46 protein-coding genes (1 of these 46 only partly in view) are annotated in these 57,671 nt (G+C 38.7%); 18 read left to right on the plus strand and 28 right to left on the minus strand.

What is annotated here, in order from left to right; genetic code table 11:
* Positions 1-1,067: the 3' portion of a methyl-accepting chemotaxis protein gene (locus tag AOR04_RS12885; RefSeq protein ID WP_033023282.1), read on the plus strand. 775 nt of this gene lie to the left of the window's left edge; only the last 1,067 of its 1,842 coding nucleotides appear in the window; its start codon lies beyond the left edge, outside the window; its stop codon occupies positions 1,065-1,067.
* Between the two features lie 66 nt (positions 1,068-1,133).
* On the opposite strand, the gene mrcB is transcribed toward AOR04_RS12885, so the two are convergent.
* The 4 genes from mrcB to AOR04_RS12905 form a co-directional block, all read right to left on the minus strand.
* A complete protein-coding gene (gene mrcB, locus AOR04_RS12890) occupies positions 1,134-3,476 on the minus strand; it encodes a penicillin-binding protein 1B (RefSeq protein ID WP_096793565.1) in 2,343 nt (780 codons plus the stop codon).
* Between the two features lie 149 nt (positions 3,477-3,625).
* Positions 3,626-4,855 (minus strand): ammonium transporter, encoded by a 1,230-nt coding sequence (locus tag AOR04_RS12895; RefSeq protein WP_033015526.1) that lies wholly within the window; start codon positions 4,853-4,855, stop codon positions 3,626-3,628.
* A gap of 9 nt (positions 4,856-4,864) precedes the next feature.
* Positions 4,865-5,203: a P-II family nitrogen regulator gene (locus AOR04_RS12900; RefSeq protein ID WP_004587162.1), complete on the minus strand. Its 339-nt coding sequence runs from the start codon at positions 5,201-5,203 to the stop codon at positions 4,865-4,867.
* A 208-nt stretch (positions 5,204-5,411) separates the two neighbouring features.
* Positions 5,412-6,635 (minus strand): response regulator, encoded by a 1,224-nt coding sequence (locus tag AOR04_RS12905; protein ID WP_007376108.1) that lies wholly within the window; start codon positions 6,633-6,635, stop codon positions 5,412-5,414.
* Positions 6,636-6,914: 279 nt separating this feature from the next.
* Here AOR04_RS12905 and AOR04_RS12910 point away from each other — a divergent pair, with 279 nt between their 5' ends.
* Positions 6,915-8,432, plus strand: coding sequence for a S10 family peptidase (locus tag AOR04_RS12910; RefSeq protein ID WP_096793566.1), 1,518 nt, complete (start codon positions 6,915-6,917; stop codon positions 8,430-8,432).
* Between the two features lie 37 nt (positions 8,433-8,469).
* Here the strand turns inward: AOR04_RS12910 and AOR04_RS12915 are convergent, their stop codons facing one another.
* From AOR04_RS12915 to AOR04_RS12930, 4 genes are all read right to left on the minus strand, one after another.
* Entirely contained in the window at positions 8,470-10,698 is a 2,229-nt protein-coding gene (locus AOR04_RS12915; protein WP_096793567.1) for an ATP-binding protein, read from the minus strand.
* Complete coding sequence (locus tag AOR04_RS12920) at positions 10,685-11,494, minus strand: phosphate/phosphite/phosphonate ABC transporter substrate-binding protein (RefSeq protein ID WP_007376105.1); 810 nt, start codon at positions 11,492-11,494, stop codon at positions 10,685-10,687. Before AOR04_RS12920 ends, AOR04_RS12915 begins: the two co-directional genes overlap by 14 nt.
* A gap of 78 nt (positions 11,495-11,572) precedes the next feature.
* On the minus strand, positions 11,573-12,244 hold the full coding sequence (locus tag AOR04_RS12925; RefSeq protein ID WP_096793568.1) for an START domain-containing protein: 672 nt from the start codon (positions 12,242-12,244) through the stop codon (positions 11,573-11,575).
* Positions 12,241-13,764, minus strand: a complete 1,524-nt coding sequence (locus AOR04_RS12930) for a CYTH and CHAD domain-containing protein (RefSeq protein ID WP_096793569.1) — start codon at positions 13,762-13,764, stop codon at positions 12,241-12,243. Before AOR04_RS12930 ends, AOR04_RS12925 begins: the two co-directional genes overlap by 4 nt.
* A 213-nt stretch (positions 13,765-13,977) precedes the next feature.
* Here AOR04_RS12930 and AOR04_RS12935 point away from each other — a divergent pair, with 213 nt between their 5' ends.
* Complete coding sequence (locus tag AOR04_RS12935; protein WP_008134564.1) at positions 13,978-14,583, plus strand: TIGR04211 family SH3 domain-containing protein; 606 nt, start codon at positions 13,978-13,980, stop codon at positions 14,581-14,583.
* A 32-nt stretch (positions 14,584-14,615) separates the two neighbouring features.
* On the opposite strand, the gene AOR04_RS12940 is transcribed toward AOR04_RS12935, so the two are convergent.
* The 5 genes from AOR04_RS12940 to AOR04_RS12960 all read right to left on the minus strand — a co-directional run bounded on the left by AOR04_RS12940 (position 14,616) and on the right by AOR04_RS12960 (position 20,492).
* Complete coding sequence (locus tag AOR04_RS12940; protein WP_096793570.1) at positions 14,616-15,677, minus strand: DUF21 domain-containing protein; 1,062 nt, start codon at positions 15,675-15,677, stop codon at positions 14,616-14,618.
* Positions 15,678-15,699: 22 nt separating this feature from the next.
* Positions 15,700-17,052, minus strand: a complete 1,353-nt coding sequence (locus AOR04_RS12945; protein WP_008134566.1) for a magnesium transporter — start codon at positions 17,050-17,052, stop codon at positions 15,700-15,702.
* 292 nt (positions 17,053-17,344) lie between these two features.
* The gene (locus AOR04_RS12950; RefSeq protein ID WP_096793571.1) at positions 17,345-18,094 is read right to left on the minus strand and encodes an RIO1 family regulatory kinase/ATPase domain-containing protein; all 750 of its coding nucleotides are present in this window, start codon (positions 18,092-18,094) and stop codon (positions 17,345-17,347) included.
* Between the two features lie 133 nt (positions 18,095-18,227).
* Complete coding sequence (locus tag AOR04_RS12955) at positions 18,228-18,716, minus strand: MarR family winged helix-turn-helix transcriptional regulator (RefSeq protein WP_096793572.1); 489 nt, start codon at positions 18,714-18,716, stop codon at positions 18,228-18,230.
* Positions 18,717-18,824: 108 nt separating this feature from the next.
* A complete protein-coding gene (locus tag AOR04_RS12960) occupies positions 18,825-20,492 on the minus strand; it encodes a methyl-accepting chemotaxis protein (protein WP_096793573.1) in 1,668 nt (555 codons plus the stop codon).
* Positions 20,493-20,940: 448 nt separating this feature from the next.
* Between AOR04_RS12960 and AOR04_RS12965 the strand changes: the two genes are divergently transcribed.
* The 9 genes from AOR04_RS12965 (at position 20,941) to purU (ending at position 36,038) form a co-directional block, all read left to right on the plus strand.
* Entirely contained in the window at positions 20,941-23,649 is a 2,709-nt protein-coding gene (locus AOR04_RS12965) for an endo alpha-1,4 polygalactosaminidase (protein WP_096793574.1), read from the plus strand.
* The gene (locus AOR04_RS12970) at positions 23,649-26,933 is read left to right on the plus strand and encodes a tetratricopeptide repeat protein (protein ID WP_096793575.1); all 3,285 of its coding nucleotides are present in this window, start codon (positions 23,649-23,651) and stop codon (positions 26,931-26,933) included. The genes AOR04_RS12965 and AOR04_RS12970 overlap by 1 nt, the downstream gene beginning before the upstream one ends.
* 14 nt (positions 26,934-26,947) lie before the next feature.
* Entirely contained in the window at positions 26,948-27,463 is a 516-nt protein-coding gene (locus tag AOR04_RS12975) for a protein PelC (protein ID WP_096793576.1), read from the plus strand.
* Positions 27,460-28,761 carry a PelD GGDEF domain-containing protein gene (locus AOR04_RS12980; protein ID WP_008134576.1) on the plus strand — a complete coding sequence of 434 codons (1,302 nt, stop codon included), beginning with the start codon at positions 27,460-27,462 and terminating at the stop codon, positions 28,759-28,761. The genes AOR04_RS12975 and AOR04_RS12980 overlap by 4 nt, the downstream gene beginning before the upstream one ends.
* Positions 28,754-29,737: a hypothetical protein gene (locus tag AOR04_RS12985; protein ID WP_007376091.1), complete on the plus strand. Its 984-nt coding sequence runs from the start codon at positions 28,754-28,756 to the stop codon at positions 29,735-29,737. Before AOR04_RS12980 ends, AOR04_RS12985 begins: the two co-directional genes overlap by 8 nt.
* Positions 29,730-31,247: a GT4 family glycosyltransferase PelF gene (pelF, locus tag AOR04_RS12990; protein ID WP_096793577.1), complete on the plus strand. Its 1,518-nt coding sequence runs from the start codon at positions 29,730-29,732 to the stop codon at positions 31,245-31,247. Before AOR04_RS12985 ends, pelF begins: the two co-directional genes overlap by 8 nt.
* The gene (pelG, locus tag AOR04_RS12995; protein ID WP_096793578.1) at positions 31,235-32,599 is read left to right on the plus strand and encodes an exopolysaccharide Pel transporter PelG; all 1,365 of its coding nucleotides are present in this window, start codon (positions 31,235-31,237) and stop codon (positions 32,597-32,599) included. Before pelF ends, pelG begins: the two co-directional genes overlap by 13 nt.
* A 515-nt stretch (positions 32,600-33,114) precedes the next feature.
* On the plus strand, positions 33,115-35,001 hold the full coding sequence (locus tag AOR04_RS13000) for a hypothetical protein (RefSeq protein ID WP_096793579.1): 1,887 nt from the start codon (positions 33,115-33,117) through the stop codon (positions 34,999-35,001).
* A gap of 206 nt (positions 35,002-35,207) precedes the next feature.
* Positions 35,208-36,038 carry a formyltetrahydrofolate deformylase gene (gene purU, locus AOR04_RS13005; protein WP_007376083.1) on the plus strand — a complete coding sequence of 277 codons (831 nt, stop codon included), beginning with the start codon at positions 35,208-35,210 and terminating at the stop codon, positions 36,036-36,038.
* A 100-nt stretch (positions 36,039-36,138) separates the two neighbouring features.
* Here the strand turns inward: purU and AOR04_RS13010 are convergent, their stop codons facing one another.
* Both AOR04_RS13010 and acs read right to left on the minus strand, forming a co-directional pair.
* Positions 36,139-36,789 carry a response regulator transcription factor gene (locus AOR04_RS13010; protein WP_007376082.1) on the minus strand — a complete coding sequence of 217 codons (651 nt, stop codon included), beginning with the start codon at positions 36,787-36,789 and terminating at the stop codon, positions 36,139-36,141.
* Between the two features lie 104 nt (positions 36,790-36,893).
* Complete coding sequence (gene acs / locus AOR04_RS13015; RefSeq protein WP_096793580.1) at positions 36,894-38,834, minus strand: acetate--CoA ligase; 1,941 nt, start codon at positions 38,832-38,834, stop codon at positions 36,894-36,896.
* Positions 38,835-39,277: 443 nt separating this feature from the next.
* Between acs and AOR04_RS13020 the strand changes: the two genes are divergently transcribed.
* Together AOR04_RS13020 and AOR04_RS13025 are read left to right on the plus strand one after the other, a co-directional pair.
* On the plus strand, positions 39,278-40,447 hold the full coding sequence (locus AOR04_RS13020; RefSeq protein ID WP_096793581.1) for a DcaP family trimeric outer membrane transporter: 1,170 nt from the start codon (positions 39,278-39,280) through the stop codon (positions 40,445-40,447).
* Positions 40,448-40,714: 267 nt separating this feature from the next.
* On the plus strand, positions 40,715-42,823 hold the full coding sequence (locus tag AOR04_RS13025; RefSeq protein ID WP_096793582.1) for a TonB-dependent siderophore receptor: 2,109 nt from the start codon (positions 40,715-40,717) through the stop codon (positions 42,821-42,823).
* 563 nt (positions 42,824-43,386) lie between these two features.
* Here AOR04_RS13025 and recA read toward each other — a convergent pair.
* Both recA and AOR04_RS13035 read right to left on the minus strand, forming a co-directional pair.
* Positions 43,387-44,430 carry a recombinase RecA gene (recA, locus tag AOR04_RS13030; RefSeq protein WP_007376078.1) on the minus strand — a complete coding sequence of 348 codons (1,044 nt, stop codon included), beginning with the start codon at positions 44,428-44,430 and terminating at the stop codon, positions 43,387-43,389.
* 68 nt (positions 44,431-44,498) lie between these two features.
* Positions 44,499-44,987, minus strand: a complete 489-nt coding sequence (locus tag AOR04_RS13035) for a CinA family protein (protein ID WP_007376077.1) — start codon at positions 44,985-44,987, stop codon at positions 44,499-44,501.
* Between the two features lie 21 nt (positions 44,988-45,008).
* Here AOR04_RS13035 and mutS point away from each other — a divergent pair, with 21 nt between their 5' ends.
* Entirely contained in the window at positions 45,009-47,594 is a 2,586-nt protein-coding gene (mutS, locus tag AOR04_RS13040; RefSeq protein ID WP_096793583.1) for a DNA mismatch repair protein MutS, read from the plus strand.
* A gap of 93 nt (positions 47,595-47,687) precedes the next feature.
* Here mutS and rpoS read toward each other — a convergent pair whose 3' ends face one another.
* The 11 genes from rpoS to AOR04_RS13095 all read right to left on the minus strand — a co-directional run bounded on the left by rpoS (position 47,688) and on the right by AOR04_RS13095 (position 55,273).
* Positions 47,688-48,662, minus strand: coding sequence for an RNA polymerase sigma factor RpoS (gene rpoS, locus AOR04_RS13045; protein ID WP_007376075.1), 975 nt, complete (start codon positions 48,660-48,662; stop codon positions 47,688-47,690).
* A 35-nt stretch (positions 48,663-48,697) separates the two neighbouring features.
* On the minus strand, positions 48,698-49,522 hold the full coding sequence (locus AOR04_RS13050; RefSeq protein ID WP_096793584.1) for a peptidoglycan DD-metalloendopeptidase family protein: 825 nt from the start codon (positions 49,520-49,522) through the stop codon (positions 48,698-48,700).
* 40 nt (positions 49,523-49,562) lie between these two features.
* On the minus strand, positions 49,563-50,141 hold the full coding sequence (locus AOR04_RS13055; RefSeq protein WP_096793585.1) for a YqaA family protein: 579 nt from the start codon (positions 50,139-50,141) through the stop codon (positions 49,563-49,565).
* A 9-nt stretch (positions 50,142-50,150) separates the two neighbouring features.
* Complete coding sequence (locus AOR04_RS13060) at positions 50,151-50,789, minus strand: protein-L-isoaspartate(D-aspartate) O-methyltransferase (RefSeq protein WP_033028946.1); 639 nt, start codon at positions 50,787-50,789, stop codon at positions 50,151-50,153.
* On the minus strand, positions 50,779-51,543 hold the full coding sequence (surE, locus tag AOR04_RS13065; protein WP_007376071.1) for a 5'/3'-nucleotidase SurE: 765 nt from the start codon (positions 51,541-51,543) through the stop codon (positions 50,779-50,781). The genes AOR04_RS13060 and surE overlap by 11 nt, the downstream gene beginning before the upstream one ends.
* Positions 51,524-52,576, minus strand: a complete 1,053-nt coding sequence (gene truD, locus AOR04_RS13070) for a tRNA pseudouridine(13) synthase TruD (protein WP_096793586.1) — start codon at positions 52,574-52,576, stop codon at positions 51,524-51,526. Before truD ends, surE begins: the two co-directional genes overlap by 20 nt.
* Positions 52,573-53,070 carry a 2-C-methyl-D-erythritol 2,4-cyclodiphosphate synthase gene (gene ispF / locus AOR04_RS13075; protein WP_007376069.1) on the minus strand — a complete coding sequence of 166 codons (498 nt, stop codon included), beginning with the start codon at positions 53,068-53,070 and terminating at the stop codon, positions 52,573-52,575. Before ispF ends, truD begins: the two co-directional genes overlap by 4 nt.
* Complete coding sequence (gene ispD, locus AOR04_RS13080; protein ID WP_096793587.1) at positions 53,067-53,768, minus strand: 2-C-methyl-D-erythritol 4-phosphate cytidylyltransferase; 702 nt, start codon at positions 53,766-53,768, stop codon at positions 53,067-53,069. Before ispD ends, ispF begins: the two co-directional genes overlap by 4 nt.
* Positions 53,758-54,045: a cell division protein FtsB gene (gene ftsB / locus AOR04_RS13085; protein ID WP_007376067.1), complete on the minus strand. Its 288-nt coding sequence runs from the start codon at positions 54,043-54,045 to the stop codon at positions 53,758-53,760. The genes ispD and ftsB overlap by 11 nt, the downstream gene beginning before the upstream one ends.
* A gap of 40 nt (positions 54,046-54,085) precedes the next feature.
* Entirely contained in the window at positions 54,086-54,718 is a 633-nt protein-coding gene (locus AOR04_RS13090; RefSeq protein ID WP_008135292.1) for a hypothetical protein, read from the minus strand.
* A 75-nt stretch (positions 54,719-54,793) separates the two neighbouring features.
* Positions 54,794-55,273, minus strand: coding sequence for a DUF2947 domain-containing protein (locus tag AOR04_RS13095; RefSeq protein WP_002958965.1), 480 nt, complete (start codon positions 55,271-55,273; stop codon positions 54,794-54,796).
* Between the two features lie 60 nt (positions 55,274-55,333).
* On the opposite strand from AOR04_RS13095, the gene AOR04_RS13100 reads away from it, so the two are divergent.
* From AOR04_RS13100 to AOR04_RS13110, 3 genes are read left to right on the plus strand one after another with little or no spacing between them, the layout of a single operon-like run.
* Positions 55,334-55,573 carry a DUF1653 domain-containing protein gene (locus tag AOR04_RS13100; RefSeq protein WP_039486721.1) on the plus strand — a complete coding sequence of 80 codons (240 nt, stop codon included), beginning with the start codon at positions 55,334-55,336 and terminating at the stop codon, positions 55,571-55,573.
* 52 nt (positions 55,574-55,625) lie between these two features.
* The gene (locus tag AOR04_RS13105; RefSeq protein ID WP_010554437.1) at positions 55,626-56,474 is read left to right on the plus strand and encodes an AAA family ATPase; all 849 of its coding nucleotides are present in this window, start codon (positions 55,626-55,628) and stop codon (positions 56,472-56,474) included.
* A 1-nt stretch (position 56,475) separates the two neighbouring features.
* Positions 56,476-57,663, plus strand: coding sequence for a vWA domain-containing protein (locus tag AOR04_RS13110; protein ID WP_096793588.1), 1,188 nt, complete (start codon positions 56,476-56,478; stop codon positions 57,661-57,663).
* The last annotated feature ends 8 nt before the right edge of the window (positions 57,664-57,671 follow it).

A 57,671-nucleotide genomic window follows, 5' to 3' on the forward strand; every position in this document is an offset into this window, starting at 1 on the left:
GGACACGTAACATTGTATTAGCTGCTTCAGTTTGTAGCTTAATTTTTGCCTTTTATTTAATGGTCGGCTTCTACTTTGCTGTGGTTGATACTATAAACCGCTTCGCTGAAGCCGCAAATAAAGCTGCTAATGGGGATTTAAAAGCAATTCTTCACTCAACTGGTAGTGATGAAATGAGTATTATTGCTTCGAGATATAATGCTTTGTTAAATGCATTCTCGCATTTATTGTCAGATGTAAAGGCAAGTACGGTAGAACTGTGTGATGCCACAAAATCACTATCGCATGCAAGTAGCCAAACAAGTGACGATGTTACTAAACAACAAACACGTGTAAATGCTATCCATAATGCTTTAAGTGATATGGCACAAACTGCACATACTGTTGAAGAGTCAGCTCACCAAGCGACACTGACAGCTCAAGATGCCGCTTCACATGTAAAACAAGGCTCAGACAATACAATGGAGCTGGCTAAATATATGCAAGACTTGCAAATTGAATTTGCAGAAAGCCAGCAAGCACTCGACAGATTAGCGCAAGATAGCCAAGAAATAAGTAAAGTAAGTAAAGGGATTAGTGAAATCGCCGATCAAACTAATTTATTAGCCCTTAATGCCGCTATTGAAGCAGCTAGAGCTGGTGAACATGGTCGAGGATTTGCTGTTGTAGCTGATGAAGTAAGAACCTTAGCGCAGCGCACACAAACACAAACCCAAGAAATTCATCAAATTATTAGCTCATTGCAACAAGCTTCTGACGACACACAACAGAAAATGCGTTCAAGTGTTGAGAAGATGGAACAATCAGTAAAAGCAGCCAACCAAACCAACGAAGTATTGCAAAGTGCAGAACAAAGCATGGGTGATATTAAACATCAGGGCGAAGTTATTGCAGAACGAGTTAAACAGCAATCAAATGCTACAACACAAGCATTAAATGACTCGCAAGCGGTCAGTAACTTAGCGGATCAAACCTTGATCTCGGCACAATCAACACTTCAGGATGCCCAGCAGTTAAGTCGTTTATCTAATGACCTAACTAAGTCTATGAGCTTTTTTAAATCATAATTAATTGACTTTAATTCACAACAAAGCCGCTAAATAAGCGGCTTTGTTGTTTAAGGTAGTCTTAGATTAACGAATACATTGTGGTCTTGGCTCAAACTCACTCGCTCTAAGCGGTAGCTGAATTACCTTGCCACATCCTGGTGGCGCTTGCTTACCCGTTTGCTCATTTACAAATGCCCAGCGTATTGATGGCGGACGAGTATCAGCGATTGCTTGTGGGTTAAGTGGCTTTAAGTAACGTATATAGGCTTCAAGCGCTCCCACACTGCCTGTTAACCCCGTACTTTTGTTGTCGTCTCGACCAAGCCACGCAACAGTCACTGTATTTTGATCAAAGCCTGCAAACCAGCTATCACGTAAATCATTACTGGTTCCAGTTTTACCTGCTAGTTGAATTGACGGGAAGTGTAAATTTAAGCGTTTAGCTGTGCCGTCTTTCGTTACGCGCTTCATTGCGTACTTAGTCATATACATTGCTGATTTATCAAAACGAGGCTCTGCATTTACTTTATGCTTATAAAGTACTTTACCAACCGAGTCAGTTAATGCCGAAATTGCAGTGAGCTTTTTATATTCGCCATCAGCAGCAATTGTTGTATAAAGCTGAGCGACTTCAAGACTCGACATTTCAACAGCTCCTAAAAGCAGAGACGGGTATTCGTCTATAGACCCGGTAGCACCTAACCCTTTTAATGTTTTTGCCACTTGATCAACACCTACATCAAGCCCTAAATTTACTGCAGGAATATTAATACTGTTACTAAATGCTTTGTAAAGAGGCATTGCACCACGGTATTGATGATCAAAGTTCTCAGGCTGCCACACTTTCCCTTGCTCATTTGTTACTTGCAACGGTGAATCATCAAGCAGTGTTGATAAATTATAATGTGGTAACTGAAGCGCCGTTAAATACACGGCAGGTTTTACCAGCGAGCCTATATTACGTTTTGTATCTAAAACACGATTAAACCCTGAGTAACGTACATCGCGCCCAGCAACAAGTGCCGATACACCGCCTTTTTCGACATTAACTGAAATCATGGCGGCTTCTAATTTTTCAGTTTTTGGGCGTTTTTCTAAATACGGTAAGCTCTTTTCAATAGATTCTTCCATTGCTGTTTGTTTTTGTAGATCAAAATAGGTAAACACCCTAACACCTGCATCTAGTGTTTGTTGATCTGGCAACAATTTATTTAGCTCCCTGTTTACTAACTCTAAATAGCCCGGATAGGATTTTTGCAAACTAGCTTTCATTGGTGCAATATCAATTGGACGTTTAAGTGATGCGCGATATTCTTTTGTACTAAGCAGTTTACTTTCAACCATAAGGCGAAGTACTAAATCACGGCGCTCCATTGTGCGCTCTTTGTAACGACGAGGATTGTAATAAGAAGGGCCTTTAACCATTGCCACCAGCAGAGCAATTTGATCGTACTCAAGCTCGTCTACAGGCTTTGAAAAGTAAAAGTCAGAGGCAAGCCCCATCCCATGAACACCTTGGTTGTATGACTGCCCTAAATAGACTTCATTTAAATAAGCTTCAAGAATCTGATCTTTTGAATAACGATAATCTAAAATAAGTGCAATGAATGCCTCATTTATTTTTCGCATTAAAGAACGCTCACGCGTTAGGTAAATATTTTTAGCTAACTGCTGGGTAAGTGTGCTACCTCCTTGCACTGTACGCCCAGCTCTAATATTAGTATAAAGTGCACGTAAAATAGAAAAAACAGATACACCATGGTGTTCATAAAAATTACGATCTTCAACAACGAGTAAAGTATCTTTTAACATTGCCGGAAACTTATCCAATGGCACAAATTCTCTATCTTGTTTAGAATCGTTACCAATGCGGGCTATTTGCACCGGTTCTAAGCGAGCACTATTTAAACGCCTACCAAACTTATCTTTAATAGTAGCCACTTTTTGCCCTGAAAAACGAAGTTCAATAATATGGGACTCTTCAAGGCCATCATAAAATTCAAAATCACGACGATAAATTTTGATGCTATTTGCAGTCTTAACAAACTGCCCTGTTCGACTCAGCCTATTAACTGATGAGTAATTTAAACGCTCTAGCTCAAACACTACTTCCTGACTTGATAAAAACTGCCCCGGATAAAACGCCATTGAACGAGCATAAACCTGCGCTGGTAACTGCCATTTATTACCTTCAAATATACGTGTTGTTTTTGAATCTAAATAAATTAAATACATTGCCATAGCAATGAAAACAGCCAAGCTTAATTTCCAAAACACTGACCATGTTTTTCGCATAAAAGAGCGTTTAACAGTGGATTTAACTGTTTTTTTACGCCCCTTTGAGGTGCTTTTTTTTGTCGTGCTTGATGATTTTCTTGCACGTTTAGCTGCAGGTTTGCTGGTAGGTGTTTTGTTATTGTCGGCCATTTAAGTGTAATTTATTCCAAGGGTTATTCACGAGTGTGAGCTTAGCATATTGGGCATATCCTAACATCCGAAAAGTTAACCCCCCTGAAACAAAAAAAGCCCTACCGAAGTAGGGCTTTGTGTAAACACACTATTATTTAAATAAACTATTAGCTATTTCGAACAGAAACAAATTCTGGGTAGGCTTCAATACCACAATCGTGTTGATCCATACCATTTAACTCTTCTTCTTCTGTTACACGTATACCCATCGTTTTGTTAAGCACAGTCCAAACAATAAATGATGCTACAAATACAAAGGCAAGAATACACACTAGACCAATTAACTGATTAACAAAGCTTGCATCACCATTAGTTAGCGGTACTAACATAATACCTAATGCACCACACACACCGTGTACAGAGATAGCACCAACTGGATCGTCAATCTTAACTTTATCAAGTGCTATAATGCTAAACACAACTAATGAGCCACCAAGTAAACCTAGTAAACATGCCATTAATGGAGAAGGTGAAAGTGGGTCAGCAGTAATTACAACTAAACCTGCTAATGCACCGTTTAATACCATGGTTAAATCTGATTTGCCCCAAAGTATCTTACATACAAACAGTGCAGCAATAGCACCCATTGCAGCAGCTGCATTAGTATTAAGTAATATTTGACCTACCGCAGTTGCGTTTTCTTTATCCGAAAGTAGTAATTGAGAACCACCGTTAAAGCCAAACCAACCCATCCATAAAATAAATGTACCGAGTGTAGCAAGTGGTAAGTTTGAACCTGGAATTGGGTATATTTCACCGTTTTTACCATATTTGCCTTTACGAGCACCTAGGATTAATACACCAGCTAGTGCAGCAGCTGCACCTGCGCCATGTACAATTGCAGAACCTGCAAAATCTACAAAGCCCATTTCAGATAAGAAACCACCACCCCATGTCCAGTAACCTTCAACAGGGTAGATAAAGCCAGTAAGTACTACAGCAAAGCCAAGGAAAGCCCATAGCTTCATACGCTCAGCAACTGCACCCGATACAATCGACATAGCCGTTGCAACAAATACTACTTGGAAGAAAAAGTCAGATTCTAAAGAATGGTCAGCATCAGCAGCTTGTGTGCCAATTAAAGCGCCTATTGAAGGAATAAAACCACCTTCGGCATTGTCTACATACATAATGTTGTAGCCAACTAATAAAAACATCGTACATGCAATTGAATATAGCGCGACATTTTTAGTTAAAATTTCAGCTGTATTTTTAGAGCGAACTAAACCCGCTTCTAACATGGCAAAACCTGCTGCCATCCACATTACTAATATACCTGATATTAAAAAATAGAAGGTATCGAGTGAAAATTTTAGTTCTATTATTGTATTTTCCATGATTCCCCCTTAAATCGCTTCTTCGTCAAGTTCGCCAGTACGGATACGGACAATTTGATCTAGGTCGTACACAAAAATCTTACCATCACCGATTTTACCTGTTGATGCAATTTTAGTAATTGCTTCAACAACGCGTTGACAATTTTCAGTACGAGTTGCAATTTCAAGTTTGATCTTAGGAATAAAATCTACTTGGTATTCAGCTCCACGATACAATTCTGTATGACCTCGTTGACGTCCAAAACCTTTAACATCAACTACTGTCATCCCCTCAATTCCTAAATCAGCGAGTGCTTCACGCACGTCGTCTAATTTAAATGGTTTTATGATTGCACTAATCATTTTCATAGCGGCCCCCTCGGACTCTTTATTGTTATCCTGTTAGCTAATACAATCCAACCTTTGTGCCACTATTTTATAGTATTATTAAACAATAACTTAACTACAAAACCCAAAAAAAAGACAAAAAAAACGCACCATTTAGGTGCATTTTTTTAACAAGCCAGCTACATTGGTGCATTAGATGATTCTGCACCAATTAAAAGCAATAATGCATTTATACAATACAGTTGCGTCCTCTATTTTTAGCTTCGTATAAAGCAGTGTCTGCAACGCGCATTGCATCGCTTAAGCTGGTGTTTTGAAATTCGGCTAAACCAATACTAGTAGTAATAGTGAATGACCGATCGCTGATAGAAAAATCATACATTGCCATTTTCTTTCTAAATGCTTCGAGATATTCGCGCCCTCTAGCTAGCCCTATATCAGGTAAAATAATGGCAAATTCCTCCCCCCCAACTCTCGCAACAGTAAAGTTAGCAAATGCAGAACGAATCAGTGCTCCTACTTGCTTTAACGCTTGATCACCACCTTCGTGTCCTAATGTATCGTTTATGTTTTTGAAAAGATCGATATCAAGTAAAGCTAAGGTGTTATTTTGATTTTTAGTTTTTAATAATTTTTCTGCATATTGATAAAAATAACGTCGATTATAAAGACCCGTTAAATGATCCCTAAAAGCACTCTCTTTGATATCTGCAATTAACGAAAGCTGTTCCATTGTTTGTAACACCCGACAATGAAACTCTTCATTCATAAACGGTTTTGTTAAAAAATCGTTCGCGCCATATTTGATAAAGCGGGCTGATAAACCATGTTTTCCAGCCCCCGATAATCCTATAATCGCTAAATCATCACGGCCTCTAAAATTTCGCACCGCTTTAACTAGTTCAAAACCGTCCATTGTAGGCATTGCATAGTCAGTCATCAGTAACTTAATGTCAGGGTCTGCCTTTAATATATCAAGCGCTTGTTGACCATCGTGTGCCGCTGTTACATCAAATAATTGCTTTTCGAGCATTTGCTTCATCAAGGAACGACTCAATACAGAATCATCTGCGATTAATGCTTTACACCCTTGGTTTCGCAGAAGCTGTGCTACCAACTTCACCGCGTAGTGGTATGAATCGCGATTATCTTTTATTACGTAATCGACAACCCCTAACTCAAGCATTTGCTGGCGTTTATATTCATCAATTTTTGAAGTCAGTACAACGGTTGGGATTTTTTTAGATAAGGTATATTTTGCAACTTCCCCGTTCGGTGCATCAGGCAACGTTAAGTCTACAAGAGCAAGTGAGTATTTATGTTTTTCAACATTCGCTTCACATTCAGCTAAAGACCAAGCGAAATCGACAGTAACGTCTAAATAATGTGCAGTTAAGTGGCGTAGAACCTGCTGTACTACTTTACTGTCTTCGACCACTAATACTCTTTGCATAGACCCTTCTCTTAACTTCTGATTAATTTTGCGGTATAGCCGCAAGTACAAAATATCACCACTTCATTCTCACGGTATAAAATCATACAAAAGAGTCAATAATAAGCTGGCACGTAAATATACCGGATTTTTATAAGTAGCTAAATAAATAAATTATAAATTAACCTAAAAGCACATTATTACTTATTCAACCAAAAATATCGGTCACTAGTCTCAATACTTTTGTTATTTAGCTAGTAATTGCTTTTAATAGCCTATCAACAATAATAAGGATACCTCATGACGCTTTGTCGGATTATCAGTTTACCAATCGCTATTATCACCTTAGTCCTCAGTACTGCCTCACTTGCAGATAACCAACGCCGTATAGATGTCGACAGTAAAGTAATTACTCAACACAAAGCCAAAATTAACGGCCAACGTTTTGGCTATACAGTTGCCACAGGTACGCAACCTGTGTGGGATGATAAAGGCGATGCGATTGCAACGCTTCAATATACCTACTATACCCGTGACAAAGTAGACGACAGAACAACTCGCCCACTACTCATTTCTTTTAATGGTGGGCCCGGCTCTGCATCAGTATGGATGCACCTTGCCTATACTGGACCTAGAGTATTAAAAATTGATGACGAAGGTTACCCTATTCAGCCTTATGGCGTAAAAGATAATCCTTACTCAGTGCTTGATATTGCCGATATTGTTTATGTAAACCCGGTAAATACCGGTTATTCTCGCGTACTTGAAAATGAGAAAGGCGAACTCCTTTCTAAAGCAAAGCAAAAAGAGCTATTTTTTGGTGTAAATGCCGATATTAAATACCTTGCTGAATGGTTAAATACTTTTGTAAATAGAGCAGAGCGCTGGCGCTCGCCTAAATTTTTAATTGGCGAAAGCTATGGCACAACACGTGTATCGGGTTTAGCTCATGAGCTTCAAAACAGTCAGTGGATGTATATTAACGGTGTTGTACTCGTATCACCTACCGATATTGGTATTAAGCGCGATGGCCCAATAAAAGCTGCCAACCGCCTACCTTACTTCGCTGCAACTGCTTGGTATCACAAAGCACTTAAAGCCGATTTACAAGCTAAAGACTTAGACGAGCTATTACCAGAAGTTGAGCTGTTTACTGTAAATGAGTTAATCCCAGCTCTTGCTAAAGGTGGCTTTATTAATGCAGATGAAAAACGTCGTATAATTACAAAAATGGCGCACTATGCTGGCTTGTCAGAAAAATTTGTTGAGCAAAATAACTTAGATATTCCAACCCAGTTTTTCTGGAAAGAATTACTACGTGAACGTGGTCAAACTTTAGGGCGTCTAGACTCTCGCTATTTGGGGATGGATAAACGAGGCGCAGGTGAGTCTCCTGATTACTGGGCTGAACTTACGTCATGGTTACACTCTTTTACCCCTGCAATTAATTACTACTTACGTGAAGAGTTAAACTATAAAACAGATATAAAATATAACTTATTCGGTAATGTTCACCCTTGGGATAGAACGGGTAACAATACTGGCGAAAACCTTCGTTTGGCAATGGCGCAAAACCCTTATTTAAACGTCATGATCCAATCAGGGTACTTTGATGGCGCAACCAATTACTTTGATGCTAAATACACGTTATGGCAGTTAGATCCTAGCGGAAAAATGAGGGAACGTTTGAGTTTTAAGGGCTATAGAAGCGGGCACATGATGTACCTTCGCCATGCTGATCTAGAAAGCTCTAATAATGACCTGCGTAACTTTATTAAAAATGCCTTGCCTAAAGAAGGCCAAGCTGCAAAATACTAATCTCTAAATTTACTAGAGGTGGCTCTTATTGAGCCACCTATTTATTTTCATATTGCTGACAATAACGACTTAACTGATCTATCACAGCGTTAAAACATAACTCTAACTCTTCAATTAAGTTGCTTTGGACACTTTTATTTTCTGCCAAAGTTTCAACTTCCTGACATATATCTGCAAGTCGTATCGTCGCCACTGATTTTGATGATGATTTTAAGCCATGGGCCTGAAATGCTATGCCAGTAAAGTCATCGCAGCTTGCATACTCACGTATCAACTTAACTTGCTCCCCTGCTGTTTGCAAAAATGCATTAAATACCATGCAATGTACTGCGGGATCATCTCCGAGCATTGCACGCAACACAGATAAGTCGAGTTGATCAAACGAATGGGTCGCTGTTTCAGGCTTTTGATTGGTTTTAACCTCAGAATTAACCACTGTTTTCGTGTGCTTAATTAAAAGTGATTTAAGTTTCACTAACTCAACAGGCTTAGTTAAAAAACCATTCATACCTACTTTATGGCAATCGTCTAAATTCTTTTTAACAATATTGGCTGTAATGGCAATAATGATCAAAGGTTCGAAACGACTATCTTTTCGTATTCTTGTCGTTAGCTCAAAACCATCTAAAAGAGGCATTTGGATATCCGTAAGTAAAACATCAAAGTGCTTGTTTTGTAATGTTTGCCAAGCCTGCTCTCCATTACTTACAAAAGTTGAGCGCACACCGAGTATTGTTAATTGCTGCTTTAATACTTGTTGATTGGTAATCTGATCCTCAGCAACTAATACATCTAAAATAGGCAAAGAATTTGCTGAAAAGTTTTTATCTTTGATTACGCAAGCATCTGAATTAGAAGAAAAACCAGCCTGTTCAAAAGTATTAAACGTCAAACTGAAGCACGATCCTTTATTTAATTCACTTTGTACTGATATTTTTCCTTGCATGCGCTCAACCAACTCCTTGGTAATGACCAGTCCAATACCTGTGCCATGGACCTTGCTCGTTTCTGCACCTAATCGATCGAAAGGTTTAAACAATCGAGAAATATCATCATTTGCAAAGCCACACCCTGTGTCAGCAACGCTAATTTCACACTGCTGATTATTTAAAATTTTACAACTTATGTAAATCTCACCATTTCGTTTATTATATTTAATCGCATTAGAGAGTAAATTTAACATTACTTGTTTAAAGCGACGTTTATCAATATAAAAATTTAGTCCTTTAAGTAAATCGAACCCTTCAGTGTACAGAGTCATTGACTGTGCTTTTGCTAATTCACTTACAAGCTCCACAGAATCTTCGATAAGTGGTTTGATAGGCACATAATCAAAATTAAATTGCATATTTCCAGACTCGATAGCCGTTAAATCAAGCACATCATTAATCAATAAGAGTAAGTGTTCACCAGCTCGGTAAATACTTTTGGCGTTACCTTTTTGTATATTATTAGCAAATTCGTCATATTCATATAACTGAGCGAAACCTAAAATAGCATTTAACGGAGTGCGTAATTCATGGCTCATACTTGCCATAAAATCAGACTTTGCTTTACTTGCCGATTCCGCCTCAATGCGCAGCCTATTCAATTTTTGATGATTACTTTGAACTTCAATAGCCATTTTATTAAATGCATTGATAACACTGCCAATTTCATTCTTTTGTTGCCTATCAACATGACAATTAAAATCGCCTTTTGCGAGCTTGGAAAAAGCAAATTCCAGTCTGCGCAAAGGCGTTGTGATTCGATAATCAACTAACCAAGCAAGCGCCATGAAAAAAATAACGAGTATGGTAAATTGACTGTATATTAGTGTGTAATGCAGCTTTGAGGATTCATTTATTTCGTTAGTGAAATTAGCGACTAAAATAATTTTTGCTAGAGGTTTATCTAAAAATAAAACCTGCTGACTTAGTACAACATCACTACGCTCAATTGTGTCCTGCCAAGTGTCCAATGGATACAATTGGTTTTTTGTTACCTCATCTATAACTTGGATTCTTTTCCAATTCGGTTGAATTTCTAGCTGGCTATCAATCTGCTCGTAAAGTTCAGCATATTGGCGAGTAAGCAAAGGAGTTGTTACTGAAGTAGACAGTTGTTGCAGTGACCGTTGTGCGGTTTTAGAAAGTCCTTCGTTAACCCAACGAGCTTGCTCTGGTAGTGCGTAAAAAATAAAAAGACAAACCAATAAAAAACCAAATGTTATTACAGCAACAAAACTTTGTACTCGCAGACTACGCCACCAATTAATTCTCAACATAAAATGCGCTTAGCCCCCATTCAGTTAATTGTTGATACTCCGCTAAGGTCGCAATACTGGGCTCTATAATTGGGATCCCTGCAAATAAGTGTTTATGCTCATCACTTTCGCCTATATTTAAAAAAGCACGCTGTACCTTAAGCTGTATTTCACTTGCAACTCTCGGGTGAGCAACAATTGGATGGCGGCTAATTTCACGAGTTTTATAAATAACTTTGAGCTTTTGTTGTAAATTTTTAGGTTGCTGTTTTAATGTACCTAAAACTCCACCTCCCGCTTTAGTCGAGTTCAGTGCTACGTTTAAGTACACCGAAGAGTGTGTTTGTACATAAACGGGCTTAATTTTTAGTCCATACAGTAAGGCTAAATCGGCGCGCATTAACAATGAAGCACCTAGTGCATTTGGTGCAGGAAACGCAATTTCAGCTCCCTCTAACTGGCTTAAATTATCTATACCACTTTTTTTATTAACAACTAAAACACCTTGGAGTGATCGCCCTGCATCTTTTATTAAGGGTAAATAACCTTGTTTTTCATGTGCTACAACACTGTGCCAAGGGTTCATATAAGCAAAATCATATTCTCCATTAGCAAAAGCCTGTTCAAAAACAGGTATAGACTTAACCGTAATTAACTCAATTTTTACACCTGTTTGCTCACTCACTTGTTTGAGTAAAGGCTGCCAAATAGCATTCAATTTTTGCGATTCATACTGAGGTACAACACCAAAAGTATATTCTTGAGAAAACAACCATGAACTTTGCAATAAACATAACATAGCAACGACATACTTCATCAGCTCTCCTAATATGAGTGTGTTATTACTATTAGCTTAGTTAAAGACTGAGTAAGTCACCATAAAATTCTTATCTGTTCAGCATTTACCAGCTTTAATCAGAGGCGATTTTACTTGATACCTCTGATGAATAAGAATGTCATGTAGATTGAGCAGGGTTTTGTAGGTACTTTTCAGACCTACTTTATTATTAAGCCAAGTAGGGATCATGCCTGCGGATAAAGCATAAACTTGATAAGCAATGCTTAAATTGTTGCCTTGCTGAGTTAATAACCACTTTGCATTTAAAGTTTTAATTCTGACCACATTTTTATAAAGTGGCAGCTCTTTTGGGCGCGCTTTAATAACTAGCTGGCTTTGATTTGGTGTTAATTGTGAATAACACGAATACGTGACTGCGTCTCTATTTGCAACAGGCCAAGGGGAGTCAAAATAGCTGTAAACGAGGTTTTCTGAGGGGCTCAGTATTTTAATAACACTAACTTTCGAGGCGTTCTCTATCCACTTTTGCGCCACTTGCGTATCACTAAGTAACGCTAAAAAATCCTCAGTGGTGACACCATTTACAACTAGCTCGCCTTTAACTTCAAACGTATCATCATCATGAATTTGATAATATACGCTTACCCCTTTCTCATTTTTGTACAAATGCCAAATCGGATTAGCATACGCATTAAAGGCTTGCATTAAAAAAAAGAAGCAAGTGCACTTTTGAATAAAGTTTGGCTTACAAAAGTGCCTTGTTATCATTTTTGCCAATACGGTTCTATATCAAATGACGCGAGCCGGCTTTGCTCCATCGCATTTACCAAATACTCAGATTTTTGCTCAAGCCACAACTGAATTTTAGCGAGTTGCTCATCTTCTTGCCCAGCACATAACTGCTTTAAATACTCCAATGTACTTAACTCATACATTCCATGGGAAATATCCAACCAAGGCAACCTAAATTCCAATCGCTCCTCTTTATCAAATAGAGCACCTAAGCAATTGCCACTTAGTAGGCTATTTTCAAGCTGTGTACGCAAGCTTAAATAATCAGTAATACTGAGAGTTTGCTCTTTTGGGAGCATATGATGCAAGTTTTTCCAATCTTTATTAAACAGACGATTAGCAATCGATGAAACTGGCTTTTCTGCAGCTTGAAGTTCAACCTGCCCCCAATCTTTACGCCAGTGCTTATCAATTAACCAAGTTGTTAACGATAATAGTAATCGATTATAGCGCGCACTATGAAACAGCGCATTGATATCATCAATACTGGGTTGAAGCTCTTTTAAGTCATTAATAACTTGTGCAAGTGCCGGCGCTGCATTTATTTTTCTATAAAAAGCATGGCGTTTAGAGGTATAGGTTTTAAGCTGAATTGCATTTTCAACCCATGCTAACTCACTTAATAGCCATTTAAGTTCAGTGCGAAGATGGTCTGTGCTTTCTTTAGATACAATATCGTCATACAACCAAAAAGTATGCCGAATTAAACTAATACCATCTGTTACTCTTTTCAGTGTTTTTAAACTTGGTTTATCGAAATAACATTGCTCATGTTTTTGTACAAACCGGATACCAAAATTCATTGCTGCAACTAATGCACTTTCTTGACTTGGTGAACTAGACAATTGCACAAAGCCAATGGATTTACTTGGTTTTAATGGTTTTTCATCAGCCAGACGATAGCCACGTGCCGCTTTAGAATATAAACCTAAACGAATACAGTTTTGACTCACCAACTTATTAGCTAAAGCAAAGAGTTCGTTGCGACTGCCTTCAACCAGCTCAATCTCAAGTTCGCTAATAATCTCTATTTTACCAGCCGCTGCAATTTCGCCTTTATCAAGTACGACTTCAATTTTGGCCCCTGTTTCAGTCTCTATTAACCAAGTACGGCGAATAAAGTTAGTACTGAAAATGGGGTATAAATTTTGTGAAATTGAATCAACTTGCATACCATGAGGCCAGATGTTGGCGTTAAATGCCATCAAATTAGGTCGATTTGATTCAAGTGGTAAATTATATTCAGGGCGTTGATGCAGCCCACCAACAACTTCACCTGCAAGTTTTATAGTTTGCTCACATTGGGTATCCGCACAACGCGTTCTAAACCCGATATCAAGCGCTCTAAGTTCACGGTTCGGTGTATCATAGTATGAGTTTTGCAAACTGCGTGAAGGCTTGTTTATAACCGTTTTTGCAAATTGAGTAATTAAAGAGGGGATCAGTGGAACTACGGCATCTGATACCAAAAACTTCAGTTCTATCTCAGTATCCATTTGGTCTGCGGATTACCTTTAAAATAAATAAGTGCTCAAAATAAACAAAGCGCATCCACAATGCAAATTTTTTAGTCTTATTTATGCCTAAAATCATGACTGGGTTACAATATCAGTCTTGCTATTAAGCGCTTAAATCCATACTATCTGGCTACTTATGTGAAATAAAAATCACGTTCATCATGGACGCAGTTAGATTAACAAGGTAGATAAATGCTAAAACACTGCTTATTAGGGCTACTTTTAACAGCCACCACATTTATGAGCCATGCAGAAGAAGCCCAAGCGGCAAATTCCACTGATGCAAAAACCGCTTATATCATCGATAATTTATATACTTTTATGCGCTCTGGAGCGAGTACAAATTATCGCCTTCTTGGCTCTGTAGATGCAGGAACAAAGTTAACTTTATTATCAGCTGAAGAAAATGGTTTTATCAAAATTAAAGACGATAAAGATCGCGAAGGCTGGATAGAAACCAAGTTTGTTACCCAAACTGCTGGTTTACATCAACAATACCAAACACTGAGTAGTGAAATGGGCACAATGCAAGAAAAGTTACGCCTAGCTCAAATAGAATTACCGCAGCTGCAAGAGCAGAATCAAAAATTAACAGATCAAAACCAACAACTTTCTGAGCAAATAACTAAATTAAAGAGCACACTGGAGATAGAGCGGACTCAAAAAGAAGCTGCCAGCTCTAAAGAAAAACGCCAGCTACTTACTTATGGTGGCGCAATTGCATTTTTAGGACTGTTTTTTGGTATTATTTTAACTATTGTGCTGTCGCGTCGTAAACGCTACGAAGGTTGGGCATAAACTCACAGCTGAATGTATACAAAAAAGCCGCTTTATAGCGGCTTTTTGTTCTCTGTATTTTCATGCAGTTCAAGCTTAGGTGCGCTCATACCTTTGAGTAATCGACCAAATATATCTGCGCCAGTAATAATACGCTTTTCATCACTCCACACTAATACAACGTCGTGATCAATGGCACCATCAAACGATTTATCAAGTGAATGGTTTGCTCTTATTTTTAAAATAACTTCACTCAAACGCATGGTTTCATCTGTAACAATGATTGGCCTGTGGCAATAGTGATATGGGTCAAAAGCCTCTGATTCAAACAATGCTGAACGTAAAAAGCCATCTGCATCAACCACCAATAACGGCCAACCATCTTCATTAGTAATGATCACCCAGTTATAACCTGATTTATGTAACTTACGTAAAAATTCGTTATCGGCAGTCAACGTAAGTTCAGGAAATATCGGTAAATCTAGTTTTGTTGGCAATGCAATTATAGAATCAGGGTCAATCACCTCACCTTCTTTGGTTACACTGATCTCATCTAAACTAAAAAAGTTAAGTGCGCCAATCCCTTCCACATGCTGAACATCAGCCTCTTCGGCTTCAATGTGTTTACGAATAATGCCTCTTAATTCGCTTTCAGCAAAGTACGTAATACCTTCTTTTCCAAGCCATGCATCAAGTACCAAAGCAGTTGGTTTAGCTACAACGTAAAACAGTATCTGGTAAAATTTTATAAGTGGTGACAACATACTCGCCATTTTAAGCGCATTACGCGAAAAATAAGCTTGGGGCGTAATTTCACCAATGATAGTAATTGCGATAGTTGAGAACAAAAATGAGCTTGCCCCCATTAATACCGAATCAGAAAGCAAAGTAAGTAATACGTTTATACCTACGTTACCCCACAAAATAGTCGACAATAAAAAATTTGAATCATTACGCAGCGCCATTACTTTTATAGCGGCTTCGTTACCTTTCGTACTTTCCATTTCAAGTTGTAATCGGCTTAGCGAAAAAAACGCCAAATTCAAACCAGAAAACATTGCGGACTGTGAAATACACAGTCCAATTGCACACCAAATCATGACATCAAAAGTCATTGTATTTTCCTATTAAAAAAGCTTATAGCAACAACAAGCTGCCTAAACCTAAAAAGGTTACAAACCCTACAATATCAGTAACGGTTGTTAAAATTACCGACCCCGACAATGCTGGATCTATTTTCATTTTGTCTAAAATAGACGGAATAACAACACCCGCTAACGACGCTGCAACTAAGTTTAATAATATTGCGACTGTAATCGTAATACTTAGCATAATGTCGCTAAACCATAAATAAGTAAGTGCACCAATAACAAACGCCCACACCAACCCATTTACAGCCCCCACGCGCAGCTCTTTTTTAAGTAACGCTTTACGGTTGGAGTCGGTAACCTGACCCAGTGCCAAGCCGCGAACAATAACGGTCAATGTTTGACTTCCTGCAATCCCTCCCATAGAAGCCACTACTGGCATTAACACCGCTAACGCAACCACTTGCTCTATCGTTGCCCCAAATAATCCTATAAACCACGATGCTAAAAACGCCGTTGCTAGATTAATGCCTAACCAAATACCTCGGTTTTTAGCACTTTTTCGCACACTTGCGAACAAATCTTCGTCTTCTCTTAAACCACCCGCTTTAGCTGCCGCTTCATCGGTAATTTCTTGGCGCAATTCGTACGCTGAGGCAATCGTTAATCTGCCAAGTAACTTGTTATCTGCGTTTACGACTGGCATTGCCATTTTCTCTGAGTGAATAACGACTTCTGCCGCTTCATATAAATCATCATCTGCATGTAATGATGAGAAATCATGATTAGCCAAAGCTATTAAACTGTCAGTGTCACTCGCTTTTATTAAATCGTTAACAGCAACCTCACCTATTAAGCTGCCTTTTCTACTGACTAAATAGATAACTTCACTGTATTGTGGCAAACCTTTATGCAACAGCTTTTTAGCCCCACCAGCGGTTAATTTCTCTGATACTTTTAAGAAATCAAACCCCAACCAATGACCTAGTTGTTCAGGTGGATATTGCTGTGCTAATTCGTATTGTTTAATCTGCGCTTCGTCGAGTTGTTTTTTAGCATACTCAACAAAGCGTTCTGGAATAACTTCTTCTAGTTCAAGCAGCTCTTCTACATTAACTTCATCTAATAATTTAAATGCATCGTTATCATCTAACGTTTGCAGTAACCATAGACAGCTATCCTCACTTAAATTTACAAAAATTTCATGTTGCGTGTCTTCATCAAGCAATAGCCAAATTTCAAGGCGTTGCTCTTTTGGTATCGCCTCAAAGAGTAAAGATAAATGCTCAGTAGAGAGTGTTACCTGCGCATCAGCTAATAATTTATTTTTGCGTTCTGTTGTATCGCATTGAAGTAAATCATTTATTAGTTGTGGAAGTTGATCAACCGGATACTCAATCATTTTAAAACCTTAAAATTTAAAAATGCACGTTACTTACAGTTTATCCTGACAACAAAAATTTGCTGAGAAAACTTGAGTTTATTAAGCATGTACAGGCTATTTTTGCGCATTGTATGGGCAAAATAAAAACGGTACTAATGTTTATTTTAAAAAATTAAAAAAACAGTAAAAGGGATTATTTTTGAGGAGAGAGTCAACACAATAAGCAATCCAAATAGATTGCTTTTGCTACAAAAAAAGGCCCATATTAAAAACTAATATAGGCAAACAAGAATGAAATAGGTGCGTACATTTAAAGGCGGTCGGTAATGCTGCGTACAAGTTCAGAATCTAAGAATTGAGTTACCAAGGCAGCTCCCCAGGCATACGTCCGTTGAATTGGGTAACCTTTAAAAATCCAGCGTTTACGTACATGATTAAAATGCTCCAGATAATCTTGCTTAGCTTGGGGCATAGGGTGTTCAGCAAGTTTACTCCACGCCTTGTAGACACCCGACATATCTGAGCCTCGCATAAAGCGCTGTAGCCATCGAGGAAAACGAGCGAAGCTAATAGTTGACTGAAAGTCGATAAAATAAGGTTTACCGTCAGCACCACATAAAATATTACCCATATTACGTAAATCTAAATGCACTATCCCTTTGCGATGCATTTTTGCGACTTGACGCTCAAGCTCGCTAAAAAAATCAACTGGAAGCTTTTTACCTTGATGAATTAAAGAACGAAGTGAGGTGCCCTCTATATAGTTATAAGCCACTGCAATCGGCGATAAACGGCAAAAACGATTTGCTACCGCGTCCAACTCAGATAATCGACTCAAACCTTTATATTCTTGGTTAACCGAAATACGTGCAAACGATTTACGAATAAACCAAGGACTTTGGCTAAAGTCTTTTATTATTAAATCAAATCCATCATCTTTATATCGATAAACAATAGCATTAGCAAAACGTCCTTTATGAACAACACTTAAACGATGTTGCACAAAAGTGTGATCTGGAAATTGTTGCTGTAATTGCGCTAACAAATCATTTTCAATCATAACAAACCTCACAAGATAATAACCCTGATTGCCTAGGCAACTATATTATCAAAGTTCGATTTTACCTACAACGGAATCACATGTTTAGGGTCTTGATTTTCTATTGAAACAGTATCGCTATTTTATTGATAATCTATTTTTTAGAGGCTGTTTGAGGCAGTGATTCTAGGTTATTTATTGCTTTGAACAGCAAATCCATTAACTGTTTTTTTTCAGATTCTAAAAAACCAGTTAATGTCTGAGTATAGACTTCGTTTACTACTGGCATTATTTCTGGGTAAAGTGCTTTTCCTTTTTCACTTAAACATAAAATGGTTGAGCGTTTATCAAACTCACATTGTGTTTTAGCTATTAAGCCTTTTTCTTCAAGACGGCTTAATAGTCGACTCATTGCACCTCGGTCATAAACCATATGCTCACAAAGCCCAGCAAGCGTATTAACAGACTCTTTAGCTAGCAACACAACAACTATGTACTGCGCCGAAGTTAAATCCATAGGAAGTAATTTGGTATCAATATGCGTAACCAGCGTTGAGCGTAAAAAAGATACCAAACGTCCTAGGTCTTTTTCAGGGACCAATTCATCGCGAGTACAGCGTTTAATTGATGTCATACTTTGCATTAAAATCCACTCAATTTAGTCTATTATGATCTACTTTAAAAAATTGTAAAACTTACCAATAAGGTTAAGCCGCAGTTAGCGGCTTTAATAACGGTAAATACATAAGTACTAAATTTTAAACTGCCCAACTAATTGCCCTAAACTTTCACCTCTTCCGGCTAAGTGTTCACTAACTGATGACGTTGTTTTACTCGACACTGTAAGCTCATTAACTATTTCTTGGATAGCATATACATTGCGATTTATTTCTTCTGTTACACTACTTTGTTCCGTAGCGGCTGTCGCAATTTGCGTACTCATATCGTTAATTGATGTCACTGAATTGGTAACCGATCCTAAACTATCGGATATAGCTCGTGATGACTCAACTGAACGATTGCAGCTTTGTTGGCTTGCTTGCATTGCACCTACCGCTGAGGACACTAGATTATGTAGTTCACTCAGCATTTCATTAATTTCAAGTGTGCTCACTTGCGTACGACTCGCCAAGCTTCTTACTTCATCTGCAACAACAGCAAACCCTCTACCGTATTCACCAGCACGAGCGGCCTCTATTGCGGCATTAAGTGCTAATAGGTTTGTCTGTTCTGCAATACCGCCGATAACACTCAGCACACTATTAATTTTTTTAGACTGCTCGCTCAGTGAATCAACCTGTTCAGCAGCGACGTTTATTTCATCCATTAATTTTGATACTTCGCTGAGTGAAATATCAACACACTCTTGTGCTTTAGCAACTTCCTGTGTTGCAGCCTGAGTTGATACAGCAACTTGCGTAGTATTTTGTGCAACTTCATGTGATGTGGCAGACATTTCAGTAATGGCGGTCGCAACTAACTCTGTTTCATGATTATGATTGAGTAGCTTGCCCTCAATTAGTCGTGTTTGTTTATTTATATCACTGGATGCTGATTTCACATCATGTGTAACATCAACCACATTCGCAATAATACCGTGTAGCTTACTGACAAAAACATTAAATGCTTCACCTAATTGACCAATTTCATCATTCGTGTCTATCTCTAAGCGCTTAGTTAAGTCACCTTCACCTTTTGCTATGTCGTCAAGGCTTTGCACCATTCTTTGAATTGGCTTAACCATGGTATTCGCCGCAACCAATGCACATGCAATCGTTAAAACAACCCAAAATAAAGCAATTAGCAGTAAGGTAATTACTTTATCATTCATATGCTCTTGCATCGTTACTTCGTATTTAATTAGCTCTGCTTCTATATCATCCATATATGCGCCAGTGCCAACAATCCAATTAGTTCCTGGGATCATGGCAGCATAGCCCATTTTCTCTACTAGGCCTGTCGTATTAGGTTTTTGAAAGTGGTAGTTAAATGCGCCACCACCTTTTTGAGCCTGTTCGAGTAACCCGACTATAATTTTTTTACCATTGGGGTCTGTCATCCCTATTTTATTTTGCCCTTCAATGGCATCACCTAATAACGCATGAAAAACACTAACACCGTTTGTATCGTAGATGAAAAAGTAACCCCCTTGACCAAAGGTTAAGTTTCTAAGCGCATTTTTAGCATCTTGGGCAGAGCCAGTATCTAATTGGTGACGAACAATTTTGCTCGCAATTTCGATTTCTGTACTTAATAAGTTCTGTTTATCTTTGATCAATTTAGTCTTAAATGAATCAAAATTTTGCTGCTGATTTTTAGACTCTAAATAATAAGAACTCAGCATTAAGCTAGTTAAAAGTAACATCAGTGGCAAAATAGCTAATAACAACAATTTGTTTTTTAAGCTTAAATTATTCATTATTTCTCCAAATCTAAGGCAGTAAATTTAAACAGCAACAACATAAAATAACAAAAGATACTTTTTATTTTATGCTCACTGATAAAGGTAAATTAGTTTATTTACATACAACTTAATATTTACGAAGCGTGTAAATATTAAAGGTAAATGTCGAGGTAAGAGCCAAACCAACCTTGGCGATTTTGTCCATATTATAGTTGTAAGGCATACATTTTAATACTTAAAACATTGCGACCTTAGTAGTAAGCAAAATAATGAACCTAACCAATTACTCCCACCAATAAGTAAAACAACGAAAAACAAAGATGAAACTTAGGAACAATCATGTAGTTTTTTTATTTTTATTAACATATAATCACCCTATCTTACTAATACGAATTACCTAGCATAAAATCGGAACGCACGTCATTTCTTATCTCTGCTTAATCCCAACCAAAATGAATCATCAATGAAGTACATTCTATATTTTACGCTTTTAATTTCTGCTCATGTATTCGCCAAGCCAATAAACAACAGCACTGCTTTTTATTATTCAGCACCGATGCCTCTTGCTGAAATGACATTTTATTCTCGTGTGGTAGTGCAACCAGAATTAATCACAGAGCATGAGCTTAATTGGCTTACGCAGCGTAACATTGCTGTTTATGCTTATCTTAGTGTGGGTGAGTCATTCGAAAAAAACACGTCATCACTTGTTGTTAATCCCAATTGGAATAGTCATATCTCCGATTTAACTTCTACGTATTGGCATAAACACATAAAAAACAGCGCTAATGATTTAAAAGACCGTGGTTTCACTGGCTTATTCTTAGATACACTAGATAGCTATCAGCTATTAGATACAACAAGCAATAAAGCATACCAACAAGCTGGGCTAATTTCAATTATTGAGGACCTCTCAAGCTCATTTGATAAACATTTAATACTCAATCGTGGGTTTGAACTACTTCCCAAGTTAAAAGGGTTCGCAACTGATTTAGTAGCGGAGGGGTTATATAGCCATTACAATCCTCTTGATAATAGCTACAAACTCACTGCTGAAAGTGATCAAACATGGCTAATTGCACAATTAAATACAGCAAAAAACTTGGGCTTTAATGTACAAGTGATTGATTATGCAAAGCCCAAAAATCGCCTTGCTATGGCTCAAAAAATAATAAAAAACGGTTATGCACCTTGGATAACTGACGGACACCTACAAACATGGGGAACGTCAAATATCACACCAATAGCTAGGCGTATTCTAATTCCTTACAATAGTGATATTAAGCCACTTATCTATACTACGGTGCACTTAAAACTTGCAACCATGATTGAGTATTTGGGGTATATCCCTGATTACATTGATGTAGCAAAAAGAGCGCTTCCTCTCATAGATCCAAGTTTACATGCTGGCGTTATTTCGTGGACTACCAGTGATGCTTTTTATACCCCGGCGATAACTAATTGGCTAGAAACAAATTTAGGCGCTGTCCCTTTGTTAGTTGTGGGAGAATTACCGCTTTCGACTACACTACTAATCAAACTAGGTGTAGAAGCACTCAATGTATTACCTCCTGCTCCTTATGAATTAAATTACTTTGCCCCATGGTTCAAAGGTGAAGCCGCGACACCACCACCAATAGTAAAACCATATTTACTGAAACTAGCGCCAAATGCCACTGCGCTTATTAATATAAAAGCGGCTGATGGCAGCATTGTTGTACAAAGTGCAAAAACAAAATATGGTGCTGTGGTGGTTGCCCCTTGGCTAATTGATACTTTTCCGATGGAAGGTAGTAAGTGGGTTATCGACCCTCGTACATTGCTGACAAAGGCGATGGAGCTCCCGCCTATCTTAGTCCCCGATACAACAACTGAAAGTGGTAGGCGCATGCTTACTCTACATATTGATGGTGATGGTTTTTCAAGTATTGCAAATTTTACAGGTAGACCTTATTCGGCAGAAGTGATCCGCGATGAAATAATTAAACGCTATAAACTCCCTTTAACATCATCAATTATTCAAGCAGATATTGAAGCTACTGGACTTCACTCAAAAGCGAGTCCTAAATTAGAACGTATTGCGCGCAGTATTTTCGATTTACCCTATGTTGAAATTGCATCTCATACTTATAGCCACCCTTATTTTTGGACCGCACTCTCTGGTCGGAAAAAAATAGATGAGGATGACACCGACTATGGTTTTCATCTTGATGTGCCAGGATACGACACTATAAGTTTAAAAAAAGAAATTACGGGCTCTATAAAATACATTGACGAAAAGCTGGCACCAAAAAATAAAAAAACAGTATTAATGCTGTGGTCTGGTGACGCAACACCTGGGCCAAAAGCACTTGAACTTGCCCGTGACGCGGGTGTATTAAACATTAATGGCGGCAACACCGATGCAAATGCCGATAACCCTAGCCTGTCTCATATATCGCCAATTGGGCGACCTGAGCGCGACCTGTTATATCAAATTTATGCTCCTATCTTGAATGAAAATGTATTCACTAATTTATGGCACGGGCCTTATTATGGGTTTAAACGTTTAACCGAAACATTTGAAATAACAGAAAAACCATACAGGTTAAAGCCTTACACTATTTATTATCACTTTTATTCGGGGGAAATACCTGCTGGTCTCGATGCCTTAAAACACAATATAGACTATGTTTTAGCACGGCCAAATACACCTGTACATTTGAGTCATTTTGCAAAAATTGCAAAAGATTTTTATTTCTCTGCATTAGCAAAAAATAATGACGATGAATGGCTATTTAGCTCAAAATATATTCGTACTTTACGAATACCTAGCGATTTTGATATACCAAATATAGCCCAAAGTGAAGGGATATCTGGTGTAACTCAAAAAGGCGACTACGTACATATTATCAATAATATTGCCCGCCTTAGCTTTGATCACAGCCAAAATAATAGTAAGCCTTATTTAGCTTCTGCTAATGTGGTTATCGATAATTGGCAGGTAAATGGCGCAGTAAGCTTTAAAGCTTGGGTACCCGCTTCACTTGATTTAATGAATGGACGTGAATGTCAATTTACATCTCATTTGGGAGAGCACTTTAAAGGTATCACTCACGGTAAATTAACGCATTTCAAAATACCTATGGGTGACTTTTATGGCTACCTTAACTGTGCTGGGACTGCCCCATAATGAATTCTAATAAACGCCCTCAGTTAGTATCTATAAAAACAATATTAACGATATTAGCCGTAAGTTGCTTTGCACTTTATGCGTTATTTCCGCATACCTTATTTTTTGAAGATGATACGCTTTCACAAGATTATACTTTTGAAACATCGTACCTAAATGCAGCGCTTAATACTGACCCTGACAATGAAAAACTGCGCGCTAAGCTAATTGAGCTACACATAGAGCTAAGCGAATACGCACAAGCGAAAATTGAGCTTGCAAAGTTACCTAAAAGTGAGCGCAAAGCGACACTTGAAATCAAACTACTTTACTCATTATGGTTAGCAAGTGGTGCAAATATAGATGATAGATTTGAAGAGTTATCTTTAAAAATAAAGGCCCATAAAAATTGGAATGAACAAGTGCTAAGCATAGCTAAAGCGCTTGGCTTAAATGTAAGTGTTGCACAGTACTACCAGCTAAAAAACAAGCCATTACTCGCCGCTGATTACTGGTTAAGTGCAGGCGAACCAGTTAAAGCATTAGTCATTTATAAAGCAGGTATACACGCAAATATAGCTGAAAAAGCAATTGAAACAGCGCTTGGCGCAAATGATCCTGTGCAAGCCTATATGTGGTGGAAAAAGTATGGCGACCAAGCTAACACTGAACGTACTCTTTATTTAGCTGACTTAGCCGGCAATACAGAAGATGCTGCAGATGCGGTAGAAGCTCTACTAAAAGCTACCCCTAATAATACACACTATTTAACTAAGGCAATGTATTTACGCTTAGCCAATGGTAATGCAAAAGGTGCCGAACAATTACTCGAAAAATTGCTAATAAAAAGTCCAAATAACAAAGAACTCCATTTACTAAATTGGAAAGTAAAACGTTGGCAAAATAAACCCAGCAAAGCACTTAATGAATTTAAGTGGTTAATGGCAAATCATGCAGTAACACCAGCCATGCTCAGTGATAGCATAAACGATGCAACCTCTCTTTATTTGTATCAAGATGCAAATGATATTTACGAATACAAAGCGCAAAATAGGCAGTTGAAAGGCAATGGTTTTGCTAAATGGATGCAAACCAATGAGTTCATCGGCAATGCAAAAAAAGAGCTAAATCATATTGAACGATTTGAACAAATTAGTGGTAAAAGTGTGTTATCACAATACTGGAAAGCTAAAGTACTGCACGATACTGGTAACTTAAAAGGCTTAAGGTCACTATGGCCAACATACCAAGGTCCAAAAAATGAAGAAGATCTATTATGGCTTGCCCGATCATTTTGGCTTATCGATGATTTTTCAACCGCACTTACCATTTTAAAGCAAAAACAACAAAGTACAGACACTGAATTTTGGACTGCACGCGTTGATATGGCATTACGAGTTCAAAATAAAAAAGAAGAGCTTTATGCGCTAGAACAATTAATGACCATTAGTGAGCTCAGTGTAGGTGATATGTTGCACTATCAACAACTGCGCTTTGAGAACAATCCTCAAGGCCTTCTCAATTACCTATGGCAGCAACCATCGCTTACAATTAGACAATTAATCCAAGTTGCATTATTGAGTTCACACGTTGATGATGAAGAATCGATAAAACGTATCCACCAAGAACTCGAAAAGCAGCGCTATAATAAAGCACTTTATCCTGCTTGGTTAATACTCTCAAACTGGTATCAAAACAAAAGCGATTTAAATTCAGCCTATACCACTTTAAACCGCGCAGCAAAACTAAGTGAGTACAATCCAGACGTGGTGCTTGCACAAGGTTGGTTAGCACTGCAAATGCACGATACAGTAATGATAAAACGCATTATAGATAATCATTCAGAAGATGAGACTACTCACGGCTGGACGCAACTGTTAGCTAGCTTATCGATTCATGAAAAATCATATAATAGCGCTTACTTTTACTTACGAAAGTTAGCGCTGGCTGCTCCAAACGACTTAACAACCCTGGTTAACTTAGCTGATGTGATGAAACAGCTTGGTTATTACGCAAATGCCACCGAACTTAATCATTACTTATTACAACATTTACCTAAAGATAAATACGCCTACCGAGGCTTAATGTACCGCTGGGCAGGTGCGATGGCTATTCCACATTTAATGCAACTTAATTCAATGGATGAACTAGCACCCGAGACAATTGGCGAGCCTCAAACAAACTGGTGGTTAGCACGACGAGCAGCACAAAAGTTAGTTCCTTGGCAAAAACTACAACTTTACATGACTAATGGCGAGTTTAATAAAATTAAACAGCTCATAACGCAAAATGCACTAACCGAGGAAAATAAGTTAAATGCACTTCTCTACCTCAGGCAACCCTACGCAACAATGCAGCGTTGGTACGAAGAACTAACAACTGAGCCGAGCGAATCACAATTAAGTTTGGTTCGTAATGCCCGAGGCTCATACTTTAGAGCACTTGAAATTAATTTATCGCCTGAGGCCGGATTAAACAGTAGCCAATACGATGTAAATGTTTATTTTCCTTATGCCAATGGCCAGTGGAAACTAAGCCTAAGTAATCAGAAAAACTTTAATAATAATGGATTACTGTTTGCTGTAGAAAATAAAATGACATGGGGTCGCTGGTATTTCCATGCAAAAATTGATTCCCACCAAGGTCGTTTAGCAAATCGTCAGGGTATTAGCTTAGATTCTCGCTATCAATGGGATTCTCGTACACAAGTTGGTTTAAAGCTTGAACACAATGTTGAAAATCGCCAGTCAGAGGCCTTACTTAGTTTTGCGCAACTTAACAAAGCTACGGCCTATGTAAACTATAATATTGATGGTCGACAAAACGTGCAATTATCGGCCGCTATAATGTCTTTTTTACGACGAGATAGTGGAAGTTCACTCATCAACGGGCAAGAGTATAACGCCCGATACCAATACCGTATTTTAAAAGATAGGCCAATTTGGACTGCTTATTTTAGCGCGCAATGGCAAGATTTTGAACAAGTGAACACGCTTATAAATACAGGTAACGATGCCGCATTAAATATAGAACTTCAGCCATTTAGACGCTTTGCGCTCGGTACCTCATTTTCCTCAACCAGCTCACTAGAACCGCCCTATTTAGGTACTAGCCCATCATGGCTATTTGATATAAGCACCGGTTACCAAACTATCAACGATGATATTGATGTGTCTGTTTCAAGTGGCGCTGGTTGGTCTATTTTAGGTGATGATTTATTTAAATTACAGCTGGGTTACCAAAGTAGTAATAAGGTTGGTAATTCAGATACACAGTTACAATTAGGATATTACGTACATTTTTAATGTTAGGAGAAAATATGTTTCGCTTAGTTATACCATGTCTAGTTTTATTACTATCAGCCTGTACAACGAGTAGAGTTACTGATGATGTAGAAATAAACCCATCAACAACAGTTGCCTTATTACCGCTAGTAAATCATGCTCAAACACCTCTCGCTGGTGAGCGTGCTGAAGACATTTTAACAAGTATTTGGCAACAAAATAAATTACCAACGCTTCTTCGCGCACCCAGAAATAGCAATAAGGAGCTACCACCACTTGACGATCAATATCGTTTAGATAACGCCATGCAATGGCTAAGCACTCAACAAGCGGATTATCTACTCACCGGTAGCATTGAAGAGTGGCGCTACAAAGCTGGTCTTGATGGCGAACCCGTTGTTGCTCTTACTTTATCGTTAACTGCGAACGGCCAAACCACGCCGATATGGACAGGAACAATTGCAAAAAGTGGTTGGGGACGCGATAGCATTGCAGCAACGGCACAAGATGTAATTGCCGACTTAATTTCTTATATAGAGGTTAGTGAGTGAAAACACATTTCTTTCGCCCAAGAGAAGTCCCTGAGCTACAGACATGGGCTGAGGTAATTATATTTACCACATTGGCTTTAGGCCTGCCTGTTCTGTTTAATGCCGAGGATCCTTTTTGGACGCAAGGAGGGTTTTCTTGGCCTGTATTAGGGCCTTTACTGGTTGCTTTGCGTTATGGGTTCTCTAAAGGTTTTATCAGCATTTTAACTTTACTCGTAGGCCAATTACTGTTGTTGCAAAGCGATATTTTGGCACCTCAAAGCGAATTCAATATCAACGCCATGATTGGCTATACTATTGTAATTATGATCGCGGGTGAATTTAGGGATGTTTGGGAGCGTACTAATCAACAACAGACTATTCAACTAGAGTATGTGTCTGATCGGCTTGAAAAATTCACTCGTCAATATCATTTAATTAGCTCTTCACACGATCGAATAGAACAAATGTTAGCTGGGCATACATTGAGTTTAAGGGAGTCATTGCAAGCTGTAAGAGCATCTATAGGCCAACTTAAAGAAAGACGTTTAGATAGTGCAGCGCAAGTGATTATCAATTTATTTGTAGAGTATGGAGCATTAGAAAAAGCCGGGCTATATAAAGTGGAAAACAATAATATAGTGGAGCCCCCTCTTGCTGTTATTGGTAAAATGACTTCGCCAATAACATCTGACCCACTAATCCTTGCTATGTTTGAAGAAAAAGAACTGGTGTCGGTTAAAAGCTCTAAAGTTTATTTAGGCAGCAGTAAATACCATATCGCAATTCCACTTATTGATGTAAACGATACCATTTATGGCGCTATTTTAGTCGAAAAAGTACAGTTTTTTGCGCTCAAAGAAAACACGCTTACTTTACTTGCCGTAATGGCCGGACACGTTGGAGACTTACTTCGACATGAAATAACCAACCCGATAATGACTAGCGAAGAATCTCCGTACTTTGTTCGCCAAGTAAAACGAGCTAACAAAGAAGCTAAACGTTACAAAATTCCTGCACATTTATTAAAAGTTAAAACATTAAATATTACCAACGAATCCCGTCGACTTATGGAGTATTTAACGGAAGCCCGTCGAGGCTTAGATATTTACTTATATGATGATGAGAAGCAAACTCTGTTAATACTTATGCCACTTACTGATGAATTAGAAAAAGACGGTTTTATAACGCGTATAAATGGGTGGAGTAAAGAACGTACAGGTAAAAATTTAGCTGAATTAGATATCGTTATTGAACAACAAATTGCTTTGCCAATTAGTAAAGATGCGATTAAGCCACTGGTAACACTTCATGATTAGAATTGTCATTGCTGTAATAGTGGGATTTATATGTGAATATTTTGCTTTAATAGAAACACTTGATACACCCAATTGGCTTATCGCTATTTTATTACATGCTATAGCAAGTATGCTTTTTACTTTTGTAAGCTATATTGTCATCCCAGCTAAATACAAAAGTACATTATTTGGTGCCCTATTACTGTTATTTTCACTACTGTTTACGCTTCCTCTATTTGGTATTTTAGGCGTTATGTTCGCACTCACGTTTGCTTTGTGTAAACCGCTTAAAAATAATGATATTGAAATACAAGAACACAAAATCCCAGGTCTCCCTTTTGAAGTTCGTAGTATTTCAGCTAATCCAACCTATTCGATGGGTGGATTGAAAGCGATCCTCAAGTATGCAAGTGAGCCAAACAAACGTCTTAGTGCAGTAATGGCTGCACGTCACATGAGTGATACGCAGGCAATTCCTATTTTAAAACTCGCCCTTAAAGACTTAGAAGATGATATTCGTCTGCTTGCTTACTCCACTCTCGATGCTAAAGAAACTAAGTTAAACGAAAAAATAGGCCTATATCAGCAAGAGATATTGTTAACGACTCAGCAACCAAAACTGAGTAACTTGCAACAACAATTAGCTGAAATATATTGGGAACTTAGTTACTTAGGATTGGCACAAGGTGCATTGCGAGAATACGTGTTAAAAAAAGCAGAAACACTTTCCTTGCAAAGCATCGAATATGTGAAAAAGCCTGCAACCTTTGTATTTTTGGGCCGGCTTTGTTTAGCTCTTGGTAAATATGAACTTGCACTTAGTCATTTAGCACAAGCCACAGACCTTGGTATGGCACGTCGTCATGTTTTGCCCTATAAAGCTGAAGTTGCTTTTTGTATGAATAAATTCGATGACTGTAAACGTTATTTAAAAGAACTACCAGAGCAACCAAAGGGTAGCGAGTTACGCCATTTACAGGAGTATTGGAATGCCTAAACCAAACGCTGATGTATTACTGCTTTTAGAAGGCACTTACCCCTATGTCCGAGGCGGCGTATCGAGCTGGGTCCATCAAATTATTGAAGGCTTACCACACTATAACTTTGAGCTGGTTTTTTTGGGCGGTGCACCTGAGCATTATGGTGAAATTCAATATACATTACCTAAAAATGTAACCAAATTACATGTTCATTATTTAGTTGAAAACAACGCTTCTGAAATAAAAGCAAAACATGGCATAAAGTATAAAAAAGAGTTGTTCGAATTTTGGCAACAACTGCAAAACTATTTCCGTGACTCTAAAGAACCGATCCCTAGCGAGTTACTAAAGTTTGCTTTTAAAAAGCTTGCCCAAAAAGACGGCATAAACGAAGCCGACTTTTTGTATAGTGAATCCTCATGGCAAGTTCTCGCAAAATATTATTTAACCTACTGTGATGAATCATCATTTATCGATTTCTTTTGGTCGTATCGTAACTTATACAAACCGCTGTTTAAAATAGCAGAGATAGCTCGCGAATTACCTAATGTTAAACTTATACATTCAATATCAACAGGCTATGCGGGATTCCTAGGTTCTGGTGCAAGCGCAATTAGCAACACTGCGTATTTACTAACCGAACATGGTATTTATACCAAAGAGCGTAAAATAGACCTTATTCAAGCCAGCTGGATCAAAGAGTCAGAGCAGGTATTAGGTAAAAATTTAAATACCGAAATGGGCTTTATTCGCAGAATGTGGATTAGTTTCTTTGAGCAGATCGGCAGAACATCTTATCAAGAAGCCGATAAAATAATTTCTTTGTATGATGGTAATAGACAACGACAAATAAAAGATGGCGCCGCACCAGAAAAAACACGCGTAGTGCCAAATGGTATTAAAACATCGCGTTTTATTGAAGCACTTGCACAGCGTCCAAAAACGATTCCACTCACGGTAGGCTTAATTGGTCGTGTAGTGCCTATAAAAGATATTAAAACTTTTATCCGTGCAATCAAAGAGGTTCAGTCTAGTATACCTACAATTGAAGGCTGGATTATTGGCCCATACGAAGAAGACCCTCAATATTATAAAGAATGTCAATTACTTGTCAGCAGTTTAGATTTAGAAAATAACGTTACGTTTTTAGGTATGCAAAATATAGCTGAAATACTGCCTAAATTAGGTATCGTTGCACTAACCTCTATTTCTGAAGCACAACCTTTAGTACTACTAGAAGCGATGGCAGCTGGCGTTCCAGTCCTTGCAAGTGATGTTGGTTCTTGCCGGGAGATTATTGAAGGCGCAACTGACGAAGACAAAGTACTTGGCAAAGCCGGAGAAGTGGTATCAATAGCCTCTCCTAGCGAAACAGCAAAGCAAATATCAAATATCTTAAATAACAACGAAAAGTGGCATGAGTATCAATCGAGTGGTCTTAAGCGCGTAAAAACGTTTTATGACGAAAGCCATATGTTTGCGCAATACGACACACTTTATAAGGATGCAATGTCATGGCCGGAATAGGTTTTGAGATACGAAAAATTCTCAAAAAAAACACCCTACTTTCAGTATTTGAAGCTTATAGTTACGCTGGATTAATTGGTTCTGGCCCGTGGCTACTGTCAATTATTGCGCTTATGCTGATTGGCATTTTAAGTTTAGGTATTGTGCTACCGAAAGTGTTGATCATTCAGTTCTTAACGCTTGTAACCTATATGATGGCCGCATCGCTTATTTTAACGGGTGGCCTGCAATTGATGCTAACCCGTTTTATTGCCGATTTATTTTTTACAAAAGATGATGGATTAGTGCTACCAAACCTACTTGGCGCACAACTAATTACTACAATTGGTGCCCTATTGGTCGGTCTTGCTGTTTGGCCATTTTTACCTTTACCTATTATGACTAAAGTGATTATTTTAGGTGCCTTTATTAGCTTATGTAATCAATGGCTTGGCGCAATATTTTTATCAGGTATGAAAGAATACAGGCTTATTTTAGTCACGATGCTGAGCGGCTATGCTTTCATGGTATTACTGGCATACTTGCTTAGGGACTGGCAGTTAGACGGGTTGTTTTTTGCCTTTTTTGCTGGTGAAGCCTTATTATTTTTCAGTTTTCTATTTATGATTATTCGCCGCTACCCAGGTGAAAAACTTATAAGCTTTGACTTTTTAAGCAATAAAAAAGTGTATTACAGCCTATTTTTATGCGGCCTGTTTTATAACATCGCTGTATGGGCCGATAAAATCATTTTTTGGTATTCACCAAGTACATCAATCCAAATTATTGGAACTCTCAGAGCCAGCCCAATTTATGACTTACCTATATTTTTGGCCTATTTATCTATTATTCCAGGTATGGCCGTATTTTTAGTAAGGATGGAAACTGACTTTGTTGAAGAATATGACCGTTTTTACTCTGCAATTCGCGATGGCTCAACGTTACAAGAAATTTATCATTTGAAAGATAATATGATCCGCACTGCGCGCAGTGGTCTTTACGACATATTTAAAATTCAAGGAATTACTGTCGCTTGCTTATTATTATGGGGAGAACAAATACTAACTTTTATTGGTATTGATCCAAACTATAAAACCCTCTTATTTATAGATGTTGTAGGCGTTGGTGTACAAGTTATCTTTCTATCAATTCTTAATATTTTATTCTATTTAGATAAACGTATTACGGTAATGATACTGGCGGGTCTATTTTTATTCACTAATATTGTTTTAACTTACTTATCAATTGCATTTGGGCCACAATTTTACGGTTATGGTTTTGCTTTAGCGACCATAATTAGCTCCGTTATTGGTTTATTTTGGTTGTCTAGACAATTTGAAAACTTAGAATACGAAACTTTCATGCTGCAGTAATACGACAACAATTGCATTAAATTAGCAATCTATTATGGCGATAAAGAAATAGCTTAATAACGAGCTAAAATTATGATGCTGGTTATTATGTAAAGAACTCCCAACGAAAATAGTAAGTTATTTAATTCAATAAAGGGCTCATGTTTTTAGTAAAATTGGTATAAACACGAAGGCTGCACGGTGCAGCCTTCGTGTTTAAGTAAAAATTCAAAAGTGCTATCCATAGCTCACCTGAGCCAAAATAGATATATATCCAACACCAATTTACAACAGGCCAATTTTTGACAAAAAATCATTTACCCCTACAAAACCACTTCTTAAACCAAATTAACTTAATCTGTATAAAAGTATATTTCAAATCATAGAATATTACGCTTTAAAATAACATTAAACTGAACGACTTTATTGATATATAATCAAAAATAGAGCAAAGATAAAAATACTTTACCTGTATTAATTATTTTAATTACGCTTATATCCCTTTAATTGGGCATGCTGTTTAAAAGGAGAATTCAATGGCTTTTGATTATGGATCGATTGATCTTGGACTAAAAAACCCCTTCAAACTGGAAGGTAAAGTAACAGCATTAAGAGGACTCATTGAGTCTATAGCTGGTATTAGTTTACTTGTTATTGCTGCAGGCTCTGTGAAAGAAGATACAACCGCAGGTTGGATTTTAATGGTGTTTGGCATGCTTATTTTAGCATTCGGCATTCGCTCACTATCGGCAGGTATTTATGCAACACTTAAATACTTTGTAGGTAGAAACCACCCAACTTCACTTGCTTATAATTACAGCAAATCGCAAGCATCAACCGCTCAAGAAGAACAAAAAGAAGTAGCCTATACAGCGCAATCACTTGAAGAAATGCTGGTTGGTCGTAAAAACAGTACATTTAAAGAGCCTAATGGTTTTTTATCACGCTTACTTCACAGCTTAATCCCTAAGTTATTGTTTCTACCATATCCTATTCGTAATGTTGCCCAGCGATTATTTGGCTCATGGGTAAGCACCTTTGTCGCCCTTATTGCTTATGGCCTTGTTGCATTTGTGTCTTTGTCGGGCTTTACCGGTGAAGCTGGGGAATTAGCATTTCCGGTTTATAGTGCAATATTAATGTTTTACGTGCTTTTTTCGTGGCGTTCTACAGGTAAACCTATCTCTCGAAATGCAGAAAAGAATATTGAATCACTTGGAACTGGTGCGCTTGCAAAAATTATTTCGTTATCTTTTATTTTACCCATCGCTATTGGTCTTTCTATGTCATGGTTGATGAAAGAGCAGCGCATTAGTAAACAAGAAATAGATAACTGGCTTGAGCAACTACCTAGTCTTCACGCTGGAATGTACTTAATTGCAATTATTATATTAGCGACTCTAAGTTGTGCGCTTGCTTTTATCATGATCAAAGCGCGTTTAAATTCAGTTACCCCTTCAGCTGAAGTATCTGAACTACGTGAAAACTGGCAAGAGTCTGTTCATCCAGACGAGATTTTCATAAACCTCGATAACCTAGTAATGGCTAATCGTCGCTATAAAGAAGTACCTAACAGAGTTTACAGAGAATTAGACCCTAAGCTTCAAGAACAAATAGAAGGTAAAGGCGGTTTTAAAGGTGAAATGATCCAAGAGATTCAGCCTAAACTGCACTCAATGGACTTAGGTAAAAACTTTACACTCGCGAGATTACTTGCTTTGGTGAGCGGTAACTTACTTTATATTGTAGCGTTAGCATTTACTGTGTTTTTAGCGTATTCGTTTATTAATATTTACCATTACATTGATGCGGCAAATATCAATAGCTTTAAACAAGCATTTAATAACCAACATGTTATTCAATTTAGTGAACTATTAATGACAAGCTTTCACTTATTGCTAATAGGTATACTTATTAAAGCATTTGCACAATTGCTAACAAATACGGCTCATCTGTTTTTTGCCGAAATGCAATTTGAATCACTGCTTGTGTACTTTAAATGCGAAGGTACTTTTACTGAGTCTAAAATATCAACAGGTACTGGTATTCACGATAGCACCCGCTCAGAAAATACTTTAGTACGCAGTAGCATAACGCCTTGGATTATTGTTTCTCGTGTTATTTCTACTACGTTTGCTGCAACAGGTATGAAAAACCTTGAACATCCTCGCCACATTATGGAAATGCATAAAGACGAAGGACAATTGCAAGCAATCAAAAAAGACGTTATTGCGTTCTTAAAAGACCGCGAATCTATCGCCTCAATCACCAGTGAGCGCGATTTAGGTAATGCGTCACAAATACATCAACTAAACCAACAAACGCGCGCTATACCTACTCAGCAAGCGATAGCGAAAGATGATGAAGAAGCTGCCGGGTATTTAAGACAAGAAAAAAACTTATCTCCCGAGCCCAAGAGTTAATTAACCTGAAACCTAGATAATTTTTATTAATGCCACCTTGGTAACTTAGGTGGCATTTTTTTTACCCTCTATTCAATACTTTTTAACTTTATTACCTCTTTTGCACTCAACAACATGATTAATATTGGATTAGTTCACAAAGCCCTTGCTTTATGTGCCAAAACACAAATAATGAAAGGATTAATTACAGGGTAAGAATGAGGACAATGAGCTATATACTAACCACCCAATGTGCTGATGATGTAGGCTTAATAGCTAAAATCACAGGGCTTTGCCATAAAAATAATTTAAACATTACGCGTAACAACGAATTTGTAGATAAAGACGCGCAGCGATTTTTTATGCGTACAGAGCTTACAGGCGAGCCACAAAGCGACTTTTTAGATCAACTACGCGCATTGTTGCCAGATGGGGCTAAACTTGCGCTACATTGCGGCGCAAAAACTAAAGTAGTTTTATTGGCAACTAAAGAAGCTCATTGTTTAGGTGGTATGCTGTTAAAGCAATTTGAACAAACTCTTAATATTGAAGTACTCGCTGTAATTGCTAACTATGCTGATTTAGAGCCGCTAGCTAAAGGGTTTGGTGTGCCATTTCATGTTGTATCGCACGAAGGGTTAACCCGTAGCGAGCATGATGAAAAGGTAGGCGATTTAATTGCCAGCTACAACCCTGACATTATTGGCCTTGCCAAATACATGCGTATTTTAAGTCCTGAATTTGTGGGTCGATTTGAAGGTAAAATAATTAATATTCATCACTCATTTTTGCCAGCATTTATAGGTGCTAAACCTTATCATCAAGCATTTGAGCGTGGCGTAAAAATTATTGGTGCTACCGCTCACTTTGTTAATAATGAGCTTGATGAAGGTCCTATTATTTTGCAAGATGTAACCAGCGTTACACATGCGAATACCGCTGAAATGATGGCTAAAATGGGCAAAGATGTTGAAAAGACTGTCTTTTGTAAAGCACTTCAACTTGCCTCAGAACATAAGCTATTTATTAATGGTAATAAAACCGTGGTGTTTTCTTAGCATTATTCCAACTGCTTAATTATTCTACATATAAAAAATGCCAGCATTGTTGCTGGCATTTTTTTGCTCATAAATAAGCTAATAACTTTTTAAATGTAAATTATGCCTGCTCTATTGGTTCGAGCTTTAATTTAGCGGCAATTAAAACGGCTTGGGTACGATTGTACACACCAAGTTTTCTAAATATGGCTGTAATGTGTGCTTTTACTGTCGCTTCTGATATGTGTAGTTCATAAGCAATTTGCTTATTAAGTAAACCTTCGTGCAGATATTGCAGCACTCGGTATTGTTGAGGCGTTAATGAGGCAACTTGCGCTGCTATTTCTCTATCTTCACCTTCAATTTCAGCTACTTTGTTTTTTAACTCTTTTGGTAGCCATGTATCGCCTTCAAGTATTTGGTTAATTGCACTGGCAATATCATCAGACGATGACGATTTAGGAATAAAACCCATAGCGCCGTAACCCATTACTTTTGAAACGATATTCACGTCTTCACTACCCGAAACAACGGCTATAGGTAAACTTGGGTATTCTTCTCGAATACGAATAAGGCCATATAAATCACCATTACCTGGCATGTGAAGGTCTAGCAGTAATATATCAAGATCCTCTTGCTCGCTTAACACTTGCAATGTGCTGTCAAAATCGGATGATTCAAAAACGGCTAAACCTTCAAATTTTGCGCTCAGTGCGCCTTTTAGTGCTTCACGAAATAACGGATGGTCGTCCGCTATTAAAAACTGACTCATGGTTCACTCCTAATAAATTCGGCTGCCAGTTAGGTTTAAAACCCTTACTGACAGCCGATATACTACGTTTAGAATCAACTTGTAATCAAGTTTTTAACGCACATTTAACGATTTAATCTGTTCTCGATTAGTTCATCGACAACTGAAGGATCCGCAAGCGTTGACGTATCACCGAGTTGTTGGTGCTCATTTGCAGCGATTTTACGTAAAATACGACGCATAATCTTACCTGATCGTGTTTTTGGCAATCCAGGTGACCACTGAATCATATCTGGAGATGCTATTGGGCTTAGCTCTTTACGAACCCAGTTACGTACCTCTTTGGTTAACTCATCGCTTACCGCTACACCTTCGTTAGGCGTAATATATACATAAATACCTTGGCCTTTAATATCATGCGGGTAACCCACTACAGCTGCTTCAGCTACAGCTTCATGCGATACAAGTGCACTTTCAATTTCGGCAGTCCCTAAGCGATGACCCGATACGTTTAATACATCGTCCACACGACCTGTGATCCAGTAATAACCATCCTCATCACGACGACAACCATCGCCTGTAAAGTATACTCCTGGGTAGGCGCTAAAATAAGTTTGTTCAAAACGTTCATGGTCGCCATAAACAGTTCGCGCTTGCGATGGCCAGCTATCTAAAATAACTAAATTACCATCTACAGCACCTTCGAGTGTACTACCTTCGGCATCAAATAATGCAGGCGCAATACCAAAAAATGGATGTGTTGCAGAACCTGGTTTTGTATCAGTAGCGCCTGGAAGTGGTGTGATCATTATGCCACCGGTTTCTGTTTGCCACCATGTATCAACAATCGGGCAATTAGATTTACCAATACTCTCGTAATACCATGTCCACGCTTCTGGATTAATTGGCTCACCTACTGAACCTAAAATACGTAAACTATCGCGATTTGACGAAGCTGTTGGCTCATCACCTTTGGCCATTAGTGCTCTAATTGCTGTAGGAGCGGTATATAAAATAGTCACACCGTGTTTATCAACTACTTCGCCCATACGCCCAGCTGTTGGATAGGTAGGTACACCTTCAAATACAACTTGAGTACAACCGTTTACTAATGGCCCGTACGCTATGTAACTGTGGCCTGTGATCCAACCTACATCGGCACTACACCAATACACATCATCTTCTTTTAAATCAAATACGTATTCATGTGTCATTGATGAGTAAACTAAGTAACCACCGGTGGTATGCACAACACCTTTAGGCTGACCAGTAGAACCTGATGTATACAATATAAACAAAGGATCTTCAGCATTCATTGGTTCTGGCTCACACTGTGCTGGTAAGTCAGCAACTAGCTCGTGCCACCATATATCGTGCTTATTCCAATCAACTTCACCACCGGTTAATTGGTGCACAATAACATGTTCAATTGTGGTTACAGAATCTTGCGCTACCGCTTCATCAACGTTTGCTTTTAATGGTACGCAATTACCTGCACGTCGACCTTCATCAGAAGTAATAACGACTTTAGCGCCCGAATCCCTAATACGGTCGGCAATCGCTGATGGTGAAAAGCCACCAAATACAACAGAGTGAATAGCACCAATTCGTGCACAAGCTTGCATTGCGTAAATGGCCTGAGGCGTCATTGGCATATAAATAGCTACACGGTCACCTTTTTTAACACCTAACTTTTTTAAGCCATTGGCAAATTTAGCCACTTCATCATGAAGTTTTTGATAAGTAATGTGCTCACTTTGAGAAGGATCATCACCTTCCCAAATCAGCGCCACTTTATCGGCTTTTGTCTTTAAGTGGCGGTCAATACAGTTATAAGAAGCGTTAAGGTAGCCATCTTCATACCATTTAATGCTGATATGGCCTTTATCAAATGAGGTGTTTTTAACTTTAGTGTAAGGAGTAGACCAATCGAGGCGTTTGCCGTGCTCATCCCAAAAACTTTCTGGATCGTCAATAGATTGCTTATAAAGCGTATTATATTTATTTTTATCAATGAGTGTTGCGTCTTTAATGTGCGCAGGAACTGGATAGATACTTTGTGACATCTTAGTCTCCATTTAAATTACTTGCCTTGGGCTCTTATCAAGGATTACTCAGCAGTGCTTTATTAAGTATTAGACCTTAGTTGTACACACCTTTAAATTCTTCAGTTGTAGTTTATAATTGGCTTGGTTTAATTATTTTACATAAATAATACAAGATGTTAAATGTAAGTAAATGCAAACTACTTATACCTTAAACCTTAGTCTTATAGACCAATAGGTAATTGAGTATATCTCGTACATATTTAACAGTGTTGCCGTACAATAATAAAATAATTTTGCTAAAACTTAACTAATCTATTATTTAACAAATAAAAATAGAATGTGTATTAGTAATGACAAGTCACGCAAAAAAGCACTTTTTATTCGTAAGTAATACCTTTAGCAAGTAATACAAAATAAATGAATAAAAAGTAATAAACAAGTAGCCTATAAAGGACACCAAAATGAAATTTACTCCATTAAAAACACTCGCAGCAAGTGCTGTTCTTTGCTCGCTTTCAAGCGCAACATACGCAGCAACTGTTGCAAAGGTTGGTGATACCGAATTTACTTACGGCGGATACATTAAACTTGACTCTATGTGGAGTGATTATTCAGCCGGTGCACCAGCAGGCACAAGTGTTGGTCGTGATTTTTACGTACCAAGTACACTTACAGTTGGCGATGATAATAGCTCTGATGCAGTTTTTGATATGCACGCACGTCAATCTCGTTTTAATTTTGGTACAGCCACGTTATTAGATAACGGTAAAACGGTAAAAACTAAAATTGAAATTGACTTTTTAGCGTCTGCAGCCGGTGGAAACGAGCGCGTTTCAAATTCATACGCACCACGCATTAGACATGCATTCATCACTTATGACGGTTGGTTATTTGGTCAAACTTGGTCAAACTTTCAAAACGTAGGTGCTCTTGCAGAAACACTCGACTTTGTAGGCCCAGCTGAAGGCACTGTGTTTGTTCGTCAATCTCAAATTAAATACACAACTGGCGCATGGTCTTTTTCATTAGAAAATCCAGAAAGTACAATTACGACAGCGGGCGGCACACGTGTTGCCACTGATGATGCATCACTACCTGATTTTACAGCACGTTATACTCACAAAGCTGATTGGGGTAACATCGTTGTTGCAGCACTAGCACGTCAACTTACTTATAAAGTCGGTGAAATTGACGCTGATGAAACATCATTTGGCATTAGCGCATCAGGTATGGTTAAGTTAGGTGAAGACAACCTTAAATTTATGCTTACCCAAGGGCAAGGTTTAGGCCGTTATGTAGGCTTAAACGTAGCACATGGCGCTGTTCTTGATGGTGATGATCTTGATGCTATTGATTCTACATCAGGTTTTGTAGCTTACCAGCATAAATGGAACAGTCAGTGGCGTTCAACGTTCTTATACTCTTTCTTCTCTGCTGATAACAATACCGATTTACTCGCTATCTCTGGTGATCCTACAGAATCAAGCCAAAGCTACAGCGCAAATATCTTATACTCCCCCGTTAAACGCTTAACATTTGGCGCTGAACTAAAGCATGCTGAGCGAGAAACTGAAAGCGGCGTTGATGGTGATTTAGACCGTTTACAATTTTCTGTTAAATACTCTTTTTAATAGCTAAAAATCTAATTACTTCCTTAAGCGGCCTTGGCCGCTTTTTTAATAATTCAATTTAAGTTAAAAAACAAAGCATATTTTTATAAGCTGTATCGTTTATCCTAATCATAATATTATTTACAGACTAAGTAATTTACCCTAAAAAAATGTTAACGCGCCTGTAAATGATAATGGTTTTTGTTTGAGTTTTTTAATTCTAACTAGTAGAATGCCCTAATTATTTATATAAATTCAAATAATATTGAATATTAATTAAGGGAAAACATGAAACTCAATCGCACTTTTGCACTTTCTTCTTTAGTTTTAGCCATGGGTTTTTCAGCTCAAGCGCAAGAAACATCAACTAAGAATACAGTTGAAAATAATAATGAAAAAATGGAAGAAATATTAATAGTAGGTGTACGCCAAGATCGCGTTAGCAAAGGTGCTACCGGTTTAACAATGGAGCTTAACGAAACACCACAATCGATTAGTGTAATTGGCGCAGAGCAACTTCAAAACTTTGCAGCAAATAGTATTAATGATGCATTGAAAATGGCCACGGGTATTACTGTTGAACAAGGTGAAACTAACCGCACACGATATACTTCTCGCGGTTTTGATATTAAAAGTACTCAAGTTGATGGTGTTGGTCTACCTAATAATTGGGGTCTTGTTACTGGTGCTATGGAAAGCTATGGTTATGAGAAAATAGAAGTTATTCGTGGTGCTAATGGGCAATTAACAGGTGTAGGTAATGCTGCGGGCACTATTAACTATGTTCGAAAGCGCCCAACAAATGAAAATGAAGGTGAAGTAGGTATTTCTGTAGGTACTTATGGTTTAAAGCGCTTACAAGCTGATTATTCATTTTTGTTAACAGATTCTGGTAGCTGGGCTGCACGTGTTATTGGTGTTGTAGAAGGATCAGATTCATACCTTGATGGTTTAGAAAATGATCGTACTTACTTCTCTGCTGTAGTTGATGGGCAACTTACTGGTAATTCGACACTTTCATTTGGTGCTTCACATCAAGATGCAAATACAGATGGAACAATGTGGGGAGGATTACCGCTTTCATATGCCGATGGTACACAAGCAGAGTGGGACGTAAGTGCGAGCCCAACTCAAGAATGGACTAAATGGGACACTCTTAATACCACTGCTTTTATTGAATATACTTATGTATTTGATAATAACTGGGAAATTAAAACAACTTATAATTACCAAGACTCAGAAGATCAAAGCAAATTACTTTATCTTTATGACCCTTATGGAATGTTTGATAGTGAAACTAATTTAGGTTTAGTCAGTCTTCCAGGACGATATGATACAGAATTCTCAGCTGATTTATTTGATATAACAGCTAAGGGTGAGTACAGCTTGTTTGGTCAAGAACATGAGTTAATGCTTGGTGGAAGTATTTCGCAAAGCACATCTTACTCTTTTACCAACTCTTACGATGCAGCAACAACTGAAGCTTATGGCTTGGCGCCTGCTTTTCCATACGCATTAGATGCGATAGCTGAACCTATTTGGGGTGAACAAACCAAGTATGCTGATATTGATGTTACTTTGAAGCGTTTTTTTGGTTCTACTAAATTAAACCTAACAAGTGACTTATTTGTTATTGCGGGCTTTAACGCTATCGATTATGAGCGTACAGGCTTTAGCCAAGGCGTTGATATAGATAATGATGAAAGTGAGATAAGCCCTTACCTTGCAACAACGTATGCAATTAATGATGATGTTAATGTATATGTGAGCTATTCCGATATTTATCAGCCACAAGAGCAGTACGATTACGATGGTAACTTTTTAGATCCAAGCAAAGGTGTTAATTACGAAGTTGGAGTGAAAACTCAATGGTTTGATGATCAACTACTTGCAACCTTTGCAGTATTTAGTGCCAAACAAGATAATATTGCAACTTATGCAGGGCTAAACGCATCTGGATTTACTTACTATAAAGGAGCTGATCAAGATACCCAAGGCTTTGAATTAGAATTAACCGGACATATAACTGATGATCTAAATGCTGTATTTGCATATACATACTTAGATATAAATGATGACGCAGGCGATAGTTCTCACGAATGGGAGCCTGAAAATGTTGTTAATTTTTCATTGGATTATACGCTGCCTCAACTACCTGAGTTTCAGTTTGGTTTAGCCGGAAAATGGCAATCAAAAACAGAAAATATAGCCAGTAATGTTAAGCAGAATTCTTATTTACTTATGAACGCATTTGCTCGATGGGATGCGAGCGAAGACTTATCAATTCAAGCTAACATTGATAACATCACAGATGAAAAACATATTACTAGCTTAGCCAATGTTGGTTTTTATGGCTCCCCTATTAGCGGAAAAGTTAGCTTAACTTATCGCTTCTAAAGTTCTATTTTAATTAGGTCGCATTCTTTAACTATTAGGGCGTGTTTATCTTTGGTGGTTGAATTTGCAGCAGCATATTTGGTTTTTAGGCAAGGCAGAGCCTATATAGTGTGGTTATTCCCCATAAATAGGCGATAACGCAGCATAAATACCAAATATGCGCTGCCCTTTGGATTCTTTCTAGGGACGATTAACTCTTTGTTGCTCGATTTTTACTTAGTCCACTAGGTTACAAATCTCACGCCGCGATTTAACCGCCCCTAGATTGAACAAATTTCAATCCACAAAGATCAACACGCCCTAAAGAATGCTTTTATCTGATTAAAACGTATAGCGTATGATCGCTCTGCTCTTCATTTAGTATAGTAATTACTAATGCAGTGCCTACTCATGCGCGATTTAACCGTAGATTTTATAGGTTAAATTACAAACAACACGTTTCTATGTGTCGTTTTTATCTTATCTACTTTAAGTTTTTAATAATAAAAAGCGCCAACCATTACTGGTTAGCGCTTTTTTAAAGCTCGGGTCAAATCAAGCTTAGAAACTCATTTTGATACAGCTTAAAGGTCTGCGTCGTCGCCTAACTTATCTTCACCATCTTCTGGTTCAATAGTTGCTTTTAGTAAAAGCATTTCGCGTAACTTACCTTCAATCTCATCTGCAATTTCTGGATTTTCTTTCAAAAATTTAATTGAGTTAGATTTACCTTGGCCTACTTTGTTGCCACAGTAACTATACCAAGCACCTGCTTTTTCAACAATTTTGTGCTTAACACCTAAGTCAATTAACTCGCCTTGCTTAGAAATACCTTCACCGTACATGATGATAAATTCAGCTTGTTTAAATGGCGGCGCTACTTTGTTTTTAACAATTTTAACGCGAGTTTCGTTACCAACAACTTCATCGCCTTCTTTTACAGAACCAATACGACGAATATCAATACGTACCGATGCGTAAAACTTAAGTGCATTACCACCCGTTGTTGTTTCTGGGTTACCAAACATAACACCAATTTTCATACGAATTTGGTTAATGAAAATACATAACGTGTTAGAGCGTTTAATATTACCAGTAAGCTTACGTAATGCTTGTGACATTAAACGTGCTTGTAGGCCCATGTGCGAGTCGCCCATGTCGCCTTCAATCTCAGCTTTTGGTGTAAGTGCAGCAACCGAGTCAATAATAACAACGTCTACCGCGCTTGAACGTACTAACATGTCACAAATCTCTAGCGCTTGCTCACCTGTATCTGGTTGCGATACAAAAAGATCGTCAATGTTAACACCAAGTTTTTGTGCATAAATTGGATCTAGAGCATGCTCAGCATCGATAAAGGCACATGTTTTGCCTTCTTTTTGAGCTTCTGCGATAACTTGTAAAGTAAGCGTTGTTTTACCAGATGATTCAGGACCGTACACTTCAACAATACGTCCCATAGGTAAACCACCTATGCCTAAGGCAATATCAATACCTAATGAGCCTGTAGATACAGATTCAATGTTTAACGCTTTGTTATCACCCAATTTCATAATTGAGCCTTTACCAAATTGACGTTCAATTTGTGATAGTGCTGCGTCTAACGCTTTTTGTTTGTTATCGTTCATTTTGTTCTCCAAATCCAGCTAATGGAACCAAGTATACTGTATGAAATCACAGTATCAAGCTAATTTTTTTATTTTATCTCATCTATTACATTTTTTAATGCAAATACAATAGCTTGTAACCTAACCTGAGCTCTATCACCAATAAATACTTGTTTAAATGTAAGCAACTTATCATTAATTTGTATGCCAAACCACACAAGTCCAACAGGTTTACCTTCAGTTGCACCACCAGGCCCGGCAATGCCCGATACAGCTATCGCAATATTAGCGTTTGTTGCTTTAATAGCACCTACTGCCATTTCTCGCACTGTTTGTTCGCTTACAGCACCATACTTTGCTAATGTACTTGCACTTACATTTAATAAGTCTTGCTTTGCTTGGTTGCTATAAGTGACAAATGCACGGTCAATATAAGCCGAGCTCCCAGGGGTATCGGTAAGGGCATAACTCACTCCGCCACCAGTACATGACTCAGCACTAGTGATCCATAAGCATTTATCCGTTAAAATAGCGCCTAATTGCGCAGCAAGTGTTTTAATCTCTTGATGTAATTCCATATTCAGCCTTTGGGTAAATACATGTCGTTTGATCTTTATGCACCACACACTATAAAACAACAAACCCCTATGATGCAGCAGTATCTAAAAATAAAATCAGAGCATCGCGATATTTTATTGTTTTATCGTATGGGCGATTTTTACGAACTCTTTTTTGATGACGCTAAACGCGCCGCTCAATTACTCGATATTTCGCAAACACATCGCGGTAAAGCCGGTGGCGATCCTATCCCTATGGCGGGCGTACCTTATCATGCAGTAGAAAACTACTTAGCACGCCTAGTCCAAATGGGCGAATCAGTCGCTATTTGCGAACAAGTTGGCGACCCTGCAACCAGTAAAGGTCCCGTTGATCGTAAAGTTGTACGTATAGTTACACCCGGTACAATTTCTGACGAAGCGCTTTTACAAGAACGACAAGACAACCTCCTTACCAGTGTTTGGCAAAGTAAAAAAGGCTTATACGGTATTGCCTACCTTGATATTAATTCAGGTCGTTTCAACATAGTTGAAGTAAACACCGACGAAGCCTTTAGCTCAACTATTCAGCGCCTATCACCAGCAGAACTTCTGTATAGCGAAAGCTTTGAAAACTTTCATTTAATTGAGCATATAAAAGGCGCTCGTCGTCGCCCAGAGTGGGAATTCGACTTAGATACGGCCCAACACTTATTATGCGATCAGTTTGGTACTAAAGATTTAGTCGGCTTTGGTGTTGATAAAGCCCACAGCGCACTTGTTGCTGCAGGTTGCCTAATGCAATACGTAAAAGATACACAACGTATTGCATTGCCGCATATCCGTGCAATTACGCTTGAGCACAACGAGCACGCAGTTATTTTAGATGCCGCAACACGTAAAAATTTAGAACTTACCGTTAATCTATCGGGCGGGTTTGAAAATACACTTGCCCAGGTACTTGATAAAACAGCAACGCCAATGGGTTCTCGTTTACTTAAGCGCCGTATCCATTCACCTATACGCAATAAAGACGAGCTAAATTCTCGCTTAAATGCAATTAGCGCTATTTTAGATGTACAACTGTGCGGTGAATTACACGAATCATTAAAAGAGATTGGTGATGTAGAGCGTGTTATTGCCCGCCTAGCTTTATGTACTGCTCGCCCACGCGATTTAACGCGTCTGCGCAGTGCACTACAAGCACTTGCACCACTGCATACTTTGTTAGGTGATGCTAATGATCCTCGTATAACAGATATTATCAAGCACTCGCCTGAACTCCCTGATTTAAAAGCATTGTTAGAACGTGCAGTGATAGAAAACCCACCGGTTCTTATTCGCGATGGTGGCGTTATTGCCCCGGGTTACAACAGTGAACTTGATGAATGGCGTAACTTAAGCAAAGGTGCAACCGATGTTCTTGATCAACTAGAACTGCGAGAACGAGAACGTACGGGTATTAGTACGCTTAAAATTGGTTACAACCGCGTACATGGCTTTTTTATTGAAGTAAGCCGCGCCAACGCGCACTTAGTACCAGCCGACTACATTCGTCGTCAAACGCTTAAAAATAACGAGCGCTACATTATTCCAGAGCTTAAAGAGCACGAAGATAAAGTGCTTGGTAGCCAATCAAAAGCCTTAGCGCTTGAAAAGCAGCTATACGAGGAGTTGTTTAGATTTATTGCTCCACATATTGAACAGTTACAAATGATGGCAGCAGCACTGGCTGATTTAGACGTATTAAATAATCTGGCCGAACGTGCATTTGCACTCAATTATGCAAAACCAGAACTGTGCGATAACGACAATATAAGCATTAAGCAAGGTCGTCACCCTGTTGTTGAACAAGTAATGAAAGAACCATTTATTGCTAATCCTGTTGAATTAAATTCTCAGCGTAAAATGTTAATTATTACCGGTCCAAACATGGGCGGTAAATCAACCTATATGCGCCAAACAGCACTCATTGTACTAATGGCTCACATTGGCAGTTATGTACCCGCTGACAGCGCTAAAATTGGTAATATCGACCGTATATTTACACGTATTGGTGCAAGCGATGATTTAGCATCAGGGCGCTCAACCTTTATGGTAGAAATGACCGAAACAGCAACTATTTTAAATAACGCTACGGCGCAATCTTTGGTATTAATGGATGAAATTGGGCGCGGTACAAGTACCTATGACGGGCTCTCGCTTGCGTACGCAACAGCGAATCATTTAGCGTCAAAAATATCTGCTAAAACATTGTTTGCTACGCATTACTTTGAATTGACAGAGCTTGCAGAGCAAACAGCTGGCCTGGTAAATGTGCACCTTGATGCAATAGAGCACAACGATACAATCGCCTTTATGCACACAGTACTTGATGGCGCAGCAAGTAAAAGCTTTGGCTTGCAAGTAGCAGCTCTTGCGGGTGTGCCAAAAGCTGTGATTGCACAAGCAAAGCAAAAACTTAAGCTACTCGAAAATCATCAAAGCGTTACTGCACCAAATACAGAGCAACAAGCCTTTACTTTTAATAACGAAATTGCACAAAGTACACCTTCAGAAGTTGAAGAGCAGTTAAGCGCAATCGACCCTGATAACTTATCGCCACGCCAAGCACACGATTTGTTATATAAACTAAAAGCATTGTTGTAATTTATGTCATCTAATTTACAAGCATAAAAAAGCCGAAGAATAAATTCTTCGGCTTTTTAACACACATAATAGTCTCTTAAACTATTTAACTAGCTACGAAAACTGATTAAATAAGCTGTCTGTACTTAAACCTTCTTGTTGCAAAATGTCTTTTAAACGACGTAATGCTTCTACCTGAATTTGTCTTACACGTTCACGTGTTAAGCCTATTTCTCGGCCTACATCTTCAAGTGTAGATGGCTCATAGCCAAGTAATCCAAATCGACGTGCTAACACTTCGCGTTGTTTAGGATTTAACTCACCTAACCAATCTACAATGTGTTTATTTATATCATTCGTTTGTACTTGGCCTTCAGGGCCTGCACTTTTTTCATCAGGAATAATATCTAATAATACACTGTCATTTTCGCCGCCGATTGGCATATCAACAGAGGCTATTTTTTCGTTAAGACGTAGCATTTTTGTTACGTCTTCAACGGGTCTATCTAAGCTCTCTGCAATTTCTTCAGCAGTGGGTTCATGATCTAACTTTTGAGTTAATTCACGAGCGGTACGTAAATAAACATTAAGCTCTTTAACCACATGAATAGGCAAACGTATCGTACGTGTTTGATTCATAATGGCACGTTCAATTGTTTGGCGTATCCACCATGTCGCGTAAGTTGAGAATCTAAAGCCACGTTCAGGATCAAATTTTTCAACAGCGCGGATTAAACCTAAATTACCCTCTTCAATTAAATCAAGTAAGGCAAGTCCACGGTTATTATATCGGCGAGCTATTTTAACAACCAAGCGTAAATTGCTTTCAATCATGCGTTTACGAGAGGCGTCACAACCTTTAAGTGATTTTCGTGCAAAAAAGACTTCTTCTTCTGCACTCAGTAATGGAGAGAAACCTATTTCACCAAGATAAAGCTGAGTGGCGTCAAGGTTTTTTGTTACTTCTTCTTTGGCAAATATATCTTCGTCATCTACTTTTTCAAGTAACGATGTGTTTTCTTCAACGGTGGTATCATCGAACTTGTCATCATTCGTGATGTTTTTGTCAAATTTTGCTGCGTTAGCCATAAGCCTTCTCCCGAGCAATTATCAATACCTTAAAATTAGGGTAGGTATTTAGCAGGATTGACAGCTTGCCCTCGGTAGCGAATTTCAAAGCGAAGTGCGGTGACCGAAGATTCTGAATTACCAATTTCTGCTATTTTTTGTCCAGCCTTAATTTTCTGCTTTTCTTTAACAAGTAATTTCGAGTTATGTGCATAAGCACTTAGGTAATCATCATTATGTTTCAATATGATTAAACTACCATAACCTCGAAGTGCGTTACCCGCGTACACCACCGTTCCTTGTGCCGCGGCTAATACTGAAGCCCCTTTTTTATTAGTAATCTGTAAGCCTTTGTATCCGTTTTCCTTATTAGAAAAGCGTTTAGTAATTTTACCTTTTGCTGGCCAAAACCACTTCACCTTACTACTCGACAAATACTTTTTATTACTAACTTTGTTACTGGCTTGTTTTTGAACATACTCTCGTTGTTTTGGCTGATCAAGCTCTTTCTTTAATTTTTTGTTATTTTTTTGTATGCTTTTTCTAGACTTTTTACTCGAATTCGTATATTTTTTCGACTTTTTATTTTCTGACTGCAATGGTATTAAAGAGATATCTTGCCCAGGATATATTACATAAGGTGATGAAATAGAATTGTTTTTTGCTAATTTACGAAAATCTTGACCTGCACTAAAAGCAATTGAATATAAAGTATCTCCTTTTTGAACTTTATACTTATTACCACTAATGTTAATTTTATGATCTAAATAGTTAACATTATTATTTAGGCTGCTGACTGGTGCTGGAACATGACGAGACGAGCAGCCAAAAAGCAAAATACTAATAAATAAAGCAACATAACGCATAAATTGTTTATTCATTGTATTTAGCTCCTTATGTAAAAAAGTTATTTTATAAAGCTTAACGCAACAAAAAGTACGCTACTGCAATTAATACTACTAATCCCCAACCAAGTGTTTCAATATATTGACGTAATTTTTGCTCCATCTTAGCTCCGCCCCACTTCATTAAAGCTGAAACTAAAAAGAATCGCGCACCGCGCCCGATGGCAGATGCAATTAAAAAAGGCAAAAAGGCCATTTGTAAAACACCCGCGCCAATCGTAAATACTTTATAAGGTATAGGTGAAAAACCAGCTAAAAAAACAACCCAAACACCGTAATCTTTAAACCAGTTTAATGCGACATCAAACTTTTCTTGCCAGTGCATTTGTGCAATTAATGGCTCAACAACGGGTTCAAATAACCAAAAGCCGAGTAAATACCCAATTATTCCGCCAACAACCGATGCGATTGTGGCAAAACTTGCAAAGCGCCATGCTTTTTTAGGTTGAGCAAGCGACATAGGCGCAAGCATAACATCAGGTGGGATTGGAAAAAAAACAGACTCAGCAAAGCTCATTGCAGCCAAATAACGCTCGGCATGGCGATGCTTGGCCCATACAAGGGCCATATCATATAACTTAGTAAACAACTTCAAAATGAATTCCTATTCAATATCGCCAGGTACCAGTGGTACAAACCTAACTGGTGCAATAACATGTTCTGTGTAATCGTCGCCGTTGCGAATAACCATTATTAATTTTTGATCACTTTCACCAATAGGGGCTAATAACACGCCACCATCAGCCAATTGAGCAAGTAAATCTTTTGGCACTTTAGAGGCCGCAGCCGTCACTATAATACCGTCAAACGGCGCTTGTGACTGCCAACCTTGCCAGCCATCACCATGCTTCATCGACACATTATATAAATCGAGTTGATGTAACCGGCGTTTAGCTTGCCATTGCAAGGCTTTGATACGCTCAACTGAATAAATTTTAGTGAACGTTTTAGCTAAAATTGCAGTTTGGTAACCAGACCCAGTACCAATTTCCAGTACTTTATTGCGAACACCCGCAAGGCGAAGTAGCTCAGTCATACGGGCAACAATATAAGGCTGCGATATAGTTTGCCCCTGCCCGATGGGTAACGCTGTATTCTCATACGCTTTATGTTGCAACACGTCATCAATAAAAACATGGCGCGGAATATTCGCAATAGCACTAAGCACTTGGGTATCTTCTACGCCTTCGCGCTGTAGTAAATCAGATAACGCTTTGGCGCTGCGCGTATAATTAGCGAGCACGGTTTATCTCCAAATCGGCAAGCCAGTCTCCTACCGCTTCTAAGCTATCTTTAGCGGTCATATCAACACTTAATGGCGTAACTGAGGCATAGCCATTATTGATTGCGTAAAAGTCGGTGCCTTCACCTGCATCACTTTCGGTGCCAAGCGATCCATACCAATAAATATCACGACCCCAGGGATCCGTTTGTTTGGTCATGGTTTCGGCTTTATGACGAGCGCCTAAACGTGTTACTTGCACCCCTTTTAATTCACTTAGTGGAATATCTGGCACATTAATATTTATTATTTGATCTTTTGGAAGCGGATGCGAAGCCAAGCCCTTAATAATATTGACGGTAACAGCAGCGGCTGTTTCAAAATGCTCGCCTTTATGTGAGCAAAGCGATACCGCAATTGCAGGTAAGCCCAAATGACGTCCTTCAGTCGCGGCAGCCACTGTGCCAGAATACAGCGTGTCGTCACCTAAGTTGGCACCATGATTAATACCAGCAACAACTAGATCTGGTTTTTCATCAACCAGCTGATTTACACCTAAATGTACACAATCTGTAGGCGTGCCATTAACCGACATAAAACCATTTTCGAGTGTCGTCGCTCGTAGCGGGTTCATTAATGTTAAAGAATTACTCGCGCCACTGCAGTTACGATCGGGCGCAACAAGAGTTACCTCTGCAATTTGTATAAGCGCCTGATATAAAACCGCAATGCCTTTGGCATTTACGCCATCATCGTTACTTAACAGTATCTTCATTTATGCCATTATCCTTTTCTTTGCGCTCTCGTGGGCTTGCATCTGTATAATCCACCAGCTCGCGTAATAATGCGGTTGCAAAACACCCTTTAGGCAAACCAAAACTCAGCTTTAAACTCGTTTCATCTATGGTCTCAACCGTTAAGTTTTGCGGAATTAAACGCAGCATTCTGCGCTCATTTTTAAGGCCTAGCTCACCTAAGCCATCGCACCATGTTTGGAAAGGTTCAAGCCATATTTTTTCTTGTTCAGTTAAACCTTTTTCGCTTTTCCCCACCATAGGTGCCGACATCATAATATCGCCAGTGGCTAATCGTTCTATGTTTTCGTCGTTAATTGCATCTTCAAAAAATGCATTACTGCCGCTGAGCATAAATACTTCACGGTGCATTGTTTTAGCTAAACCATGTTCGGCTACACGTAAATTTACTATTTGATTAAATACATGCGAACGCGCCGCTGAAATAATAATACCGCGCAGCTTTTTATCGCGAATACGCTCACCGGCAAACATTTTTTCAGCCATAACTAAGTTATGACCACCATGACCAAAGCGCTGCTCGCCAAAGTAATTAGGCACGCCTGCGCGTACTGCGTTAATACGGCATAGAATATCAAGAGGCTTGGTTACATTACGAAGCGTAATAGTAAATTTATTACCTTTGTGGCAGCCCGTACGTAACTTACGGTCGTGGCGCTGTTGCGAAACAATAAAAATACTCTCGCTATTCAAGTCGCTAAAATCGATAGGCTTTTTAATCGGTACTTTTACACTAAACCACTGCGAGCACACACCGTGGCGATCTTTCATGCCTGCGTAACTTACGTCTCGCGGTGAAACACCCGCACGCTGCGCAATTAGCTTTGCAACGTATTGCGTGTTTTCGCCTTTTTTAACCACCTGCAAACACACGTGTTCGCCACTGCCGGTAAATTCTATACCTAAGTCTTCATCAACCATAAAGTCTTCAGCAGTAGTTTTAAAATCAGCTTTAGAAAGCGGTGCACCGTATAAATAATTTAAATCGCTCATGCGTTTTTTGTACTCGCAAGCTCTTTACTCATAATAACCACCGCATGGCTCGAAATACCTTCTTTGCGCCCTTCAAAGCCTAGCTTTTCGGTGGTAGTGGCTTTAACGTTAATTTGGCAAAGGTCACAATTTAAATCACTGGCTAAATTAGCACGCATAGCTTGAATATGTGGCAGCATTTTTGGCGCTTGCGCAACAATAGTCACATCGCCATTGCCAAGTACATAACCTTGCTCTTTAGCTAAGCCCACCACATGGCGAAGTAAAATACGGCTGTCAATATTTTCATACTCACTAGCTGTATCGGGAAAGTGCTTACCAATATCACCCATAGCAAGGGAGCCTAAAATAGCATCACATAATGCATGAATAGCAACATCGCCATCGGAGTGCGCTAAAAAGCCCTGTGGGTAATCAATTTTTTCACCACAAATAGTTAACGGGCCTTCGCCGCCAAATTTATGTACGTCAAAACCATGGCCAATTCGTATCATGATGCACTCTCGTTTTGTTGTTTATGTAATAAAAACCCAGCCAAATCTAAATCCTCTGGTGTGGTTATTTTAATATTGTCGCTGCGCCCTGCCACAAGCTTTACCGGTTTGCCCGCCCATTCAATAGCACTGGCTTCATCGGTAATAGTTGCCCCACTTGCTAATGCGTTTTGAAGTGCATTTTTAAGCTCGTCATATTTAAAAAATTGTGGGGTAAGTGCTTGCCATAAATCGTCTCGTGGCACAGTTTGTAGGGCATGTGTGTGGCCACGTTTTATGGTGTCTTTTACTTTGCTAGCTAAAATACCACCTTCGTCAGCACACATGCATTCATCAATTAAGCGTTCTATATCACTAATATTAACTAACGGGCGTGCAGCATCATGTACCAGCACCCATGCTGGAGGATTGGGCGCTAAAAAAAGTAAGCTATTGAGCACTGAATCGGCACGTTCATTTCCGCCACTGGCGCGAACAATGCGCTTATCAGCGAATGAAAGTTCGTCAAAATAGGGGTCGCTGTCGCTAAGAGCAACAACAATAGTGCTTAATTTAGGTAATTGAGAAAGTTTAGCTAAGGTGTGTTCTAAAATGGTTTTACCCGCTAATTGTATGTATTGCTTAGGCGCATTGTGCTGCATTCTACTGCCAACACCTGCAGCAGGTACAATTGCTGCAATAGTCTGTTTATTTGTCATATTGTTTGCCCGGTAAAACACGAATAAATGTTTCGTCCGGTTTAATCATTCCCAATTCGTTGCGTGCACGCTCTTCAATACCTTCTTGGCCAAGCTTTAAATCTTCTATATCAGCTGTAAGCACTTTATTTCGTTTAATAAGCTTTTCGTTAGTGTGTTGGTGTGATGCGACAGCACCTTTTAATCGCGTGTAGTCTTGTACGCCATTATGACCAAACCATAATCTATATTGCACAAACAGTGCTAAGCACAATAAGCAAGCTTGAAAAAATCGCATTTAACACTCCTTATTTTAAATCCCGAATACCTTAACTTTATTAAGCTAAAGGGCGCTTTAAATTGCGCCAATTAATACTACCCGCTAAAAGCATTTCGCGTAGTGATAAGAGCCGTGGTGAGCAGCGCTTTGAAAACTGCCATTGATGCCCACAACAAGCTGCGGTAAAACTTACCTTACTTGGCTTTATTAACTGAGCGTTTTGCTGCTCAAGCCCATTTCCTAAAAAATCAAACCAACCTAGCTCGTTACAATGCAGCTTATTTTCATCTAACTGATCGATACTGTCTATTCTCAGGCGCACCTGATCGTAGCCATGCAATATAACAGGCACTATTAACCCCACTTTGGCATGTGTTTGATAAAAAAGTTCATTAGCTTGAACATTCACATCGGGTGGTGTCGGTTTTTGTTTTTCAAGCCAAGACCCATTTTGCGAGTCCAACGTAAAAGGTGTGTCACCATTGGCAACTAACGTTGCCGCTCGCTCAATATAATAGGGTAGGCTTTTTAACTGCCGACGTAGCTTATCAGCATTAGGCTCTGCGACTAAACGCAAAACCTCACGCTGATAAAATGCATTGCACAATTGTGCATATAACACTTTTTGCGCATCAGTTTGCCAAATTTCAACTTGTTGCAGAGCACCAAGTGACTGATTTTTAGCGACCAAAAGCTGTACTCAAAAATATCCAGGTAAATGTTTTATAACACAGTACTGAATGCTTTTTAAGCATTACATACTAATTTAAGCGCTTGGCTTTTCACCTAATTTAGCTTTACCTGATTCTAAAAATTGCACAACCGTATTACGCTTTTTACCAATTAATAAACTGCCATCAGCTAAAAACATAAAGTTTTGCCAATTGCGTTTAAATACATCAAACGTCGTTTCGATAATATTATCGCGTGCCATACAAAAATAAACCGTGGTGTTAGCTTCCCAATCTAAAAACGTTAAGATTGCTTCTGGTGGTAGCGCATCACCATTTTCCCACGCATCTTGCCAATCTACTTCTTGGCTAAAGCTTTTTTCTTGACCACACCAATCGGTGTCTTCAAAAAAATCAGGGTGATCAAACTCACGGCTCACCATGGTTGTCCAAAGTACGGCTGCGCGCTCGTCGCTCATAGGCTTTATTTTTGCTGCGTCTTCATCAGATACAGGTAAATCTTTGTGGCGAAAAACCCACGCCTTTTTGTAATCATCTAAAGAAATATAGTTCATAGTATTGGCAAATTAGTTAACATTAAAAGTGCAAAGCCAAATTATACAAGAGATCAAAACATGACTACAGCAATAAAACCACTTTCCCTAAAACCAGGCATATACCAACACTACAAAGGCCCGCAATATAAAGTTATTCATGTTGCCACCCATAGCGAAACCGAGGAACAGCTTGTGATTTACCAAGCACTTTATGGTGAATTTGGTATATGGGCGCGCCCACTTAGTATGTTTTTAGAAACTGTTGAAAAAGAAGGTGAGGTCATACAGCGTTTTGCTTATATTGGACCTGCTGCTTAACTATGGCATTATAACAAAATAACTTACTGCTCAGACCAGACAAGGGTACACCGTGCAATTTAATTCAACTGACAATTACATAGCAAGTAGCGCGCTTAAACAAGCTGTAAATGCTGCCATTATGCTCGAAAAACCACTTTTAATTAAAGGCGAACCTGGCACAGGTAAAACCATGCTGGCTGAGGAGTTGGCTAAAAGCTTAGATACTACGCTTATTCAGTGGCATATAAAATCGACTACTAAAGCGCAGCAAGGCTTATACGAGTACGATGCGGTTTCGCGCCTGCGCGACAGTCAATTAGGTGACGAGCGTGTACACAATATTGGCAACTACATCGTTAAAGGTAAGCTTTGGCAGGCATTTACGTATGCAGAGCTTAACGGTAAACGCCCAGTGCTTTTAATTGATGAAATAGACAAAGCCGACATAGAGTTCCCAAACGACTTACTACTTGAGCTCGATAAAATGGAGTTTCATGTTTACGAAACTAACGAGCGCATTGTCGCAAAAGAGCGCCCTATTGTGATCATCACTTCCAATAATGAAAAAGAATTACCGGACGCATTTTTACGCCGCTGCTTTTTTCATTATATTGATTTTCCTAGCAGCGACGAAATGCAGCAAATTATTGACGTGCACTACCCTAACGTTAAACAAGATTTAGTACGCCAAGCACTTGAGGTGTTTTTTAACCTGCGCGAAGCAAACGGCCTTAAAAAGAAGCCATCCACCAGCGAATTACTCGACTGGTTAAAGCTTTTAATGGCTGAAGACATAGACGCCAAAACACTGCACGATAAAGCTAAAAAAGGCGGTTTAATGCCAATGTTTGGCGCATTACTCAAAAATGAGCAAGACATAAGCCTAATCGAAAAACTCGCGTTTATGAGTCGTCGCTAACATGTTAGTACAGTTTTTTTTCACGCTGCGTAAATACCGCTTACCTGTAAGCCTGCGCGAACTGCTCGATTTAATTAACGCCTTAAAAAAAGGCGTTATATTTGCCGACGTAGACGCCTTTTACCATCTAGCACGCACCATCATGGTAAAAGATGAAACGCATTTTGATCGATTCGATAAAGCCTTTAGCGACTACTTTAGCGGTATTGCCGATCTTGATTTGCTCGAGAGTTTAAAGCAACAGCACAACTTACCTGAAGACTGGCTACGTAAAGAGTTTGAAAAAAACCTAAGCGATGAAGAAAAAGCCCAACTTAAAGCTATGGGCGGGCTCGATGAGCTTATGAAAACCCTAAAAGAGCGTTTAGAAGAGCAACAAAAACGCCACGCTGGCGGTAATAAATGGGTAGGTACTGGCGGCACATCACCTTTTGGTGCATACGGCTATAACCCAGAAGGTGTACGTATAGGGCAAGACGGCAATCGTAACCGCCAAGCGGTAAAAGTGTGGGATAAACGCGAATACCGCAATTTAGACTCCGACAGAGAAATTGGCTCACGTACAATAAAGCTCGCCCTTAAAAAGCTACGTAAATTTGCCCGCACTGGCGCAAGCGATACCCTTGATTTAAACGAGACTATTCGCGCTACTGCAAAACAAGGTGGCATGCTTGATGTAAAAATGGCACCCGAGCGCCACAATGCGGTAAAAGTACTCATGCTATTTGATATTGGCGGCTCAATGGATGACTACATTCATACCTGCGAAGAGCTATTTAGCGCCGCCCACAGCGAGTTTAAACACCTAGAGTTTTACTACTTTCATAACTGTTTATACGAACACGTTTGGCAAGACAACGCGCGCCGCCATTCAAACGTAATAGACACCATGACACTGATTAATAAATTTACCAGCGACTACAAAGTCATATTTGTCGGCGATGCCACTATGGGACCTTACGAAATAGCTTACCCTGGCGGCTCGGTAGAGCACTACAACGAAGAGCCCGGCAGTGCATGGTTGCAACGTATAACAAACCACTTTGATAAAGTCGCTTGGCTCAACCCACAACCCGTTGAACACTGGCCGTACTATCAATCGATTGGCTTTATAAAAGAGCTAATGAACAACCGCATGTACGCGTTGAGTTTAGATGGGATAAGTAAAGCGATAAAAGAGCTGAGTTAAAGGAATAA

The organism is Pseudoalteromonas sp. 1_2015MBL_MicDiv, from assembly GCF_002407505.1.
In the GTDB taxonomy this organism is placed as follows: domain Bacteria; phylum Pseudomonadota; class Gammaproteobacteria; order Enterobacterales; family Alteromonadaceae; genus Pseudoalteromonas; species Pseudoalteromonas fuliginea.

Excerpts from the sequence above, each read along its gene's own strand:
- mrcB (WP_096793565.1), bottom strand. The coding sequence starts at position 3,476 with ATGGCCGACAATAACAAAACACCTACCAGCAAACCTGCAGCTAAACGT.
- AOR04_RS12895 (WP_033015526.1), bottom strand. The coding sequence starts at position 4,855 with ATGGAAAATACAATAATAGAACTAAAATTTTCACTCGATACCTTCTAT.
- AOR04_RS12900 (WP_004587162.1), bottom strand. The coding sequence starts at position 5,203 with ATGAAAATGATTAGTGCAATCATAAAACCATTTAAATTAGACGACGTG.
- AOR04_RS12905 (WP_007376108.1), bottom strand. The coding sequence starts at position 6,635 with ATGCAAAGAGTATTAGTGGTCGAAGACAGTAAAGTAGTACAGCAGGTT.
- AOR04_RS12910 (WP_096793566.1), top strand. The coding sequence starts at position 6,915 with ATGACGCTTTGTCGGATTATCAGTTTACCAATCGCTATTATCACCTTA.
- AOR04_RS12915 (WP_096793567.1), bottom strand. The coding sequence starts at position 10,698 with ATGTTGAGAATTAATTGGTGGCGTAGTCTGCGAGTACAAAGTTTTGTT.
- AOR04_RS12920 (WP_007376105.1), bottom strand. The coding sequence starts at position 11,494 with ATGAAGTATGTCGTTGCTATGTTATGTTTATTGCAAAGTTCATGGTTG.
- AOR04_RS12925 (WP_096793568.1), bottom strand. The coding sequence starts at position 12,244 with ATGATAACAAGGCACTTTTGTAAGCCAAACTTTATTCAAAAGTGCACT.
- AOR04_RS12930 (WP_096793569.1), bottom strand. The coding sequence starts at position 13,764 with ATGGATACTGAGATAGAACTGAAGTTTTTGGTATCAGATGCCGTAGTT.
- AOR04_RS12935 (WP_008134564.1), top strand. The coding sequence starts at position 13,978 with ATGCTAAAACACTGCTTATTAGGGCTACTTTTAACAGCCACCACATTT.
- AOR04_RS12940 (WP_096793570.1), bottom strand. The coding sequence starts at position 15,677 with ATGACTTTTGATGTCATGATTTGGTGTGCAATTGGACTGTGTATTTCA.
- AOR04_RS12945 (WP_008134566.1), bottom strand. The coding sequence starts at position 17,052 with ATGATTGAGTATCCGGTTGATCAACTTCCACAACTAATAAATGATTTA.
- AOR04_RS12950 (WP_096793571.1), bottom strand. The coding sequence starts at position 18,094 with ATGATTGAAAATGATTTGTTAGCGCAATTACAGCAACAATTTCCAGAT.
- AOR04_RS12955 (WP_096793572.1), bottom strand. The coding sequence starts at position 18,716 with ATGCAAAGTATGACATCAATTAAACGCTGTACTCGCGATGAATTGGTC.
- AOR04_RS12960 (WP_096793573.1), bottom strand. The coding sequence starts at position 20,492 with ATGAATAATTTAAGCTTAAAAAACAAATTGTTGTTATTAGCTATTTTG.
- AOR04_RS12965 (WP_096793574.1), top strand. The coding sequence starts at position 20,941 with ATGAAGTACATTCTATATTTTACGCTTTTAATTTCTGCTCATGTATTC.
- AOR04_RS12970 (WP_096793575.1), top strand. The coding sequence starts at position 23,649 with ATGAATTCTAATAAACGCCCTCAGTTAGTATCTATAAAAACAATATTA.
- AOR04_RS12975 (WP_096793576.1), top strand. The coding sequence starts at position 26,948 with ATGTTTCGCTTAGTTATACCATGTCTAGTTTTATTACTATCAGCCTGT.
- AOR04_RS12985 (WP_007376091.1), top strand. The coding sequence starts at position 28,754 with ATGATTAGAATTGTCATTGCTGTAATAGTGGGATTTATATGTGAATAT.
- pelF (WP_096793577.1), top strand. The coding sequence starts at position 29,730 with ATGCCTAAACCAAACGCTGATGTATTACTGCTTTTAGAAGGCACTTAC.
- pelG (WP_096793578.1), top strand. The coding sequence starts at position 31,235 with ATGGCCGGAATAGGTTTTGAGATACGAAAAATTCTCAAAAAAAACACC.
- AOR04_RS13000 (WP_096793579.1), top strand. The coding sequence starts at position 33,115 with ATGGCTTTTGATTATGGATCGATTGATCTTGGACTAAAAAACCCCTTC.
- purU (WP_007376083.1), top strand. The coding sequence starts at position 35,208 with ATGAGCTATATACTAACCACCCAATGTGCTGATGATGTAGGCTTAATA.
- AOR04_RS13010 (WP_007376082.1), bottom strand. The coding sequence starts at position 36,789 with ATGAGTCAGTTTTTAATAGCGGACGACCATCCGTTATTTCGTGAAGCA.
- acs (WP_096793580.1), bottom strand. The coding sequence starts at position 38,834 with ATGTCACAAAGTATCTATCCAGTTCCTGCGCACATTAAAGACGCAACA.
- AOR04_RS13020 (WP_096793581.1), top strand. The coding sequence starts at position 39,278 with ATGAAATTTACTCCATTAAAAACACTCGCAGCAAGTGCTGTTCTTTGC.
- AOR04_RS13025 (WP_096793582.1), top strand. The coding sequence starts at position 40,715 with ATGAAACTCAATCGCACTTTTGCACTTTCTTCTTTAGTTTTAGCCATG.
- recA (WP_007376078.1), bottom strand. The coding sequence starts at position 44,430 with ATGAACGATAACAAACAAAAAGCGTTAGACGCAGCACTATCACAAATT.
- AOR04_RS13035 (WP_007376077.1), bottom strand. The coding sequence starts at position 44,987 with ATGGAATTACATCAAGAGATTAAAACACTTGCTGCGCAATTAGGCGCT.
- mutS (WP_096793583.1), top strand. The coding sequence starts at position 45,009 with ATGTCGTTTGATCTTTATGCACCACACACTATAAAACAACAAACCCCT.
- rpoS (WP_007376075.1), bottom strand. The coding sequence starts at position 48,662 with ATGGCTAACGCAGCAAAATTTGACAAAAACATCACGAATGATGACAAG.
- AOR04_RS13050 (WP_096793584.1), bottom strand. The coding sequence starts at position 49,522 with ATGAATAAACAATTTATGCGTTATGTTGCTTTATTTATTAGTATTTTG.
- surE (WP_007376071.1), bottom strand. The coding sequence starts at position 51,543 with ATGAAGATACTGTTAAGTAACGATGATGGCGTAAATGCCAAAGGCATT.
- truD (WP_096793586.1), bottom strand. The coding sequence starts at position 52,576 with ATGAGCGATTTAAATTATTTATACGGTGCACCGCTTTCTAAAGCTGAT.
- ispF (WP_007376069.1), bottom strand. The coding sequence starts at position 53,070 with ATGATACGAATTGGCCATGGTTTTGACGTACATAAATTTGGCGGCGAA.
- ispD (WP_096793587.1), bottom strand. The coding sequence starts at position 53,768 with ATGACAAATAAACAGACTATTGCAGCAATTGTACCTGCTGCAGGTGTT.
- ftsB (WP_007376067.1), bottom strand. The coding sequence starts at position 54,045 with ATGCGATTTTTTCAAGCTTGCTTATTGTGCTTAGCACTGTTTGTGCAA.
- AOR04_RS13095 (WP_002958965.1), bottom strand. The coding sequence starts at position 55,273 with ATGAACTATATTTCTTTAGATGATTACAAAAAGGCGTGGGTTTTTCGC.
- AOR04_RS13100 (WP_039486721.1), top strand. The coding sequence starts at position 55,334 with ATGACTACAGCAATAAAACCACTTTCCCTAAAACCAGGCATATACCAA.
- AOR04_RS13110 (WP_096793588.1), top strand. The coding sequence starts at position 56,476 with ATGTTAGTACAGTTTTTTTTCACGCTGCGTAAATACCGCTTACCTGTA.